Source organism: Proteus vulgaris (assembly GCF_016239305.1).
Taxonomy (GTDB): Bacteria; Pseudomonadota; Gammaproteobacteria; order Enterobacterales; family Enterobacteriaceae; genus Proteus; species Proteus vulgaris_C.
Genome location: NZ_JAEHOQ010000015.1, coordinates 1 through 57,671, shown reverse-complemented (window position 1 = coordinate 57,671; position 57,671 = coordinate 1). Strand labels below are relative to the sequence as shown.

Genomic DNA, 57,671 nt, shown 5'->3' with positions numbered 1-57,671 from the left:
TTTCAGGTTCACTGTTCTTAGAAAAAGAGATCCCATTACAATATCGTTCAACTGCACAAGGTATGTTTATGACCTTAGTGAACGGTTTTGGTACTTATTTAGGTGCAATGTTAAGTGGCTGGGTCATTGACTTATATACCACAAATGGTGCGGTTGACTGGAAATCATTCTGGTTAATTTTCACAGGCTACACTGTTGCAATTACTGCACTTTATCTGATTTTCTTACTGGTACCTCAGAAGAAAACCAAAGTAGTAGAAGCACACTAATTATTTAACCCTCCTCCTTTATTGTTTGTATTTCTCACCGCTTGCCTTTTATAAAGACAAGCGGTTTTTTTATAGTTTTTAATACAAAAAATCACCATTAAAAATAACGAAAAATCATTATCTTTAATTGGTTTTATTTAGACAACAGAGGAAAATTTGTGTTATTTACCTCACCTAATTCGATGAGGGATAGTATTGAGGTAAAGCTATAGTTTAAGAATATCTTTCACGAAAGGAATTGTGAGTTTACGTTGAGCAACAATAGAAGCGTGATCGAGTTCATCAAGCATTTCAAAGAGTGTCCGCATTTTTCTATCAAGGCGTTTTAACACAAAGCGACCTACATCTTCAGGCAATTCAAAACCACGAAGCTTTGCTCTTAATTGTAATGCTTGAATTTTTTCTTCATCACTTAATGGCTGTAAACGGTAAATTTGTCCCCAATCTAGTCGAGAGGCAAGATCAGGAAGTTGTAATTCGATTTGGCGAGGTGGCCTATCTCCAGTAATTAATAAACAAGTTCGACCATGCTCCAAAACGCGATTATAAAGATTAAATAAGGCGAGTTCCCACTCTTCATCGCCTGCAATACATTGAACATTATCGATACAAACTAATGATAGATGCTCCATGCCTTCAAGGACATCGGGAACAAAATAGGCTCGTTTATCCAGCGGAACATACCCAACGGCATCACCTTTTAATGAAAGTTCAGCACAAGCGGCATGTAATAGATGGCTTTTTCCACCTCCGTCGCGGGACCAGAAATAGATATAACTGCCATGAGATTGATGAATGGCGGTTTGGATTGCCGCGACTAACGACGCGTTTTCCCCTGCATAAAAGCTATCGAATGTCTCATCATCGGGCAGAGATAGTGGTAATGATAGCTGTGACGGCGTATTCAGAAGCACCTCACCTGAATAGTTTAATAAACATGGTGATTCTAACACAAATTCTCTCAAGGTCAGAATCAATATTAAAAAAGCACATAACACTGATTAAGATAACAGCAAGATTATCGTAATAGCCTATTTTATGAACTCTTCATACTTCAAGTTGCCCTGTAACTGATTTTGTTTATTTACACGAGTCGCTAAGCTATACCTTAAATTATTTAGCATAAAATCAAAAAGGTCTTCTTTGTTTAATTAATGTTTTTATTATCTGAATTTTAATTTCGCGACATCATTACCTGAAGGTTGCTGATAAATATCAAGCTTAAAATATTTGGCTGATGCATTTATATACTCAAAAATTTCAGATTGTGTTTCTTCATATTCTACCCATGTTGTCGCCCTGGTAAAACAGTATAACTCTACAGGTAATCCCATGGGGGTTGGTGGCATTGTTCTTATCACTAAATACATATCTGGTCGAACATCACCACGCATCTTTATCCAATTTAGCATGTACTTTCTAAATAACTGTAGATTGGTCACCCCTTTTGTTTCTAACCATGCATTAATATCACCAATTTCTTCTTCTTTGCCTTCCAGCATTGCTTCTATACTCTTACGAAGATGCGCGATATTTTTTAATTCAAGAACTAATTCTTCCGTCGCAAATGAAATCGAAGATTGGTCAATGTAAAAGCTACGTTTAATCCGACGCCCTCCAGATGAAAACATCGGTTGCCAGTTAGTGTATTTTTCTGTTAAAAAATCCTTTGTCGGAATACGTGAAATTGTGTTATCCCAATTACGTACTGTGATGGTGTGTAATGCGATATCAATCACCTCACCACTGATATTACTGCTTGGCAGTTCTATCCAATCATAAAGTTTTAAAACTTTACCGTTAGAAATAAGAATATTGGCAACAAATGAGATAAGAGTATGTTGAAAAACAAACATTAATACCGCAGCAATGGCACCAAAGCTTGAGATAATAATAAGTGGTGATTGTTCAGTAAAAAGTGCAATGATCAGAATAAAAGAAATTATCCAAACGACGATTTTGGCAATTTCAATATAGCCTTTAATAGAATTATTCCGATGCCACGCCTTTTTTGCATGCCTAATGTTAAAGATATCGAGAGCATTATTAAGCAATGAGGCAATATTGATAATAATAAAAGCACGGGCAACCGTCTCAAAGATAACATTCATCTCATGCGAAAAAGAGGGTAATAGCTGATTAATATAAAGAACTAATGTTACCGCAACTATAGAGGCACTCTTTTTAGCAATGTCTTCTATCGTCTCTTCATCTGAAAGTTCAGTAAATAAAAAAAGCAATCGCTTTGCGATTCGACGGAAAATCATCTTGCCGAGAAACCATACCACCAGCAATACAACAACTAAGAATATTGTGGTAAATATCTGCTTTGATGTTATGAAATCATAAATTTCAATGAGTTTTTCCATAAATTGCGTTATGCCTTTTTTAAGTCTTTCCCCAACCTTAAAACGAATGCCACTTAAACAGTAACTAAATGCCTATTTCGCATAAGAACAGACATCCATTGTCTCATTTATTTCATTTAAATAAACATCATGATTGAATTAATCCTAGTTTTCTAAGTTTTAAATACTTAAAAAATAAAAATCTTAGTTTTTAATATGACATAAAAACAAAAAAACAATAAAAAAGGTGGAGATTATCCACCTTTTTATTATTTTCAGTATATTGCTTTAGGTGCTCTTAATCGATTACTTTTTATTTGCGGTACCACTAACCGATTCAATCGTGTTATCTACAAATTCTGATTCAGGTCGAACAATACTGACTAATTTAAAGAGTAAGCTTAAAACAATACCCACAACTGTTGCTAGCGCCATGCCTTTTAATTCAGCCGCACCAATGTGAATTGAGGCGCCACTCACACCAACAATCAAAATAATGGCAGTTAATATCAAATTTTGCGGTTTATTGTAATCCACTTTTGAATCTAACAAGACACGTATACCTGATGCACCAATGACACCATAAAGTAATAAAGATACTCCGCCCATAACTGGAACAGGAACAGCTGCAATAGCGGCGGCTAATTTACCAACACAGGATAATAAGATAGCAAATATTGCCGCACCACCAATAACCCACGAGCTATAAACTTTGGTAATTGCCATAACACCAATATTTTCACCATATGTGGTATTCGGTGTTGAACCAAAGAAACCAGAAATAATGGTAGAGAAACCGTTTGCGAACATGGAACGATGTAAGCCTGGGTTTTTCATTAAATCACGTTGCACAATATTTGCTGTAACAACAAGATGGCCAACGTGTTCAGCAATAACCACTAATGCTGCAGGCAGAATAATAAAGATAGCACTCCATTCAAAACGTGGTGAATAGAATGTTGGTAGTGCAAACCAATTGGCTTCTTTAATAGGCGTTACATCAACAACTCCTAAGAAGAAAGAAAGTGCATAACCCGCTAATACTCCTATAAGAATAGGAATAATTGCAAGGAATCCTCTAAACATCACTGAACCTAAAATAGTGACACCTAAAGTGACCATAGAGATAAGCAATGTTTGATTATCAACTGGTGCATCTGCGCTTGGTAATAAACCTGCCATTCCTGCAGCGGTTCCTGCTAACTCTAACCCGATAACGGCAACGATTGCGCCCATTGCTGCAGGCGGGAACATCACATTAATCCAGCCTCGCCCTGCTATTTTTACAATACCTGCCACAAGACAAAATAACACACCACAGACGATGAATCCCCCAAGTGCTAATTCATACCCTAATGGTAACAATAAAAGCACAGGCGAGATAAACGCAAAACTTGAACCTAAATAAGCAGGAATGCGTCCTTTACAAATAAAGAGATAAAGCAGGGTTCCGATCCCGTTAAATAACAATATTGTTGCCGGATTAACTTTAAATAATATTGGCACAAGTACGGTAGCGCCAAACATTGCAAACAGATGTTGAAGGCTCAACGGAATTGTTTGTAATAATGGTGGGCGCTCTTCTACCCCGATTGCACGACGAGTCATGCTTACGACCTCTCTTTAATATAAATGTGAATTGGGTTTGTATTTTTAACTTTATACTCGTCTTACTTTAAGTCGCCATGTTACTAACTACACTCACTCGCACTAGTCATCTAACTGCACCTTAAAATATTTAGAGTATAGAACAACAAATAAGTGGTCCAAAAAAAAGCCGACTATCAAAGTCGGCTTAATTATTATTTTGTACCAAATATCTTATCACCAGCATCGCCAAGACCTGGAACGATGTACCCGTGTTCATTAAGATGACTATCAACCGATGCAGTATATAACTCCACATCTGGATGAGCTTCTTCTAATGCCTTAATACCTTCTGGAGCAGCAACCAGTACTAATACTTTAATTGAAGTACAGCCCGCATTTTTTAATAAATCAATTGTGGCAATCATAGAGCCGCCTGTTGCTAACATGGGGTCAACAACAAGAGCCATACGCTCTTCAATATTGGATGCTAATTTCTGGAAGTAAGGGACGGGTTTTAAGGTTTCTTCATCGCGGTAAACGCCAACTACACTGATTCGGGCACTAGGAATATTTTCTAATACTCCATCCATCATCCCGATACCTGCACGGAGGATAGGAACTACTGTGATTTTTTTTCCTTTAATCTGTTCTATCTCTACCGGACCACACCAACCTTCAATTGTTACCGTCTCTGTTGCTAAATCGGCGGTAGCTTCATACGTCAGTAGACTGGAAACTTCTGAAGCCAATTCACGAAAGCGCTTAGTGCTTATATCATGATCTCGCATCAGCCCCAATTTATGTTGAATGAGTGGGTGTTTTACCTCAACGATCTTCATAATCTCTCCTAATGTACGACGCAGCCTGACAAAAAAATCGCGAGATTATACCGCTTTTTTGCCAACATTCCATCGTTTTTCTATTGATATTGATCAAGCGCACAGCTTTTAACCACACCAACATGAATAATTGTGACCTAGAAAGAAGATCCTCGCAAACGTTTGCTTTGCCTGTTAGAATAGTGCCCGCACACATTTTTTCTTAACAGCAACTTGCCGTGAGGGCTCTACGTGACTAACAAATCCTCTCTCAGCTATAAAGATGCCGGTGTCGATATTGATGCAGGTAATGCTTTAGTCGATCGTATCAAAGGTGTAGTAAAAGAAACTCGCCGTCCTGAAGTTATGGGGGGTTTAGGTGGTTTTGGTGCACTATGTGCAATTCCATCTAAATACCGCGAACCTATTTTAGTTTCAGGCACCGATGGTGTGGGTACAAAACTCCGCCTTGCGATGGATTTAAATCGCCACGATGACATCGGTATTGATTTAGTCGCAATGTGTGTCAACGATTTAATTGTTCAAGGCGCCGAACCCCTTTTCTTCCTTGACTACTATGCCACAGGAAAATTAGATGTCGATACCGCAGCACGGGTTGTAACAGGTATTGCTGAAGGTTGTAAACAATCAGGCTGTGCATTAGTGGGTGGTGAAACAGCAGAAATGCCCGGTATGTATCATGGTAATGATTATGATATCGCAGGCTTTTGTGTCGGCGTGGTTGAAAAATCAGAGATTATTGATGGTAGTAAAGTTAAAGCCGGTGATGCATTAATTGCTTTAGCCTCCAGTGGCCCTCATTCTAATGGTTATTCATTAGTCAGAAAAATTCTTGAAGTTAGCAATACACAAGCAGATAGCACGCCATTAGGTGACAAATCACTTGCTGATCACCTATTAGCGCCTACACGTATTTACGTGAAATCCTTGCTGTCATTAATTGAAAATGTTGATATTCATGCTGTCGCACATATTACAGGTGGCGGTTTTTGGGAGAATATTCCTCGCGTACTACCTGAAAATACGCAAGCACGCATCAAAAGTCACAGTTGGGAATGGCCTATTGTCTTCAAGTGGCTACAAGAAGCGGGACAAGTTAGCACGCATGAAATGTATCGCACCTTTAACTGTGGTGTCGGGCTATTAATTGCGGTTAACCCAAATGATGTTGAAAAAACATTAGCACACCTTGCTGAATGTGGTGAAAATGCATGGCTCATTGGTGAGATTGCGCCACAAGTAGCAGGTGAAGCACAAGTTATTATTAACTAATGAAAGTATGTGAATGAAAAATATCGTTGTCCTTATTTCAGGAAACGGCAGCAACCTACAGGCGATTATTGACGCCTGTAGGGCAAATAAAATCACAGGTAATGTGGTTGCTGTCTTCAGCAATAAAGCCGATGCTTATGGCCTTGAACGTGCAAAACAGGCTGATATTCCAGCCTGTTTTGTTGATCCAATCCAATTTAATAATAGAGCTGATTACGATAAAGTGTTAATAGAGAAAATTGATGCTTATCAGCCTGACATCGTGGTTTTAGCGGGTTTCATGCGTATTCTATCACCTAGTTTTGTCACTCATTATCAGCATAAATTATTAAATATTCATCCTTCTTTACTTCCTAAATATCCAGGGTTGCATACTCATCGCCAAGTTTTAGCCAATAAAGATCCTTTTCATGGTGTTACCGTTCATTTTGTCACAGAAGAACTTGATGGTGGCCCAATGATTATTCAGGCACGTATTCCTGTTTTACCGAATGACACTGAACAATCATTACAAGCTAGAATACAAATAGAAGAGTATCGTATCTACCCATTAGCGATCCGCTGGTTAGCTGAAGATCGATTGACGATGAAGAATAATCAAGCTTTCCTTGATGATATTGCACTGTTCGACAGCCTTGATTAACTATTTCGCTTAAGCTAAAAAGTCACATTGTGCTACACTGTAGCCCGCGTGACTTTTTTTGTGTCACTCTTTTCTCTTTTTATTCAATGCATTCACCGAGGTGCTTATGTCCGGTGGTAAGAAAGTTCCACCTATAAAATTACGTCCTCTCGAACGAGAAGATCTCTCTTTTGTCCATCAACTTGATAACAATGCCAGCGTTATGCGCTATTGGTTCGAAGAACCTTATGAGGCTTTTATTGAGTTAAGTGACCTATATGAAAAACATATTCACGACCAAAGTGAACGCCGTTTTATTACTGAAAGTGAAGGCACTAAAGTTGGGCTTGTCGAGTTGGTTGAAATTGATTATGTTCATCGTCGTGCCGAATTCCAAATTATCATTGCACCTGCACATCAAGGTCATGGCTATGCAGCACGAGCGGCAAAATTAGCGATGGATTATGCTTTTTCTGTACTTAATTTATACAAACTCTATTTAATCGTTGATAAAGAAAATGCTAAAGCGATTCATATTTATGAAAAGCTTGGCTTTAAAAAAGAAGGTGATTTAATAGATGAGTTTTTTGTTAACGGTGCCTATCGTTCTGCAATTAGAATGTGTACATTCCAAGCACCTTATTTTGAGAAAAAAGCCAAAGAAGCAAAACCCGAAAATTTTGTCAAACCGGGTGCGACTATTAAGCAACATGTCTGATTTATTCAGATATTAAGATTTAACTTTAACCCTAGTTGGAGTTCAGATGTCCCAGGAACGACTCTATATTGATAAAGAGATCAGTTGGCTTGCGTTTAATGAACGTGTATTACAAGAGGCGGCTGACAAACGAAACCCGTTAATTGAAAGAGTCAGGTTTCTGGGGATCTATTCAAATAATCTTGATGAGTTCTATAAAGTCCGTTTTGCAGATGTTAAACGTCGTATTTTAATTAATGAAGAGCGAGGCTCTCGCTCTGCTTCAAGTCATGCTCGCCACCTTATCAAAAAAATTCAGTCAAAAGTGGCTAAGGCTGACCAAGAGTTTGACGCTTTATATAACGATTTATTGCTTGAAATGGCGCGAAATCAAATCTTTTTAATAAATGAACGTCAAATCTCGCCTAATCAACAAATCTGGTTACGCCAATATTTTCGTCAAAACTTAAGAAAACACATTACCCCTATATTAATTAATCCTGAAACCAATTTGGTTGAATTTCTTAAAGACGACTATACCTATTTGGCCGTTGAAATTGCACAAGGGCAAACTATTCATTACGCCTTATTAGAAATTCCATCAGATAAAGTTCCTCGCTTTGTCATTCTGCCAACTGATCAAGGACGCAGTAAGAAAAAATCCATGATTTTATTGGATAATATTTTACGGTACTGCCTTGATGAAGTTTTTAAAGGCTTTTTTGATTATGACTCATTGAATGCTTATTCTATGAAAATGACGCGAGATGCAGAGTACGATCTTGCAACAGAAATGGAATCAAGTTTACTTGAAATGATGTCATCAACTTTAAAACAACGCCTTACTGCAGAGCCTGTGCGTTTTGTTTATCAACGTGATATGCCAGATGAAATGGTCGCATTACTGCGCAGTAAATTAGGTTTATCCAATAACGACTCCGTTATTGCAGGAGGCCGTTATCATAACTTTAAAGACTTTATTAACTTTCCAAATGAAGGTAGTAAATTTCTATTAAATAAACCTATTCCGCGTTTACGCCATATTTGGTTTGATAATTTCCGTAATGGTTTTGATGCCATTAGGGAACGTGATGTCTTACTTTACTATCCTTATCATACCTTTGAGCATGTGCTGGAGTTGTTACGCCAAGCCTCTTTTGACCCAAGCGTTATTTCAATAAAAATCAATATTTACCGTGTTGCAAAAGACTCTCGAATTATTGACTCCATGATCCACGCGGCACACAACGGTAAACGAGTCACTGTAGTTGTAGAGTTACAAGCGCGTTTTGATGAAGCAGCCAATATTCATTGGGCAAAACGCTTAACAGAAGCAGGTGTTCACGTTATTTTCTCTGCACCGGGTTTAAAAATTCATGCAAAATTATTTATTATTTCTCGCTTAGAAGATGGTGAAATTATTCGTTATGCCCATATTGGTACTGGGAATTTTAACGAAAAAACAGCACGCCTTTATACTGACTATTCGCTTTTAACCGCGAATACTGAAATTACCAATGAAGTACGTCGCGTTTTTAGTTTTATTGAAAACCCTTATCGCCCTGTTACTTTTGAATATTTGATGGTTTCACCTCAAAATTCACGGACTCTATTGAACCAATTAATTACTAATGAAATTCACAGTGCTCAAGCAGGACATCCTGCAGGCATTACATTAAAAGTAAATAATTTAGTCGATGAAGAGTTAGTTAATCGCCTTTATGACGCATCTGAAGCAGGAGTCAAAGTCCGACTTTTAGTGCGAGGCATGTGCTCTTTAGTACCTAATCAGCCAGGATTTAGTGAGAATATTCAAGTTACCAGTATTGTTGATCGCTTTTTAGAACATGATCGCGTTTACGTTTTTACTAATAAAGGCGATGAAAAAATCTTTTTATCTTCTGCCGACTGGATGACGCGAAATCTTGACTATCGTATTGAAGTTGCAGTGGCTTTGCTTGATCCTCAACTGAAACAGCGTGTTCTTGATATATTAGATATTCAATTTAATGATACCGTTAAAGCGCGTTTTATTGATAAAGATTTAACAAATAGCTATGTTCCTCGTGGAAATAAACGTAAAATTCGTTCCCAGCTTGCTGTCTATGAGTACATTAAATTGTTAGAACAACCCGGATCACGAGCGTAATTTTATGCCTTTATCACAAGATGACTCTTCACCACGTCCTTTAGAAATTGCGGCTATTGACCTCGGTTCTAATAGTTTTCATATGATAATCGCGCGCGTAGTTAATGGCGCATTGCAAGTACTAAGTCGCTTAAAACAGCGTGTTTATCTTGCTGATGGTCTTGACGATAATAATGAATTAAGCGAAGAGTCTATGTTACGCGGACTTTCCGCCCTTTCTCTTTTTGCTGAAAGGTTACAGGGATTTCCTGCCGAAAATGTTACTGTCGTAGGCACACATACATTACGTGTTGCTACTAACGCTAAAGTCTTTCTTCAACAAGCAAAAGAAGTTATCCCTTACCCTATCGAAATTATTTCCGGACATGAAGAAGCCAGGCTTATTTTTATGGGTGTTGAACATACACAATCGGAAAAAGGTCGAAAGCTCGTTATTGATATTGGTGGTGGCTCAACAGAATTGGTTATTGGTGAAAATTTTGAGCCGATCTTAATTGAAAGCCAGCGCATGGGTTGTGTTAGTTTTAGTCGTCAATTTTTTCCTGAGCAAAAAATTAGCGGATCAGCTTTTCGTAAAGCACGAGAAAAAGCGGCTCGAAAAATGGAAAAAATTGCATGGCAATATAAAATGACGGGATGGGATGTTGCTTTAGGTGCATCAGGCACAATTAAAGCGGCTCATGAGATCTTAGTTGAGTTCGGCGAAAAAGATGGTGTTATTACCCCCGAACGTCTACTTATGTTGACAAAGCAAGTGTTACGCTTTAAGAAATTTAAAGATATCTCATTACCGGGATTATCCGATGAGCGTAAGCATGTTTTTGTACCAGGTTTGGCTATTTTATGCGGTATTTTTGATTCTTTAGGGCTAAAAGCGCTGCACCTATCTGATGGCGCGCTACGTGAAGGTGTACTTTATGAAATGGAAGGCAGATTCCGCCATCAAGATATTCGCCAACGTACAGCAAAAAGCCTTGCCGAACATTATAATATTGATAGAGAGCAAGCAAAACGCGTACTTGAAACCATGCAATCCCTTTACGAACAATGGGCGCAACAAAATCCTAAGCTCGTTCGCCCTGATCTAGAGGCTATTTTAGTTTGGGCAGTCATGTTACATGAAGTCGGATTAAGCATTAATTTAAGTGGATTGCATCGTCATTCTGCCTATATTCTTTCAAATACAGATTTGCCAGGTTTTAATCAAGAACAACAACTATTATTAACAACCTTAGTTCGCTATCACCGAAAAGGGATTAAGCTGGACGAACTACCTAAATTTAATCTTTATAAAAAGAAACAGTATTTCCCACTCGTACAAATACTGAGATTAGCAACTCTACTTAATAATCAGCGACAATCGACGACAAAACCAGCATCTTTGCGTTTAGTTACTGATGAAAATCATTGGACTCTTTATTTTCCTAAAAAATATCTTTCTGATAACACATTGATGGAATTGGATTTAGAAAAAGAACAAGAGCATTGGCAGTCAGTTCCAGGCTGGAAACTGGATATAAAAGAGGAATCTGCTTAACAATATGATATTATACAGAAAAAGACGCTAGCCAATGCGTCTTTTGTTGCATCTATCATACAACAACTATCACATAACAACATAGGTTTGATTTGTGACCATAATATGAACATCATCAACGCAACATTGTTCAAGATTCATATTTTTTATACGGAGAAAACCGATAATCATCCTAAAATGGAATAATTAGTGTTAATGGTTATCTCCCTCGTAAGAATTAAAAAGGAATAACATGTCTCAATCAGCTATCAACAATGATACTGCGGCTGCCATCAATCCGTATTCACAAAAAGTGGCACTCCTGCGTCAACAAATTTTGAGTATCTTTCTTGAAGATGATCATTTTGTTGAAACCGTTTTAGGGGAAGCAAGTGAAAATGATAGGCTGAGCCACCATGAACTTCATGAAAAAATCACCACTGTTCGAGAATTACTACAAGATCTACACGCGGCAGATATTGCAGATATTCTTGAAGCTCTTCCCTATGACGAGCGTCTCGCATTGTGGCATTTGGTTGATAATAATGAACGTGGTGCTGTTTTAGTCGAAGCGTCTGTCGCCGTTTGGGACAGCTTAATTAAAGATATGACCGACCGTGAATTATTACGATCGGTCGCCACATTACATGTGGATGAGCAAGCGTACATTGCAGAGCACTTACCCCGCGATACAATGCGTCGCCTTCTTACCTATTTAGAACCAAGCCTGCGTAATAGGATAAGAGAAGTCCTACAATATCCAAAAGACAGCGTTGGTCAAATGATGGACTTTGAGTTCGTCACTGTACGAGGCAATGTAACGTTAAAAACCGTACAACGCTATTTACGTCAACGAGGCTCTATTCCTGAAGCAACAGATAAAATTTTCGTTATTGATAATAAAAATCATCTGTTGGGCGAACTTCCTTTAACAACCGTTTTAACGCAATCACCAGATAAACTTGTCTCTGATGTGATGAAAACAGACACCGTCAGTTTTATGCCTGAAGAAAAAGGCGAGGATGCTGCGGGTGCGTTCGAACGTTATGACTTAATTTCAGCCGCTGTTGTTGATAGCAATGGTCTTCTTATGGGACGATTAACCGTTGAAGATATCGTTGATAACATGCATGAAGAAAGCGATACCAATATTCGTCGTATGGGGGGGTTGAGTCCAGAAGAGGACGTTTTCGCTCCAGTTGGACAAGCCGTTAAAACACGTTGGACTTGGCTTGCTATCAACTTATGTACCGCTTTCGTTGCTTCTCGTGTTATCGGTGTCTTTGAAGATACTATCTCGCAATTAGTGGCGCTTGCCACACTAATGCCAATTGTTGCAGGTATTGGGGGTAACACGGGTAATCAAACTATTACAATGATTGTACGTGCCTTAGCACTGCACCAAATTCAAACCGGAAGCTTCTCATTCTTAATTTTAAGAGAGCTTGGTGTCGCCCTTATTAACGGTATTGTTTGGGGAGGGATTATGGGAATTGTCACCTTCTTCCTCTATGGCGACCTTGCTATGGGTGCAGTTATGACGATGGCAATGGTACTTAATCTCTTAATGGCTGCCATGATGGGCGTATTGATCCCGATGACCATGATAAAATTAGGTAAAGATCCCGCCATTGGTTCGAGTGTAATGATAACCGCCATTACGGATACTGGTGGCTTCTTTATCTTCTTAGGTTTAGCTACTATCTTCCTAGTCTAAGAAAAGCCTCAATAACACTAACGCCACTGTTAATAAAATACAGTGGCGTTTTTTTTGGATAGCTAATAATAGATAATTAAGCGGTTGTTGAAAGGTAATAGTAAACGAGTAGCAATACGATGATCAGTGATGTAATAAACGTTTTTTTAACAGAAGTACTCAGAGCATAATTATCACTGTGGTTGGTGTTATTTAGTATGGTTTTTAACGCTAAACCACCACCTAATGCAACGATAGAGAGTGAGGAAAACAGAACAATTGCAGCTAAGAGAATAACACTCATTGAGATAGAGACCATAAATCCTCCGACATATCAATTGACTTACTGTTGTAATTATAATCAAAAATAACTTTTTTGATGCTTATTTTTGTTTTTATTTTTAATTCAAAGCGACACTCTAAAAAATCACACTATGCATAAAAACACAAAAATATGATTATGATTATAATGTTAAGTGGTATTTAATTTCACAAATTAAACATTTATTGAAATCAAAAGCCAGTATAGTTGATTTTAACATACAGTAGAATATGCTAATAATCTATTTCCCATCAGATCATATCTTTCATTATTAATACGAACAGCTTTCTTAATTATCTAATAATAACTTTTTTTACAAAAAATAATAAATTAAACTTACGCTAGTTTTATTATTTTATTTTTCATTTAAAGCATAATGAATATATTCAATATCCCTTCGTTTTTATTTAAAGATATTAAAAACACCCTATAAACAATAACGCTTAATATTTTTACATTATATATAATAATTTCCTTTTATTAAAAATAAACACCAAGCAAATGAAGTAAAGCCATATTTAAAACCAATATTTATTATTTTTAAAGTCTATTTTATTGTTTTATTTTGATCTATTTACATCATTAAGAGCTTCCTGTTATAACTTAAACCATCATCACAACATTATTCTTTCTCACATAAATAGCCTATAAATAGCCTCTTACTGTTATTTATTTCTACCCTATTTTATTTGCTGATCCTAAAAGAATACATTTGTGAGTTTATTAGTTATTAATTTTATCACGATGATTATTATAGGTTGTTATTATGACATCACAATCACACTCCACTCAGCCGTTGAGTCAACCTACGGCAAGACCATTAAATCGCAACGATTATAAAACGTTGGGTTTATCCTCACTAGGAGGCACTTTGGAGTTCTATGATTTCGTGATCTTCGTGTTCTTTACGAAAACATTGAGCCACTTGTTCTTTCCTGGTGATAACGCCTTTATTGCACAAATGCAGACATTGGGTATTTTTGCGGCTGGTTATCTCGCTCGCCCTTTGGGTGGCATTATTATGGCACATTACGGTGATATTATTGGCCGTAAACGTATGTTTACCTTAAGTATCTTTTTAATGGCTGTGCCAACATTAATTATTGGTTTATTACCCACTTATGCCAGTATTGGTGTTGCAGCGCCATTATTGTTGTTATTGATGCGTATCATGCAAGGTGCTGCTATCGGTGGCGAAATGCCAGGTGCTTGGGTCTTTATTGCAGAACATACACCCAAACAACGTTATGGCTTAGGTGTTGGAACATTAACATCAGGTATTACTGGCGGTATTTTATTAGGATCAATCGTCGCGATTATTGTTCAGCGTAGTTATAGCGCTCAAGAAGTTAATGACTTTGCATGGCGTATTCCCTTTATTTTAGGGGGGATATTTGGCTTAATCTCTGTTTACTTACGTCGTTTTTTACAAGAAACCCCTATATTTAAAGAGATGGCCGCAAAAAAAGCCTTAGCACAAGAAATGCCCGTAGTTTCTGTCATTAAAAACCATAAACAAGCGTGTTTAATTACAGCAGCATTAACTTGGTCGTTATCAACAGCTATTGTTGTCACCATATTGATGACACCAAGTGTAATTGTTGAAGGTATTTATAAAATTGATAGAACCACCTCATTGGAAGCGAATTGTGTTGCAACATTAACCTTAACTTTAGGTTGTATCTTCTGGGGCTGGATTGGTGACAAATTAGGAACACGAGTTTCAATGACATTATCATGGGGTGGTTTGATTGTTACTGCATTCCATTTCTATGGCAGTTTAGATGCAACAATGTCAGGTTTTCAGTTAGCATTTAATTATGGATTGATGGGCTTTTTCGTTGGTGCAATTGCAACAACACCGATTGTTAGTACAAGAGCATTCCCACCATCGATTCGTTTTTCAGGATTATCTTTTGCTTACAATATGGCTTATGCCGTATTTGGTGGATTAACCCCAATGTTAACAGGTGCATGGTTAGAAAAAACTGCAATGGCAGGTGCCTATTATGTCGCAGGAGTCTCATTCTTAGCAATTGCTGTTGCATTTTTACCTTTAGCCTATAAAGGTTGGACTGCAGTAAAGCCAGTAACTCGTGAAAAAGACGTTGCATTACAAGTTGATAAAGTGGTTGGTTAAACCTTTATCAATGTATAAATATGTTCTATAAGTACCCCCTTATACAATACCGCCCTAATAAGGGCGGTATTTTTTATGACTGGCCGTTTTTCTGAATTGGATAGCCATAAACACAATAAAGGATGCCTTCTGACATCCTTTATTTTCTTAAGCGTTCATTTTTTAATGCTATAAATTACTGTATCATTTTGCTCAGCATTGGTGCAGTTAAAAGCATTAAAATTGCAATAACACCAGTCACAATACCGATTTGTAGGAAGACACTGCTGTAAATTTCTAATGAGGCATGTGCGCTTTGAACATCTTCTGGCACTGCCATTAAACTTGCAACTTTACCTGCAATAATTGCAGCAGCTGCCGAAGTTAAGAACCAAGCCCCCATGATAAAGCCCATTAAACGCTGTGGTACAAGTTGAGCAACCATTGCAAGGCCAAGCCCTGAAATCATTAATTCACCAATACTTTGGAAACCATAACTTGCGACTAACCACCATGAAGAAACAATCCCTGCTTCATTTGCCATGCTTGCACCCAGTGGTAATACTAAGAATGCTGTTGCACTTAAGAACATTCCAACAGTGAACTTATAAGGCATAGGTAATTTATCGCCCATAAAGTTATACACTGCTGCTAATAATGGACTCGCTAACATGATCCAGAATGGATTAAGTGATTGGAACTGTTCTGGTTGAACACTGAAACCTAACAGAGAGTGTTCAACGTTATGGATCGCAAAGAAGTTTAAAGAGGTTGGCATTTGATCGTAAAGAACAAAGAAGACCACGGCTTCAACCATCAGTAAAAATGCCACAATCATCTTACGGCGAGCAGCCCCTTTCATCATGAAGGTTTCACGCGCAAAAATAAGAATGATACCTAATGAAATCACAGCTAAAGACCAACTTGCCACTTCATTATTATGTAACAACCAAGTCGATACTGCCGTTAAAGCAACGATACCCACCAGCGTTAATAACAATTTTGAATAATTAAGCGGTTCAAAATCAGGTTTAGAGCCTTTATCTTTGATCCAACCCCGACAAACCATAAAGTTTGCTAATGTGATTAGCATACCTACAACGCTTAATGCAAATGCCACGTCCCAACCATAATTAGCTGCTAACCATGGTGTTGCTAACATAGATAAGAACGAACCTACGTTGATAGACATATAGTACATCGTAAATGCACCGTCTAATTGCGGATCGTTTTTCTCATAACAGGTCGCAAGTAATGAGGATGGATTTGCTTTAAATAAACCATTACCTACAGCAATGGTTGCAAGCCCCCAATAAATCACATCTTTATCGTGATCTGAGAAAGCCACCATTGCATAACCAATTGCCAGGACAATAGCACCGAGGATAATAACCCTTTTTGTACCAAGGACTTTATCACCCAGCCATCCACCGATAGCAACAAAACCATAAACCAATGCGGTAAATGCAGCAAAAACGGTGATTGCTTCAGCCTCACCCATACCCAGCATTTTAACCAGATAAACGGCCATGATCCCTTGCAGACCGTAATAGCCAAAACGTTCCCATAATTCGATTGAGAAGATGAGATAAAATGCGCGAGGCTGTTTAAATGCATTCAGGCTCGGTTTTTGTCCATCGTCAGGTGTGTTTGCAGTTGACACTAAAAACCTCTAATTATTTTATTACGCCTTTATATTTAGGCTAATTTTTACAAAAATGATTATTTTAAGACAGAGTTAAAGCTCGGTGAATTTCATACTGGATTGTTATTCTTTGAAAAGAGTTCAAACACAGAGAAAAACAAGGTTGGCATTCTATCACTGGAAAGCATAATTATCTAAGAATTATAACTAACTATTGCGTTTTATCATAGTTACAGGCATTTGTACAAAATAGTTATGCGGTTAAAAAAACATCAAGCAAAATAACTTACTGATTATAAATAAATTATTTTCCACTTAATTATCCCTATATAAACAATTAAGCCACGCTGTTGTTTGTCTGTTTTTTAATAAATAATGGCTTATTGAATAATAATGACAAAATAATGCCAGTATCATTTTATTTTAACTGCTTAAAATAACGCCAACAAAACACATTCCTTGACTTAATTTCCATATTTCCTCCATTTTTAACTGTGTAGAAACAGGTAGAATGTCACTATTCCAAAATTTCATTTCAGTATTTCTGATTAGCTAGTTGCCAGTGGGATCACAAAAGTAATGAATAAAAATAAAAATGCTAAAAAAAGAGCTTCTCTTATTATCGCTTTAATCGTCATAGCCACAGGTGCTTATACCTATTGGCAATTTAATGCAGCAAAAACAACTCTGCCTGAAAATAAAGGAACTCAAGCAACAAGCTCACAAAATCGAAGTACAACTGGATCTCGCCGCCCTCCTATGCCACCCGTTCAGGTCGCAACATCAATACAAGAAGATGTGCCTCAATTTTTATCGGCTTTAGGTACTGTGAAAGCAACCAATAGCGTAACAGTGACTAGTCGTGTTGAAGGTCAATTAATGGCTTTACATTTCACGGAAGGGCAATACGTTCAAAAAGATGATTTATTAGCAGAAATTGACTCTCGCCCATTTGAAGTGCAATTAGCTCAAGCCAAAGGACAACTTGCAAAAGATCAAGCCACATTAGCCAATGCGCGTCTTGATTTAGTTCGTTATCAGAAGCTGGCAAAAACTAATTTAGTCTCACAACAAGAATTGGATAATCAGCAAGCCTTAGTGAAACAGTCAGAAGCCAGTATTCGTATCGATGAAGCTACGATCAGTAATGCACAACTGCAATTAACTTACAGTAAAATCACAGCACCTATTTCAGGTCGTGTGGGATTAAAGCAAGTTGACGTGGGTAACTATATTTCAGGTGGTTCATCAACTCCGATTGTGGTTATCAATCAAATGGATCCTGTTGATGTGCTTTTTACATTGCCAGAACAAGAGTTAGCAAAGGTTATTCAAGCTCGTAAAAATAATGCTGATTTACCTGTCACCGCATTAGACAGAAATAACCAATTTGAACTAGCTCAAGGAAAATTATTTAGTGTTGATAACCAAATTGATGCCACAACCGGCACTATTAAATTAAAAGCGCGTTTTCCTCAACAAGAGACGACATTATTTCCTAATCAATTCGTCAATGTCCGTCTTTATGTCACCACATTAGAAAAAGCCGTTGTTATTCCAAATGCCGCTTTGCAAATGGGTAATGAAGGTCATTTTGTTTGGGTTGTGGATAACGAAAATAAAGTCAGTAAATTACGCGTAGAAGTCGCCTTACAAAATGCAGAAAAAGTTGTGATAGCTTCCGGTTTATCAGCAGATCAGCGTGTTGTAACAGATGGTGTGGATAGATTAACACAGGGTGCAAAAGTCGAGATCGTGACACCTACAGTACCTAAAGATAAAGAAAACAACCGTGTAGTTGCGGAGAAAGCGTAATGACCGAAAAAACACACGGTACAGGTGGAGGACCATCTCGCTTATTTATTCTGCGCCCAGTTGCAACAACTCTTTTTATGGTGGCCATACTATTAGCGGGTATCGTTGGCTATCGTATGTTGCCAGTGTCTGCCTTACCTGAAGTCGATTACCCGACCATTCAGGTCGTTACTCTCTATCCTGGAGCAAGCCCTGATGTGATGACATCAGCTGTCACTGCACCACTTGAACGCCAATTTGGGCAGATGTCTGGGTTAAAACAGATGTCATCACAAAGCTCTGGTGGCGCTTCAGTGATCACTCTGATGTTCCAATTAACCTTACCATTAGATGTTGCAGAGCAAGAGGTACAAGCAGCAATTAATGCTGCCACCAATCTATTGCCATCCGATTTACCCTATCCGCCGATTTACAGTAAAGTAAATCCTGCGGATCCCCCTATTTTAACGTTGGCAGTTACTAGTTCAACGTTACCTATGACGCAATTACAAGATATGGTTGAAACCCGTATTTCGCAGAAGATCTCTCAAGTTAATGGTGTCGGTTTAGTGGCATTAGCGGGTGGTCAGCGTCCTGCGGTTAGAGTAAAACTTAATGCACAAGCTGCCGCATCTTATGGTTTAGATAGCGAAAAAATCCGTGTTGCGATTAATAATGCGAACGTTAACTCAGCGAAAGGAAGCCTTGATGGTCCTACTCGCTCTGTGACGTTATCAGCTAATGACCAAATGAAATCATTAGAAGATTATCGCCAGCTCATCGTTGCCTATAAAAATGATGCGCCTATTCGTTTATCTGATATCGCAACCATCGAACAAGCGCCTGAAAATAACCAGTTAGGTGCATGGGCAAATAATGAGCAGGCGATTATTATAAATGTTCAACGTCAACCCGGCGTTAACGTTATTGATACTACGGATAATATTCGTAATTTATTACCCGATTTAGTCTCGAATTTACCTAAATCAGTAAATGTTGAGATCTTAACCGATAGAACCACAACGATCCGCGCATCAGTTAAAGATGTGCAATTTGAGCTTGGCTTAGCTATCGCACTTGTGGTGATGGTGATTTATCTCTTTTTACGTAACGGTGTCGCAACATTAATTCCAAGCATTGCTGTACCACTTTCATTAGTCGGTACATTTGCAGTGATGTATTTCTGCGGTTTTTCCGTCAACAATCTCACCTTAATGGCATTAACGATTGCGACAGGCTTTGTTGTCGATGACGCCATTGTTGTGATTGAAAATATCTCCCGTTACCTTGAACGTGGTGATAAACCATTAACTGCAGCGCTAAAAGGAGCTGGAGAGATTGGTTTTACCATTATTTCACTTACCTTCTCTCTTATTGCCGTACTGATCCCTCTGTTATTTATGGGGGATATTGTTGGTCGCTTATTTAGAGAGTTTGCAATCACCCTTGCGGTCGCCATTTTAATCTCTGCTGTGGTTTCGCTGACATTAACACCAATGATGTGCGCGCGATTACTAAAACCTGAAAATGAAATCAAACACAATCGTTTTGAAATAGCATGTGAGCGCTTTTTTGAAAAAATGATTGCGGTGTATGCTGTTTGGCTAAAACGTGTATTAAACCATCAATGGATAACGCTTGGTGTTGCACTCAGCACTTTGGTATTGACTGTTTTGCTGTATATGTTTATTCCTAAAGGCTTTTTCCCGTTACAAGATAATGGTTTATTACAAGGTACGATTGAAACCTCACAATCTATTTCTTATCAATCTATGGTCGAAAAACAGCAACAAGTGGTTGATAAACTCATTGATGATCCTGCGGTGGATAATATTGCCAGTTTTGTCGGTATTGATGGCAGTAATGCAACACTCAATACGGGCCGATTACAAATCACATTAAAACCCCTTGATCAACGCGACTCACGTATCGATACAATAATTCCTCGTCTACAAGAACGCATTGCCTCTATTTCAGGCATAACACTCTATTTGCAACCAACACAAGATCTAACAATTGATACGCAAGTGTCTCGTACCCAATATCAATTTACGTTACAAGCAACATCATTAGATGAATTGGCGTATTGGGTACCAAAGCTTTCTCAATCATTAAAAAATAGCCCAGAACTAACCGACATCAGTAGCGATTGGCAAGACGGCGGTATGATGGCGTATATCAAAGTGGATAGAGATTCTGCAAGTCGCTTAGGTATTACAATGAGTGAGATTGATAACGCGCTTTATAATGCTTTTGGTCAGCGTTTAATTTCAACTATCTACACACAAGCAAATCAATATCGCGTTGTATTGGAACAGGATATTCGTAGTGGTGATGGTTTACAGGCGCTCTCAGCCGTACATTTAACCGGCAAAGATGGTGCAATGGTACCATTACTTTCTATCGCTTCCGTAGAGCAACGTCTAGCGCCACTTTCGATTAATCATCAAGAGCAATTTCCTTCAGCGACATTCTCATTTAATGTCGCTGAACAATCGTCACTTGAAGAAGCAGTGAAAGCAGTGAAATTGGCTGAAGAGCAGATTTCTATGCCTAAAGATATCACCACACAATTCCAAGGTGCGACATTAGCATTTGAAAGTGCGCTTTCTAGCACTTTATGGCTGATTATCGCAGCTATTGTGGCAATGTATATTGTGCTCGGTGTGCTATATGAGAGTTTTATTCACCCTATTACTATTTTATCTACGCTACCTACTGCAGGTGTCGGCGCATTACTCGCGTTAATGGCCGCGGGCAATGAACTTGATATTATCGCTATTATTGGGATCATTTTGCTTATAGGGATCGTAAAGAAAAACGCGATCATGATGATAGACTTTGCCCTTGCAGCAGAGCGAGAGCAAGGTTTAACCCCTTACGAAGCTATTTATCAAGCGTGTTTATTACGTTTTCGTCCAATATTAATGACAACAATGGCCGCTCTTCTAGGGGCTTTACCTTTAATGCTAAGTACCGGTGTGGGTGCAGAATTACGCCAACCATTAGGAGTTTGTATGGTCGGTGGCTTAATTATGAGCCAGATCTTAACCCTGTTTACTACACCTGTGATTTATTTACTGTTTGATAAATTATCACTCTATGTAAACCGCAATAAACATATTGAGAATAATAACGGGGCTATATCATGAAGTTCTTTGCCCTCTTTATTCAACGCCCCGTAGCAACCACATTGCTTAGCTTAGCGATTTCTCTTTGTGGTATATTAGGCTTTATGTTACTGCCTGTGGCGCCTCTGCCACAGGTAGATTATCCCGTGATTAATATCAGCGCTTCCTTACCTGGTGCATCACCAGAAACTATGGCATCTTCTGTCGCAACACCGCTTGAACGCTCTTTAGGGCGAATTGCGGGTATTGATGAGATGACCTCGAGTAGCTCGCTTGGCAGTACTAGCATTACTTTGGTATTTGACTTAAATAAAGACATCAATACAGCCGCACGAGATGTACAAGCTGCACTAAATGCTTCACAAAGCTTATTGCCTTCAGGAATGCCAAGCCGTCCTCGTTATTATAAATCGAACCCCTCTGATGCACCGATCATGATCTTAACGTTGACCTCTGACACACAAAATACAGGGGAGCTTTACGATCTTGCTTCAACACGACTGGCACAAAAAATCTCGCAAATTGAAGGTGTAAGTGAAGTTTCTGTTGGTGGAGGATCATTACCTGCAATACGTGTTGCTCTCAACCCTGATGCACTATTTAATCAAAATGTTAGTCTTGATGATGTTAGAAAAGCAATTAACCAAGCAAATGTGCGACGGCCTCAAGGCTTCGTCAATAATGATGAAAATCGTTGGCAAATTCAAACCAATGACGAGCTAAGCAAAGCGGCTGAATATCGCCCTGTCATCGTACATTACAATCAAGAAGCTGTTGTGCGTTTAGGTGATGTCGCACAGGTCACTGATTCTGTACAAAACTCACGCGCAGCAGGAATGAGTGGCGGTGAACCCGCTATTTTACTGGTTATTCGCCGTGAAGCGGGAGCCAATATTATTGAAACAGTTAACCGCATTCGTGATGAACTTCCTGAATTACGTGAACTTATCCCAGCGAGTGTCAATTTAAAAGTTGCCCAAGACAGAACCCCCACTATCCGCGCATCATTAGCAGAAGTTGAACGTGCGTTAGCCATTGCTGTAGCACTCGTAATTTTAGTCGTATTTTTATTTTTACGTTCAGGTCGTGCCACACTTATCCCTGCGGTTGCTGTACCCGTTTCATTAATTGGCACTTTTTCAGCCATGTATCTTTGTGGTTTTAGTTTAAATAATCTTTCATTGATGGCATTAACCGTTGCTACCGGTTTTGTGGTTGATGATGCCATTGTGGTACTCGAAAATATCTCTCGCCATATTGAGAATGGTTTAAAACCTAAAGAAGCCGCCTTAAAAGGGGTTGGCGAAGTCGGCTTTACTGTGCTTTCGATGAGTATATCTCTCGTAGCAGTTTTCATCCCTTTGCTGTTAATGGATGGCCTTGTTGGGCGATTATTTAAAGAGTTTGCCATTACGTTAACCACAGCTATCGCTATCTCTTTATTTGTTTCATTAACGCTGACTCCCATGATGTGTGCACATTTATTAAAAGGAATGAAACCTAAAGCGCAATCGCATTTGCGAGGTTTTGGTAAGTTACTTTTCCACGCTCAACAAGGTTACAGTGTCACATTGCAAATGGCATTGCGCCATCGGCGCTGTGTTATGGCCATTTTCCTTGCCACTTTAGGCCTAAATGCTTACCTGTATATCAGCGCACCTAAAACATTTTTTCCCGACCAAGACACAGGCCGGTTAATGGGATTTGTGCGCGCTGACCAAAGTATTTCATTCCAATCAATGAAAGAAAAAATGACCCGTTTTATGCAAGAAATAAATGCAGATAAAGACGTAGATAGCGTAACGGGTTTTACAGGAGGTGGTCGTATTAACAGTGGATTTATGTTTATTTCTCTCAATCCACTGTCAGAGCGTACAGATAGTGCCAACCAAGTGATCAATCGTTTACGTGCCAAACTCGCTGATGAGCCTGGCGCTAACCTCTTTTTAATGCCAGTGCAAGATGTTAGAGCTGGTGGGCGTCAGGCTAATGCCAGTTATCAATTTACCTTACTCGCTGATGATTTAAGCGAATTACGTAAATGGGAACCCATTGTACGTAAAGCGTTGGGTGAACTACCTCAACTTGTGGATGTTAACTCAGATAAGGAAGATAAAGGTGCTGAAATGGCACTAACTTACGATCGCGATACTATGTCGCAATTAGGTATTAATGTCAGTGATGCGAATAACTTACTTAATAATGCCTTTGGTCAACGTCAGATCTCCACTATCTATGCCCCACTAAATCAGTACAAAGTGGTTATGGAAGTATCTGAACAGTACACACAAGATGTTTCTGCGTTAGATAAAATGTATGTGGTAAACAACCAAGGTGAGCGCATTCCATTATCCGCATTTGCAAGTTGGTATCCTGCTAATGCACCGTTAAGTGTTAATCACCAAGGGCTATCTGCAGCCTCGACGATTGCTTTTAATATTCCTGAAGGCTATACATTGGCTGATGCAATTAATTCTATTGAGCGCACAATGACCGAATTGGGCGTACCCAATACCGTAAGGGGCACCTTTGCAGGTACTGCACAGATCTTCCAAGAAACCATTAAGTCACAGCTTATTCTTATTTTAGCCGCTATTGTGACAGTATACTTGGTGTTAGGTGTACTGTATGAAAGCTATATTCATCCACTCACTATTTTATCCACCCTGCCATCTGCGGGTGTCGGAGCATTATTAGCCTTACAGCTTTTTGATACACCTTTTAGCCTAATTGCGCTTATTGGCATTATGCTGTTGATTGGTATTGTGAAGAAAAACGCCATTATTATGGTGGATTTTGCGATCACCGCACAACGTGAGGGTAAATTGTCAGCCAAAGAGGCGATTATTCAGGCCAGCTTATTGCGTTTTCGTCCGATTATTATGACAACCCTTGCCGCATTATTTGGTGCATTACCGTTAATGTTAGGAAGCGGAGATGGTGCAGAATTAAGACAACCTTTAGGGATAACAATCGTAGGCGGGTTATTAATGAGCCAACTCTTAACCCTTTATACAACCCCTGTTATTTATCTATTTTTTGATGGATTACGTGAACGTTGGCAACAACGACGTTTCAGCAAAAAAGAGGCTAAAGCATGAAACTGAGAAGCAAGCTGTTCTTGGTAATTTTCGCTACCTGTATGGTTGTGGTTCTTGCAATGCATATTGGTATTCGAGGTAGCTTTCAACAAGGGTTTATTGGCTATATCAAGAAAAACAGTGAACAGCGTGCGACTCTTTTAGCTGAAGCCTTAACAGACCAATATGCTTTAACTGGCGACTGGCGTTTTCTCAATAGAGATGATCGTTCTCTTTATCAAATATTACGCAGTATTGACCAAATAAGCCAAAGCAGTGAAGGCCCGCCACCAAAGGGATGGCGTACACAGTTTTGGATTGTTGATAAAAATATGAAGCGTTTATTTGGTCATGATAATCAGTTTCCTGATGAAACATTCAAAAAACCAATTACTTTTCATGATGAAATTGTGGGTTGGGTGATTGTCAGTGCCGCTGATAAGATCAGTAGTGAAGCAGATATCAGTTTTGATAAACAACAACTGCGCACCAGTTGGATAATTGCAGGTTTAACGGTTCTTTTGGCTTTACTTATCACATTGATCCTTTCTCGCAATATGATCCGCCCAGTTAAACGACTGGTTGAAGCCACACATAAGTTAGCTGCTGGTGATTTTGCTGTTCGCGTAACACCCAGCAGTAAAGATGAAATCAGCCAACTCGCCACAGACTTTAATCAGCTTGCCAGTACACTAGAGAAAAATGAACAAATTCGTCGTGATTATATGGCTGATATTTCACATGAATTACGTACACCTCTCGCTATTTTAAAAGGGGAATTAGAAGCGTTACAAGATGGCGTAAGAAAGCCCACAACAGAGACATTAAACTCCCTTTTATTTGAAGTGACAAACCTGACAAAACTGGTGAATGATCTCCACCAGCTTTCATTATCTGATAGAGGCTCACTCACCTATCGTAAAGATTTTATTGATATTAATGAGGTGATTTTATTAGCCGTTGCTTCTTATCGCCACACATATCACACCAAAGATATAGCCTTATACACTGAATTAGATGATATATCTCCATTAATTATACAAGCCGATCCTGACCGACTTATTCAGCTTTTTCATAATCTATTAGAAAATAGTGTGCGCTATACCTATGCTGGTGGGCAATTACATATCAAGACAAAAAAAGAGAACAACTGTGTTTTGATAACCTTAGAAGATAGCGCACCTGGATTGGATAGCTCGCAGTATCAAGCCGTTTTCCAACGCTTTTATCGTGCAGAAAGCTCACGAAATCGTGCCAGTGGAGGTTCTGGATTAGGCCTTGCGATTTGCGAAAATATCGTTGAGGCTCATAATGGTAAAATAAGTGCGATGCCTTCATCTTTAGATGGCATGAAAATTCTTATAGAATTACCTGCATATTCTGATGATCTTTAAGCCTATAACCATTGAGCTAATAATGACTGCTGTCGAATTACCCTATTCAATCCTTATTGTTGAAGATGAACCCAAACTTGCCCAATTACTTATTGATTATCTTCAAGCTTCGGGTTATCAAACTCACTGGCTAGCAGATGGTGCTGAAGTAAGCCATTGTGTAAAACAGCAACATTACGATTTAATATTATTAGATCTGATGTTGCCCGTTAAAGATGGCATTACGGTCTGTAAAGAGTTACGTCAGTTTTCCGATATTCCCATCATTATGGTCACAGCCAAAACAGAAGAAATAGATAGATTGCTTGGGCTTGAGATTGGTGCCGATGATTATATTTGCAAGCCCTACAGCCCAAGAGAAGTGGTAGCCAGAGTCAAAACCTTATTACGCCGTTTTTATCGACCACAAGATATTGTTCAAAGTGATAAATTAGTCGTCATTGATGAGCAGGCTTATCAAATCCAATACAATAATAAAATTCTCGACTTAACCACAGCTGAATTCCGTCTACTCAAAGCGTTAGCTACACAACCCGGAAAAATATTAACTCGTGATCAGCTAATGGATCACCTTTATGATGATTACCGCATTGTGACGGATAGAACCATTGATAGCCATATTAAAAACTTACGACGTAAACTTGAGCAACTTAACGATCAAATTGAATTTATTCGCTCAATTTATGGTCAAGGATATCGTTGGGAGACCCAAGCTTATCGATTTCGATGATATTTTTTCAGGAATACATTGAACCTCGCCACACTTAAGCGATAGAATCCCCCCCTTTATGATATACCCCTACCCAATGTGTGGGGGACTGACTTGAAATCAGAACCAGGAAATTAACCATGTTTACACCCGAATTGCTCTCTCCTGCTGGCTCATTAAAAAATATGCGCTATGCATTTGCTTATGGCGCAGACGCCGTTTATGCAGGTCAGCCACGTTATAGCTTACGTGTGCGTAATAATGAATTTAACCATGAAAATCTTGCTAAAGGTATTCAAGAAGCCCATGAATTAGGTAAACGCTTCTATGTTGTGGTTAATATCGCACCCCATAATGCTAAATTAAAAACCTTTATCCGTGACTTAAAACCCGTCATTGATATGGGCCCTGATGCGCTGATTATGTCTGATCCGGGTTTGATCATGATGGTGCGTGAAGCCTTCCCTGAAATGGATATTCACCTTTCAGTACAAGCCAATGCCGTTAACTGGGCAACTGTAAAATTCTGGCGTCAAATGGGATTAACTCGCGTGATCCTTTCTCGTGAACTCTCTATTGATGAAATTGCTGAAATTCGTAAGCAAGTTCCTGATATGGAATTAGAAGTATTCGTTCACGGTGCATTATGTATGGCTTACTCAGGCCGTTGCCTGTTATCTGGCTATATCAATAAGCGTGACCCGAACCAAGGTACTTGTACTAACGCTTGCCGTTGGGAATATAAAGTCGAAGAAGGCAAAGAAGACGATGTGGGTAATATCGTTGAAAAATACACGCCAATCCCAGTTAAAAACGTTGAGCCTACTTTAGGTGTTGGCGCGCCAACAGATAAAGTCTACTTAATCGAAGAAGCAAAACGTCCTGGTGAATATATGACTGCGTTCGAAGATGAGCACGGTACTTATATCATGAACTCTAAAGACTTGCGTGCGATTGAACACGTTGAGCAATTAACTCAAATGGGTGTGCACTCTTTGAAAATTGAAGGCCGTACTAAATCCTTCTATTATTGTGCACGTACAGCTCAAATGTATCGTCGTGCAATTGATGATGCGGTTGCAGGTAAACCATTTGATCCAACGTTGCTAACGACATTAGAAGGCTTAGCACACCGCGGTTATACAGAAGGTTTCTTACGTCGTCATACCCATGATGCGTACCAAACTTATGAATATGGTTACTCTGTCTCTGACACCCAACAATTTGTCGGTGAATTCACAGGTAAACGCGTAAACGGTTTAGCTGAAGTTGATGTTAAAAATAAATTTGTTTTAGGTGATAGCCTAGAATTAATGACACCAACTGGAAATATTCAGTTCACGTTAGAATCGCTATTTAACAAAAAACAACAACCAACTGATGTTGCACCAGGTAATGGTCACATGGTTTATTTATCTGTTCCTGAAGATGTTGATTTAGATTTCGCACTGCTGATCCGCAATCTACAAGGTACAACAACACGTCAACCGCATAAGATTGATGCTGTAGAAGTGAAGTAAAGTGTCATAATCTGATTTAAAATGGTCAATTTCAAATACAGATCACATCAATAATAATTTGTTTACCGTATCATCAGTTTCGAAAAATAAAGAACTAGAATGAATACAGTAAGACTAGGAACCACCTCCTTGGCAAATCCAATCTCCCTTGGATTTGCCTTTTCTTTTTTCATCACCGTTATCAACCCTCCTTTGCGTAAACACGTTCTCTTTTTCGTTATCATTTGTAAAAAAAATAGTAATTTTCTCGATATCCATTACCTTTAAAAGAGTGATTCAATTAAAGGGACTCATCAATGAGTAAAATTAGCTTGCTAATCATTAATGGAAAAAGCGCTAACAACGGTGCATTGAGAAAAGCTGTTTATCAATTACGTAATGAAGGTTTTAACCTCCAAGTAAGAGTAACTTGGGAATCCAGTGATATACGCCGTTTTGTACAAGAAGCTATAGATATACAAGCCGAAACGGTGATTGCAGCAGGAGGTGATGGAACAATTAATAGTGTTGTTTCTGAATTAATTCATCTTTCACCTTCATCTTTACCTATACTTGGCATTATTCCTTTAGGTACAGCAAATGATTTTGCCACCAGCGCTCAAATCCCTCGTGATATGGAAAATGCGCTTAACTTAGCGGTTAAAGGTCGTGCTGTTCCCATTGATATTATCTCAGTGAACAAGACACACTATTTTATCAATATGGCATCTGGCGGTTTTGGAACCAAAATTACAACAGAAACCCCTGATGCATTAAAATCAGCATTAGGTGGAGCCGCCTATTTTATTAATGGTCTTTTAAGTATCGACTCTTTAAAAGCTGATTATTGCACTATTGAAGCTGAAGATTTTCATTGGGAAGGTGAGTCTCTTATTTTAGCTATCGGTAATGGGCGTCAAGCGGGTGGCGGACAAAAATTATGCTCTGAAGCCTTAATTAATGACAATAAACTCAATATTACCATTGTTGAAGCTCACGAACTTCTCCCTTCAATTTTAAACAGCATGTTTGATAGCAAGAAAAATGACAAGATTATTGAACGAGAAAGTCGCTGGGTAAACATTAGTGCTTCTCATGAAATGGTGTTTAATTTAGATGGAGAACCCCTTTTAGGGAATAAATTTGAATTTATTGTGTTACCTGAAGCGATCCACTGCCGGTTACCGCCTCAATGTGACTTGTTATCTTAATGTAGATAAATGACAATCACTCTCATCTCATCATGAACTGGAGTATGTAATGACTGATATAGTAAGTTTGTTAGGTGCTGATGCAAAATCATTATTAGACCATCGCTGCCAAACCATCCCGAGCGAAAATCTCTACCTGCCAGGTTCTGACTTTGTTGATCGTGTAATGATTGATAATAATCGCCCTAATAGCGTGTTACGTTCAATGCAAACCCTGTTTAATCACGGGCGTTTAGCGGGAACGGGTTATCTGTCTATTCTACCTGTTGACCAAGGTGTTGAGCACTCAGCGGCAGCCTCTTTCGCAGCAAACCCTCTCTATTTTGATCCAAAAAATATTGTTGAGTTGGCGATTGAAGCAGGTTGTAACTGTGTTGCCTCTACTTATGGTGTTCTTGCTTCTGTTTCTCGTCGCTATGCACACAAAATTCCTTTTCTTGTGAAATTAAACCATAACGAGACCTTAAGCTACCCAGCGCAATATGACCAAACTCTATATGCCAGCGTAGAACAAGCCTTTGAAATGGGTGCTGTTGCAGTGGGTGCGACTATTTACTTTGGTTCACAAGAAAGCCGTCGCCAAATTGAAGAAATTTCAATGGCCTTTGAACGTGCTCATGAATTGGGTATGGTCACTGTACTATGGGCTTATTTACGCAACCCCGCGTTCAAAAAAGATGGCGTAGATTACCATGCAAGTGCAGATTTAACTGGTCAGGCAAACCATTTAGCAGCAACTATTGGTGCTGATATCGTTAAACAAAAAATGGCTGAAAATAACGGTGGCTTTAAAGCGATTGGCTTTGGCCATACTGATGAGCGAGTTTACACGAAACTCACTACTGAAAACCCAATTGATTTAGTTCGCTACCAATTAGCAAACTGCTATATGGGTCGCGCAGGGTTAATTAACTCTGGTGGCGCTTCTGGTAATAATGACCTTGAAGATGCAGTTCGCACCGCCGTCATTAATAAACGTGCTGGTGGTATGGGGTTGATCTTAGGCCGTAAAGCGTTCAAAAAATCAATGAAAGACGGGGTTGCCCTGATTAATGCAGTACAAGATGTTTATTTAGATAAATCTGTCACTATTGCTTAACTGATAGATTTACATGTGAAAGCCACTCAAACGAGTGGCTTTTATTGTTTAGCGATTAAATGTTTTTGGTTTTTGCGCTTGTCCGGCTAAATGTTGATGAACAGTACCTTCACTCTCTATTACCTTCATTGCATTTTGCCCTGCCGGCAATGCTCGCTCAACCAATAACTCTGCGTGAGACTTCACCAAAATTGCTTGTAATTTCTGATGCTGACTACACCAAATAGCATCAACATCTTTATCGCGCGCCATATCACGTTGATGTGTTAACGCCACCGTTCTCGCTTGGAAACGCGCCTGTTTTCCGCCTAACTCTAAGCCATAATCAGGAATTGAGGCATGAGACACAACAACTTGCCCATTATCAAGCCATGAATTTACTGCATTTTCATGCACCACATAGCCTAACTCACTTAAACCAGCCAATACCGCTTCACATTGTTGTCTCATTGAAAGTTGCTGTTCGTGAGTATCAATTGCCTGTTTTAGTTTTGTGATCATCACATCCAACTGTTCGGCTGTTGCTAATGATGCTACTGTTTCTGTATCCCGACTAAGTGTCACCATCTCTTCATTATCAAAGCTTTCAAGCTCTGCACAGAGTCGCACTAACTCTTCCATTAACTCAATACGTCTTATACCATTACGCAAGCTTTCAGCCATATTCATTATCATTGAATCTGCCAGTAAGCGTTGTTTTTTGCTATCAATAAGCTTTTGTATTTCAATAAATTGGTTTGCATTATGATTGGCTTCTATTTCATTTCCCACAAGCCGTAATTTTTCAATCATCAACTCAATTTGATGGCATTGTTGTGCAAATGGACTTTGAGGCTCACTACTTTGCCATAACTGTTGGCTATATGCAGATTGCGTTTTTAATTGCGCCAATAGTTCAGTTTGAGCTGGGCTGAGTTGCGCTTTTTGCACTTCAATTTCACTAGTCACACGAAAGAGTAATATGCTGATTTCTTCAGCATTCATGTTTTCACTGTGCTCAATTTCAGTTATCAAAACACTGTCATTCGCTAATTGTGATTTTAGTTGTTTTAACAATGCCAATGATTTTTGTTTGCTTTGTTGGATATGACGTGCAAGCGCTTTTTCTTCGAGCACTTGTTCTCGTAGATTTTTCATATCCTGTCGTAACGGGGCAATAAACTGGCTTAATTTAGTTGTTAACCGACCCACTGATTGAGCATCTAACACATCCAATTGCTGGTTATCTTTAACCAATGCATTAAAAGTAGATACAATTTGGCTCACTCGTTCATCTTGGTACATGAGCTGTTCTACTAATGCCCGCCATTGTTTGAATTGTTTTTTGCTATTCGCTAATTGTCGATGATAACGAATAACATTGGTTTCTTTCACAGAGATATAATGTACTGATGAACTCATCATTCACTCACTTTTTCATTCAGTAAAGAGGCATGTTGTAAGGCTTCAAGAAGTTGTTGTTGTGCTTCTTGGCGATGGTAAAACCACTGTGTCAACGAAACGCGATAATGATAAGGTACTACTTTACGCAAAATATCTTTTCGCCATAACTCACGCGCACAAGCTTGAGATAACCACTCATGCTGAGGCATCTCACACTCAATTCCTATTAGGAATTTGCCTTGCTGTTTATCTTCAATTAAACAGTCAAAAGAGAAAATACCCACTTGTTGTGATGGTGCAATATGATATCCCTGAGATTGAATAAAGCGTGTTACATCAATAACAAATTGATCGTTCAGCTGATCTTGAGTTACCACATTAGCTTGAGTACGACATAAGCGCATTAATAAGCGTTTATTTTCCTCTTGCTGATTAATCTGATGGCAATGACTCGCGTAAGTTAAATAACCTTGTAAGTAATCACGTGGAATTTCAGGGTGTTTATTGGTGCTTAATAGATCAGATATTTCATCAATCGGCATTGATGACATGATCACGACTTGCCTTTTCGCTCTGGTAATAGCGACATTTAAACGACGCTCTCCCCCAGTTTGCCCTAATACACCAAAATTACGCCTAAAAGTGCCTTGTGCATTACGGCCAAAAGTTGTCGAAAATAAAATAACATCTCGCTCATCACCCTGCACATTCTCAACGTTTTTCACAAAAAATGACATATCTTCATCGTTATCCAAACGTGTACTTTCTTCGGTGTAAGCCTTTAAAAAATCCACATCATAATCATTGCGTTCACGAATATGCTGGTTAATTAATTGAGCTTGTTTTTGGTTAAACGTCACCACTCCCACAGAAGGACGTTTATCAAAAGGTGCCTGCCATAATGTTGCTAAATATTCGACGATCGCTAAGGCTTCTTTTTCATTGGTTTGATTGACATAAGTACCATTGATCGCCATAAAATGCAGAGGTTTTACTGTACTAATGGTTTTTGCTGAGTGTTGAGCTGGAATATTTAGCCGATTCTCATAAAAGGCATAATTTGAGAAATTAATTAACTCTCGAAATGCTGAGCGATAATGAATATCTAAAGTATGAATAGGCAATACAGTTCGAGCGAGATGAAGCAAATCAGGGCAATGGCAAATTTGGCTTGAGTCCCATTGTTCACTGCTTTTCTCTTGTTGATCATCTTCCTCGTTATCTTCGTCGTCTTCATTTTCATTAAATTTACTGCTGAAGAAAGATGAAGGTGGCATCTGTTTTTCATCACCACTTACGATAGCTTGTTTACCGCGATATAAGGTTGGTAATGCAAATTCAATCGGCATTTGTGAGGCTTCATCGTAAATAACACTATCAAAAAGCCCTGCTTTTAGGGGTAATATTTGACTTGCCACATCCGGCGTCATCAACCAAATAGGGCGTAATCTTAACAATCCCATTTGCGTCGCTTCATCAATAAATTCGCGTAGCCGTAATGCTCTAGGCCCAGCTAAGCGTGTTATTCTTTCCCAATGACGCTCACTTTCAATTTTTGATAATTCAATATTTTCAGTTAATAATACACGATTAATTTGCTGTAATTGCTGATAGTTATCTGTCAGTTGCTCAATATATTCCTGCAATTGTTCAGCATGCGTCTTTAATACTGGATTTTTTATTTCAATATCCGTTTTGATTGCGACATAAAACAGATAACTCAATGTTGCTTTTAAAAGCTCGATAGGGTTAGAAGACGAATTTTCATCAATCAATTGGCGTGATAATGCTAAAACTTGCCAATCATTGGGCGAAAAATGTGTTGTTCTTTCTCGAAATAACTGAAATTGGCTTAAAAAAGGCAAACTTAATACTAATTGCTGTAATGTGGTTGTCAGCAATTCGCCTTTTTTGATCGCATCATAAAATTGTTGATAACAGTGATCGGTAAGGGTTTCTTGTAAACCCGCTAATTTGTCGAGGCTAGTTTGCTGTACTTTAGCGCGAACTATGGCATTTTCAATTTCTAAACATTGGTGTTCAAAGCCCTGTTTTTTTGCTGATTGAATCGACTCAACAAAATGTTCAGGCTGAGGATATAACGCTAATATCGCAATATCATCGCAACAGGCTTTAAGCTCAGTGATCACCGTATTTATTGTGTTTTGCCATTGTGCATTTTGTCGATCAAGTTGCTGTTCTATCCCTAATTGTTGATAAATAGGTTGCAACTCTTGATATAACAAACGCCATTGTTGCTCAGTGATGATAGTTTTATGTAGCGTTATATAATGTTCAATTCTGTCTTCTTTACCACTTTGTGCAATAAAGTTTTTTAACTTACTGTTTCTACTATAATAATAAGGATTTAAGAAACGCAAAAATGAGGGCTTAATTTTATCAACCACAGCTCTTGATAATGTTGCTAATGCTACATTATCTAACGGAGCAAGTAAGCGGAAAATCAAAGGATCACAACCTTCACTATCAATTTGCTGTAAACGTGTTTCTAATTGCTCTAATTGAGCAATCAACTGCTCCCCTTTATTTTGCTTGCCTTGTTCATTTAGAAATAACGCTAACCAATGCGATAAATTATCCCATTGTTGTTCATTGCGATTTTTTAGCCGCTGTTTACCCTGTTTCAGGGTTGTTTCATGAACGGTTAACTCATCGATTGTAATTTGTTGATAAGACGAGCTATATGCTGTATCGCGCTGTTTTTCTGCTTCAATAAATAGCGTAATATTTTCATTAAACTGGCGATATAACGTGCTTTCAGGCAAAAATAAAGCAACACTATTTAATGGCGTATGTTCATAGTTAATTGCATACCAATCTACACCATATAGCGTTAAGTTATCGATAAACTGAACAAAAGTTGTCTTATTATATTGAGAAAGCAGTATGGTTAATTCATCCGAACTTGTTACCCACTTTTGTTGTGACTCTAATTCGAGTAATCCAGATAACACTTCTCGATACGAATAATCATATTGTTTATCTGTTAGATATAACGCTTTATAGTAAGCATCTAAGGTTGTTTCATAAAATTGAATTAAGTTAAGCCTTCTATCACGATCAAAAGCCGTGTTTTGCTTAATATCTGCGATCAGGTGTCGTTTATGCTCTAATGCCAGTTGTTCTCTGATCGCTGAAATAATCTCTCGCCCTTTAGGATTTTGATGAATAATCAATACTCTATCTTGTAAGCCATTAGCAACTAATCGTTTATATACTACATCCAAAGCGGCAGGCTTTTGACAGAGCACAAGTGCTGTTTTTTGTCGCCCTATTGCATCAGCAATTAAATTAACAATTGTTTGGCTTTTCCCTGTTCCCGGAGGCCCTTCTATCAATAATCCTGTTTGCTTTCTTGCCGCTTGAATAATGGTATTTTGAGAAGGATCGGCCAACGACAACAAATAGTTATCTGTCAGTGGATCTTGAGTTTCTAAAGCTTGTGCTGACGTATTTACTTTCAACATCGTAGCAAGGGCTGTGCCATTGATAGGTAAATTAGCAATTTGTTGTAGATCAGCACTTATCATTTGCCCAATAAAAGAGGTGTGAAATAACACCGCAGAACAATGAATGTAAGCACTGTTTTCTGGTATTTCCTCAGTTAATGAAGGTAATGGACTTAATGTATGATCTGATGTATTTAATAAAGATGAGAGTGTGAGCATCATTTCACTGACACTCAAACCTGTTTGTGACATCAAACTATCAAGTATTTTTTGCCATTCACTAACTGCAGGAATACCAACAAAATTTGCAAGAGCAGGATTTAAACGTACCGATGCGCGCTCTGTATCAAACCCAATTTGTACAGCCCCTTGAGTGCCCCCCAAAATACTCATAGAAACAGGCCACAAAAAAAGCGGTGCAATACGTGGTTTTATTTTATTGGGTTGCGTATTTAGCACTAAAAAAGGAAAGCCTAAATACATACCGTTAATACCCGTATCTCGTTGGTAAGATTGAGTATTCTGTTGTAATAGCCACAAGCGATTATTTAATTTTTCACGTTGGCGTAATACTTCGCCCTCTAGTGAAAATAGCCTTTTCTTACGATTAATTAAATGCTCAAGTAAGTTTGTCGCCTTTTCATTATCAAAACTGCATTCGGTTAAATCAACACGTCCTGCATTTGGCGTTAAACGCATTCTGACTAAATTACCGCGTTGACTGGTAGAAACTAATTTTTTAGCAAAGAAATGTAGCACTTCTAAAATATATTTTTGTGATTCAAGTATTTGCCATTGTTCAATAGGAATACAGAGCATCACAATAATATGCTCAAGAGGCAATCTACGAGTTAAGAGAAAATCATCAGCCCATCTATCAATAATATCGTTATTAACACGCTTAAAATCCCCTATTCTTTCACTAAGCTGTTCAATAAGTTGATACCGAGGTGTAGCTAATAATACTTTTGCCTGTTGTTTATCAAACGTCTTGATAGCAAGATCTCTGGCTAACTTAGCGGCATTATTCACCAGTGAATCTACCGTGATATATTGCCCAATCTCTGCACTTAATAACAAAATATAATCATTTTCATGCATATTTTTACGATCGATTAAGGCTCGTAGATTTTCATTATAAGCATCAGGAAATTCTGCACGAATAATTTCCCAGCGAGCAGCTAATTGACTTAAAGAGGTAATTAATAAATAGAGTTGTAAGCTTTCTTCATTTAGGGGGATACGTTGTTGTTGTGCCCTTTCACGAACCGTACATTGACGATAATAAAGCTGAACAAGCCAATGTGTCTCATCAATAGATTGAAGCTCCGTGGCGAGAGGCTGACAAATTAATTGATAACCTAATAAAGGATGTTCTAAAAGCCATGAAGGCGTAATGATCTCACCACGATAAATCAATGGCATATTAGGATTTAAAATTCGCAACGCGAATGTAAAACGTAAACTTGGCTCAATATCTTGTTTTTCAACTAATGACTGCAATTGAGCAATTTGTTTGCCACTATTATCAAATTGGCTTAACCAAGTCGTGATTTCACCATGAGTAAGTAATTCCGTTGCTTGATCCCAATATTGTGCTTGTGCCGCCACCATCGCAAATGCATCAGGTTGATTAAATTGATGATCTGCAAATTGAAATTGATAATATTGCTGGCTTCCATTGTGATAATTAATATCAGGTGCTTGTACCGCTAAACCTTGTAACCACGCATTGACTTCATTCCATTGCCAACGTTGAAAGCGATCGCGACAGAGCAAGCCCCGTAAAAGTAATTGAATATTAGGTTCTAAATCATCGGGTAATTCAACACCATTGGTCATTACTTGAATTAAAAACGCATTATCATGGATATCTTTAAAACAGGCTCCTTGCGTTAATTGCTCAAGTAAAATGATCCCTAGACTCCACCAATCTGATGCAGCCGAAACACCACCCGCTAATATTTCTGGCGCACTATAACGTGAAATTTCAAGCGGGGAGACAATATCGAGATCGAATTCAGATAAACATGCTGAGCCATATTCAATCACCACAATATCAAGAGGATCACGAATGCGGATCATCAAGTTTGATGGTTTTAAAGCTCGATGACGCACACCATGTTCCGTTAACGCTGCGATCGCCGTACCTAATTCTGAAACTAATATATTAATTTCATCCGATTGCCAAAAATCACCTCGCTCAATAAATTGGCTGAGTGAACCACCATTTAATCGCTCAGTAACATGCCAAGCACGGTTTTCCCATCGACCCGTTTCATAAAACACCGATATATGGTCAGTAGAGATCAAATTTAAGACTTGATAAATAGCAGGATCAGGCTCTTCACCTTTAAGATAGAGTGTTAATACGCCTTCTTGCTCTGTTTTGATATTGCTTACGTTATAGCGCTCTCTTTCGCTATTAACAGAATTGATACGTTGTTCAAGACGCCAATCACCAATCAATCTAAACGTTTCATTCTCAGTAATGTCGTTACTTTCAATCTCATCTGCTGGATCAGCACCACATTCAAAACAGATAAAATCATCTTCACTCATCAAATGCCCGTTAACACATTTTCGCGGCTGATCATGATTAAGCACAGGTATCGCAGGTGTCTCAATGGAAGAAGATATTGGAGGAGATGGACGCCACCCTGACTCATGAATAGGTTCAATTGTTAGATCCCATCCACAAGGTTTATCATTCACTTGTCCTGCACAGAAAATCTCAGTTAACTGGCGCTCAGTTTGGCAGTGAGGACAAAAACGTATCATGGTCATCCTTTATTCCATCTCTCTTATCTTTTTATCTGTTTTAATTGAATATCTTGTTGCGCTAATACTTCACGTAAACGAGCCATATCGCCCTTTTGAGGAATACCTGTAAGGTAAACACGTCCTTGGTTATCTATTGAAAGATCAAGCACTTTATCTTCTTCAGTCACACTTCTATCAAAAATACTGAAACGCGCACTCCCCATTGCTGTTAAACAATGAAGTTGCTGATTGTCACTGCCTCGTAACATCAAACTTTGCGTGTTTTCCAGTTGATATCGGCCGCTCATTAACGCATCAATTAAGCCTGACATTTTAGTCACTTTAGGTTCTATCTCATCCCAGTGATAACCAGTGTAAATAAAAATATCTCCAGCAAATTGCTGACGTAATGCAAATAATAACGCATAAAGCGCCTCAGGTTGTTCAAACGGTTCACCACCAGAAATCGTAATACCATCCGCAAATGCAAACCAAGGTTGAATTTGCTGCATAAGCGCGTCAACTGAAGTGCTTTCGGCTTTGCTTTCCCATGTATCTGGCGATAAACAGCCTTTACAACGTAAAGAGCATCCTTGAAACCAGATACCAATTCGTTTTCCTGGCCCCAATGTTGTCACTGGAAAGTGAATTCGAGATAAGCTGATCTGCATTAATTTACCTGTGGCACTAAAATAATATTGGTCATTTCACCTATTTGAATATCAGCAATTTGATAGGCTTTTCCAACTGATAAATCACTGTCAAAAATAGCTCTTGAGAGCGGGTTAATTAAATAAATCTCTAATTGGTTGCGAATACCACGACCACCATTTGACAAATCAGATAAACAGTAGGATTTTAACGTCGATTTAGCCGTTTCTGATATCGACAATGTGAGAGATTGTTTATCAAGGCTAGATAAGATATTTGCGACCATTTGTTCAAATATCTGCTCTGCAACATTTTCTCGAATAAAATCAAAGACAATAATATTTTCGCCAATACGATTTAATAATTCAGGTCGATTTAAAACCAATTTAAAATGACGCTCTATTTCACTTTTTACTTTACGGCTGACATTTTCAAAAGGTTCATGAGGCAGAACATTTGCCACTCTTTCGCCATTATTATCAACGCGATAAATTCCAAGGTTTGAGGTAAATATAATTAGAGCCTCAGAAAAATAGACGCGATCACCACGCCCAGAGGTTAATACCCCATCATCAATAATTTGTAGGAATTTATCCATTAAATGAGGATGTGCTTTTTCTATTTCATCAAATAACACAACACTAAAAGGCTTTTCACGAATAGCATTGGTCAATTCACCACCAGAGTCATAACCTACATAACCCGGAGGCGCACCAATTAAACGTTGATCTGCATGTTCGGCACTAAATTCAGACATATCAAAGCGAATATAAGCACTTTCATCACCAAACAGCAGTTGTGTCACCGTCTTCGCTAACTCAGTTTTACCTACCCCCGTTGGCCCGGCTAAAAACAACACGCCCCGGGGTCTTCCGCCTTTATTGCTGCCTACGCCCGTCATTGCACGCTTAATAATATCTAATAAATGCGTGACCGCATGTTGTTGTCCTTTAACACGGCGTTGTATGATTTGTGGTGCATTGCGAATTTTTTGTTTATTAATTTTTTGCCAAGGATCTTCCGTAATACCGACTTTATAACGTCTTACCGCATCACTAATTCGCGTTATTTCCACTTCTTCGATACGCGCTAACTGTACTATCGCCACTAAATCCAGCAGTAATAGCCCTTCTGTTTCATCGATAAAATCATTAAGAAGTGACTCTTTTTCACTCTCTATAAGCGATGAAAAACCTGCTAATGACACTAATAAATTAGGCGCCAACGCTCTGCGGATCTGACTATCGGGTTTTGCAACAGGAATGGCTCGAATTCGAGGATTATTAACAGTAAACCAGTCTGGTAAATCAGTCTCTTTTTCCACGATCCAAAAAACGCTATTAAAAAAAGGTTGATTATGTTCACCAGCAGGTCTTACTTTAGCTTGATGAGAAGTCACTAATGCTCGTGTAAATAAGCTATGTTCGGCAGGCATCAGATTATCACGATGAGAAAGTAAGCAAGAGGCGAAATCGATACATAGCGCAATCGGCTGGCCGGTTATTGTTTGCCATTTTTCTAATACGCTATTTAAGCTATCAATATTGCCAGATGCGCGATCGCCCGTAACGATTAATCCAAGTTGTTGCATTAACATAGCGCCATCTTGCAAAGATTGCGTAGGATTAGTGATCCATTGAAAACCCGTTAAAGGCGTGTAAGTGATGATATGAACGTAACCGACTTCATACAAACTGTTATAAAGTGACTGGTTAAAAGGCAGTGGTGTTATTATATTGGGCGCAATTTCACTAGCTTGTAAGTCGCGCACATTACCAAATAACACAAATTGACTTTTCAATGGAATAAAGCGAAGTAAATCACATAACCAGCGTGGTTTTTGAAAGGCTGTATTCATATCATCCCTTATTGAAATAAAATATATTTTACCTTAGTTCCTCAATATACAGGCTGTTTATATTGAGGATAGTGTTAATTATCTGAAGAGTATGATCATCAAAGTGAAAATAGAGCCATAAAGGCTCTATTTAAGATGAGTGTTAGTGCAAGTAAAATTACCACCAGCGATGAAAATGGTGTACAGGGCCAAAGCCTTGTCCAACCTCTAAACTATCAGCATGCTCTAGCGCTTGTTGTAAATAGGCTTTTGCTTGTTCAACGCAAGTTTGCCAATTAGCGACTTGAGGGCGGATGGCAGCTAAGGCAGCAGAAAGCGTGCATCCTGTACCGTGGGTATTTTTTGTATTAACGCGTTTTGAGGTAAATCGCCACTCGCCATCTTGAGTAAATAACCAATCAGGGCTTTCATCTTCAGTTAAATGCCCACCTTTCATTAACACAGCTTTGCATCCTTGCTTTAGCAATGCATAACCTTGTTGCTTCATCGCCATCTCATCATGAGCTATTTCACAACCTAGCAGTGCAGCAGCTTCCGGTAAATTAGGTGTGATCAAATCAACCAACGGTAAAAGCTGATTGACCATTTTATTAACTGCATCAGGCCGTAATAGAGGATCACCACTTTTTGCAATCATAACCGTATCCAGCACAACAAAAGGAATGGCATATTGCTGAAGTTTGTCGCAAACCACATCAATAATTGAGGCATTAGAGAGCATACCTATTTTGGCGCTATCAATTCGAACATCAGATAAAACAGCATCTAATTGAGCAGCAACAAAATCAGGAGATAAGTCATAGACACTACGGACACCACAGGTATTTTGAGCAACAAGTGCTGTTATTACTGTCGTGCCATATACACCCAGTGCGGAAAATGTTTTCAGATCGGCCTGAATACCTGCACCACCACTAGGATCGGTGCCTGCGATAGACAATGCATTGGATCTCACTGATTAACTCCTCTTTTCACCAGCTACAGAAAAGTCGGGCTCTGTTAATCAGCAGAGTTACCTTGACTTCCCTACGCTGGCATTATCCAGATCAGGTTATACGGGTTCATCTCAGCCATAAGGCGCCCCGAGCCAAAGCCTGTAAATTCAGGCGATAAGGAGTATCGCATGCCCAAGATAAAGATGCTAGTTTGATAGCGAATCTCGATTTACTAATACTCTACTTTTGAGGCTTGTTATTCAGTAAGATAAATCAGCTCAGGTTGTATATAATAAATACTAAGCTGATGACTTGTATTGTGGAAAACATAAATTTAAAAAATATATTTTAGGAATTCTCAAATAAGAAGAAAGACAGGTGGAGGTAAGCGTTTTCAGGAAACAATGATCGATTGGGCTTTTACAACTCACTTTAATGTTTACATTTCAGATGGAACAGAAAAAAATCGCCCTCTAACAAAGGTGAAAGATACTGATGATCTTTACGAAAACTGGGATGCTTTCTGCTGGGGCAAAGATCGCGATACGCATACCCATCGGCTACTTATCATTAGCCAAGAAAAATTATTTCAATAATAAGTAATCTATTTTTTGAAAACATATGAATAAGCATTATTCGCATGTTTTGCTTTAGGATAATCTGCACAAAAAACCGACACCTCACTGAATAAAACCCACGCAACTTAAACGATTTATAAACCAACGCGGAATTTTTCTTTTTTTTATTTAACTCTTTTTATTCGTTACTTTATTATCCGTCAAAAATAAATACCTTTTTATAAGTCAATGTTATTAATATTAAATTTTTACTAATATTTCAATTAAGTCATAAAAATAGATATTTAGTCAATTTTTTATATCGAAAATAACTCATCTTAAATAAGATCTCTTTATCCTTATTTATCAATTATTTATTTTCAATCTAATAAAAACTTAATTTTAAATTAAAAACAATACGTTACCATTACAAGATAACAATATTGAATGTCTCAAACAAATACAACAAACTTGTTTACTCTCTTTATAACCGATTCTTTTCCCTTAAGATTTTAGCTAAGAAGTAAAGTTTCAGATACCTCTTATCTTAAATACTTGTCGATTAAATAACACTATTAGTAACGTTTATTTGTCATCACCAGAATCATAGCAATGCCGTACTCGGAGTTATATTATGTTTTCAACCTATTTTCACCCTAGCGTATTAGCAACCACGTTGTTTTCGCTTGCGTTAACAACAACTGCTTTCGCTTCTGAAAATAATTCACCCCCACATCAGATTATTACGACAGAAAACCACCAAACAACCAATAATGTATCTCAATCTAATAGCGAAGAGAGCTATTGGGGGAAATTCAAACGTAATATCAATCAAACTTGGAATAACGACCAATATAATTACTATCTACCGGTATGGACTTGGCATAACCGTTTTACTTACGATAGAGAAAAAACTAATCGCTATAACGAAACACCTTGGGGTTTTGGTATGGGTAAATATCGTTATGACAATGACGGTGATTGGCACTCTCTTTATGCGATGGCATTTATGGACTCAAATAACCGTGTACAACCTATTATGGGCTATGGTTTTGAGAAAATGTGGTATCCCGGAGATAAAGACGGTTTTCGTATGGGAGCAGGATTTACACTAAGTATTACAGCACGCCATGAATATAACTATATTCCGATGCCACTTCCTTTGCCGTTAGTTTCTGTCGGTTATGGGCACCTTTCACTACAAGCAACTTATGTGCCTGGTACTTATAACAATGGTAACGTGTTATTTGCTTGGTTACGTTGGCAGTAATTTCTTATTTTTGCCTACCAGAATAAGTGTAAACAATAAAATAGAACAAAATAGAACATAAAAAAACGCATCTTTTGATGCGTTTTTTCGTTTAATAAAGTAGCTCAATCAATCTGTAGCCACTTAAATATCTTGACTTGCTTGAGCATTATTGGGTGTTTTCTTCATACGGGAAATCTTAAATCCAACCCATAAGAATGCAATCCAGAATGGCATTAAAATGACTGAGATATTCACTTGTGGCATAAATAAAATAATCACTAAAATCATGCATAAGAAAGCGAGGCAGATATAGTTACCATATGGATACCAAAGTGCTTTAAAGAAAGGCTCTACCCCCTCTTTTACTTTTGCAGCTCTAAATTTTAAATTCGCCAAACAAATCATAATCCAGTTAAGCACTAACGTGGTGACAACCAACGCCATTAATAGCTCTAACGCCTGATCCGGTAATAAGTAATTAACTAAAATACCTAATGAAGTCGCAATTGCAGACAAGAGTAATGACACTACCGGCACACCGCGTTTATTAATACGAGAAAGTGCATGTGGCGCATTACCTTGTTTTGCCAAACCATAAAGCATACGGCTATTAGAATAAACGCCACTGTTATAAACAGATAATGCGGCTGTTAATACCACAGCATTTAAAATATTCGCAATTAAGAAATTGTCTAAATTATGAAAAATCAGTACAAATGGACTTTCACCTTTCACTACTTGAGTCCAAGGATAAAGCGACAGTAGCACCAACAATGAACCGATATAGAAAATTAAAATACGATAAACAACTTGGTTAGTCGCTTTCGGGATGCTGACTTTTGGATTTTCAGCTTCAGCCGCCGTGATCCCCACCAGCTCAAGTCCACCAAAAGAGAACATGACAATCGCTAATGCTGACATAAAACCAGTAAAGCCATGAGGGAAGAAACCTAACTCCCATAAATTACTTACAGAAGCTTGAGGCCCACCATTACCGCTTGCCAGCAAGTAACTACCAAATAAAATCATACCGACAATCGCCAATACTTTAATAATGGCAAACCAGAATTCTGTTTCACCATACATTTTGACATTAATTAGGTTAATTAAGTTAATTGCGACAAAGAAGATAGCTACTGAAACCCAAACAGGGATATCAGGCAACCAATAGTTAATGTATTTTCCTGCTGCCGTTAATTCTGCCATACCAACAAGAATAAACATCACCCAGTAATTCCAACCAGATAAGAAGCCGGCAAAAGGGCTCCAATATTTATTAGCAAAGTGACTAAACGAACCCGCAACTGGCTCTTCGGCAACCATTTCGCCCAATTGGCGCATGATCATAAACGCAATAAAACCACCAATAGCATATCCTAGTATTACTGATGGGCCCGTCATATTAATAGTTTGCGCTATACCAAGAAACAGACCAGCGCCGACAGCACCACCCAGCGCAATAAGCTGGATATGTCGATTTTTCAGACCGCGCTTAAGTTCTGTCTGTTGCGACTCTCTCGCCATACATCCTCTTCTTTTATTATTTTATCAACTTAACGTGTAAAGTAATATTTACGATTTTGTTTATTTCAAGCCCCCATTAAAACACTAATCTGACTTGAATAACAAATACATTTTATGCTAGGCGAAAAATAATAAGAAAAGCGATTTTTTAGCTATGTTTGGAGGGGAATAATGTGGTAAACCGACAAAGACCTTGCTGAAAGTCTTCTCCGCGATCGCAAAAGTTATCTAAAGCCATAAGATAGAGACCAAAGCTGATGGCTAATGCAATAATTAAACTAATAATTATTTTCTTTGCGTTCAATTTAAAATCCTTTAAATACATTTTGTTAGTATGATTAATAACATTATAAGCATTCGCTTAAATACGATAACAACACGGAGAGTTGTTGTTATAAAATTCGCAATCAATTATCTCTATGCGTGAATTTAGCATAACTTTCATTATGAAAGGTAAACGCTTCCTCGACAGACTTGAGATAATTTGCACTATTTTTCTCTAAACTGTCGGTAAAATGAACACTTTTTATTTTAATTACACATTTTGCCAACGATAAGAAATAACTATCCATTAATATGGATTTCTCTGTCTGCCACTTTTTGTATAAGATTAGGGAGTTAATTTTGATTTTTACCTTAACTTCATTGATAGAATGGAACTGTAATGCCACAAGATAATCATCTCGCATTAGTTTGCGCGCTAAGTAAATGGATTGAGGAGCATTTAGGCCGTGTTATCCATCTTGAAGAGTTGGCGGCTTATTCTGGGTATTCTCTTTGGCACATGCAGAAAATCTTTAAAGAAGTCACAGGCACCTCTTTAGGAAAGTATATTCGCCAACGTAGATTGGCTGGTGCTATCCATTTATTACGTACAAGTGAACGTTCTATCTTTGATATCGCTCTCGATTTTGGCTTTGGTTCACAGTCTCACTTTACTTACATGTTCCGTAAAGAATATGGCATTACGCCTTTTGACTTTCGGCAAAATCAAGAAATCGTATTAGAAACCAAACAACCCTTACATTTACAATCACCTTGCTGTGATTAACCCTTCTATTTATGTGACATTATACAGATAGCCTTTAATGTCACATAAATAATACTCAAGCTATGTGATGATAGACCGCTTCGCCCTTCCATTATCATGATTGCTTTTATTTAATATGGGGATGCTAATGAGTATTAAGCTTATCGCTATTGATTTAGATGGAACCTTACTCAACAAACAACACGAAATCACGCCCGAAGTACAAAAAGCGGTTCAACGAGCAAAAGAAGCTGGTGTTAAGATTGTGCTAGCTTCAGGGCGCTCTTTTAATGGCATATCCCCTTATTTAAAGATACTCGGTCTTGATACTTCTGATTGTTACTGTATTAGCAATAATGGTAGCCAAATTCATCAAGCAGATAATGGTGAAGTCATTATTCAGGATTTACTCAATTTTGAAGACTACCTCTATTTTGAGAATCTTGCTCGTGAGATAGGCGTTCATTTTCACGTTATTAGTGATAATAAAATTTATACCACTAATCGCCATATTAGCCATTTTACTTGCCAAGAAGCATTCTTATCTTGGACACCGCTTTACTATCGTCCACTTAATGAAATGCAATCTGATATGTATTTTAGTAAATTTATGATTGTTGATGCTCCTACCGTTTTAGATAACGCCATCCAATATTTACCTGCCAATATTTACGAACAATACAGCATATTACGCAGTGCCCCTTATTTTATTGAAGTACTAAATACCAATGTCAATAAAGGAAGTGCGGTTCAAAAAGTCGCTGAACATTTAAAAATTACTCCAGAAAAAATTATGTGTATCGGTGATCAAGGTAATGATTTAGCCATGCTGAAATATGCGGCTTTAGGTGTTGCAATGGGAAATGCTCCTGATGAAGTGAAAAAAGTCGCCAAATTCGTCACACTTTCTAATGAAGAGCACGGTGTTGCAGTCGCTATCAATAAATTTATTTAAACACGATCTTTTTTGTGTTTTATCGTGAATGTCTACAAAATTATATAGCAATTGTGATCCTTAGCAGAGGATCACACTGCTTTTTGACCAAAAACATAGCCTTTTATTATTCTATAATTGCTGTTAAATGAGCGTTAAATCTGCCTTTCTTCTTACATATCCTTCAGAATTTGTTACTATCAATTCACTTTTCGTTATTCAAACTGCATTTTTACAACATATTCAGCTATTAAATAGGCTAAGAGTAGAATAACAAATATAAATCATTAACATATTTTCTTCACAGACAGGTAGTTTTAGTTATGCTTTCTACAAAAGACATGCTCGTTCTTGGAATGATGGTTTTTGCACTCTTCCTCGGCGCTGGTAATATTATTTTCCCCCCAATGGCGGGTTTTCAATCAGGAAACCTCTGGTTTAGTACATCCTTAGGTTTTCTTGTTACGGGTGTCTTACTCCCTTTTCTTACTTTAGTTATTGTCGCTATTCGAGGACGTGGTGAACGTCTTTCTGTTGATTTACCTTCATGGGTCGCTGTCATTTTCTGGGTTGCACTATACCTTATCGTAGGCTCTACTTTTGCGATGCCTCGTGTGACTAACACCGCCTATGAAATGGGCTTCTTACCTTTAGGCTTGATTGAGAAAAATACCGCAACACACCTAACCTTCGCACTTGTTTTCAATATTACAAGTATGTTTTTCATGCTAAAACAAGGTACGATGATCAGCGCTATTGGTAAATTTATGACTCCAGCACTGCTAGTCTTGCTGGTTGTTGTCGGCATTGCCGTTGTAGCTAAACCTATTTCGCCCATTGGTGAGCCAACAGGTCTTTATGCTGTTAATGGTTTCTTCTCTGGTTTTATAGACGGTTACCAAACCATGGATGTTCTTTCTGCTATGGCATTCGGTGGTATCGTTGCACGAGCTTTGTATACCAAAGGGATTACTGAACCACGCCAAATTGGTTTTATTACCGTAAAAGCAGGACTTATTTCAGTCTTACTATTAGCTGCGCTTTATCTGTGTCTTTTCTATTTGGGTGCCACTAGCCATTCTGTTTCTGTTTTTGCAGATCCTGCACTCAATGCCACTAATGGTGGTCAAATATTCTCTCGTTATGTTGATGCCTTATTTGGCTCTGTCGGTACTTGGCTGATGGGAGGGATTGTTTTATTAGCAAGTATGACCACGCTAGTAGGTGTAACAAGTGCTGCTGCTGACTATTTTGCAACATTCCATCATCGTTTAGGCTATCGTTTCTGGGTTGTTGTCTTTACATTAATGACCACAATCGTATCAACGTTTGGCCTTGATACTTTATTACGCGTGACCATTCCTGCGTTATTGATGATTTATCCAACATCAGTCACATTGGTATTACTGCAATTTATTCGTAACAAATTAAAATCACCACGCTTTACCTATCGTTTTACTATTGCTGTCATCGTATTAATGAGCCTTTTCGATACGTTAAAACAATTGAAATGGTTAAATGCTGAATTATTACAAGTATTTAGCTATATTCCACTTTCTGATTATGGCCTAGGTTGGGTATTACCCGGTGCAATTGCATTCGTAATTTCACTATTCGTTAGCTTAAATCTTAAAGAAGAAAATCTTCCCGTAGGAAATGCAGCGAAATAATCAGCATATAACACATAATTTGTAACGCTGATCGTTAGTTATCAAAAAAGCGTCTTTCAATTTTTATATTGGAGACGCTTTTTATTTTTTGATTATCCACGTTTTTACTGTCTATTCATCACAGGAAATTTTAAGTTCGATATTTCTCAATCAAAGCCCTTAAAATTGCTTCTGATTGTGCATCAGGAATACCATTCGCTCTTGTTGACCTAAAATGCATTTGAAAAGCTTTAACAACCTTAAGCGCTTTATCATCTAACACGCCATTTGTTGGTGTTTGATAACCATATTGCTGTAATAACTTTTGAAAACTTGCAATATCGACAGGCTCTGAAGGATCTCTACCAGCTAAATATGCTTGTACTAACTGTTTATCAGGCCAAGCTCCTATTCCTTGATCCGCAAGCCTCTCCCAAGGAAATAAAGGACCAGGATCGACTTTTCTTAAAGGAGCAATATCACTGTGGCCTAGTACATTTTGGGGCTCAATATCATAGCGTTCAATAATATCTTTCATGACAAGGGAAATTGTCGTCATTTGATCTGCCGTATAAGAATACCAATATCTAAATTTTCCATTATCACGGTAACCCAGATTAACTATCTCAATCCCAATAGAACAATGATTTAAGCTTGTTGCCTCTCCCCATTGACTAACACCTGCATGCCATGCAATTTGTCTTTCATCTACTAATGAAATAACAACAGGTTTTCCATCAATAGTTGGAGGGTGTGTTGGAATAAGATAATGGCTACTGACTCGCCCAGCAGTAAGAACCTTCAATGAACGCTCATCATCTAACGCGGTATAATGCATAACTAGATATTTAACACAGTCATTAGCATCCTGCTTATTAGGGATAACTTTAGCAATATAATCGCCTCTATCAATAAACTCTGGTTGTTGAACGCAACTACTTAAGAGACTTACTGCAATAAGTAATCCAATATAATACCGACTAGACTTCATTTCTGATCCTTGAGTTAATGTTCCCAAAGTTAAATTGTAATAAAAAAACCCATATTAAAGAATATGGGTTTTCCATTTTGACACTTTTTTTATATTCTTCAGTTATTGCTGACTTTTTCACATCGAACTAAAGGTTCATCAGGAATGATATTATTTTCCCATATACCATCTTCAATATCAGCTTGTAGCTCTGGATATTGGCGTATATCAAAAGTTGGCAATAAACCTGCTTGTCGTTGCTGGTTATAATCTTTGACCAATTTTAATGCAACACCTGAAAGTAATATGATGGCAATTAAATTTGTCATTGCCATTAGCCCCATCGAGAGATCAGCCATTTTCCAAACAAGAGGCATATCCGCTAAAGCACCAAACATCACCATTGCTAATACAGCTGAACGTAAAAGGAATAGCCCTGTTGTATGATTACGCCCAAGGAAAATCATATTACTTTCTGCATAAGCATAATTGGCAATAATCGAAGTAAAAGCAAAGAAGAAAATAGCAATAGCAATAAAGGTACTTCCCCAACCACCAACACTCGATGACAACGCTAATTGTGTCAATTGAATGCCATTAATGCCCTCAGGATAACTATCGAGTACACCTGATGACAAAATGATCACTGCTGTTGCACTACAGATAACCAACGTATCCATAAATACACCAAGCATTTGAATATAACCTTGAGATGCCGGATGAGGTGGGTAAGGTGTTGCAGAAGCAGCCGCATTAGGAGCCGACCCCATTCCGGCCTCGTTAGAAAATAAGCCTCGTTGAATACCTTGAGTCATTGCTTGGCTAATGCCGTAACCTATCGCACCAGCAGCAGCTTCTTGTAAACCAAAAGCACTTTTAAAGATTAACAGGAAAACATCAGGCAAGCGTTCAATATGATCAGCGACAACCCAGAAGGCTAATAATAAATAAGCAGTTGCCATAATAGGGACAACTAACTCTGCAACACGAGCAACCCAACGCAGACCACCAAAAATAATAAATCCACTGGTTACCACTAAAAAAATACCGACATAAAATGGATCAAAATCAAAAGCTGATGCTGTTGCTTGCGCAATCGAATTGGCTTGAACCGCATTAAAAACCAAACCAAAAGCAATGATTAGGAAAATAGCGAAGAGAACGCCCATCCAGCGCATTTTCAATCCCTTCGTCATATAATAAGCAGGTCCCCCGCGATAATTACCCTCATCGTCTTTTGTCTTATAAAGTTGTGCTAGTGTGCTTTCAATTAAAGATGTTGCCATACCGATTAGAGCAACAACCCACATCCAAAAAATAGCACCAGGCCCGCCTGCCGTTAATGCAATGGCGACACCGGTCAAATTTCCGGTTCCCACGCGCGCAGCTAAGCTTGTGCATAACGCCTGAAAGGAAGAGATCCCTGATTTATCTGACTTATGGCTATTTTTTAAAATAGAGAACATATGGCTAAAATGTCGGATTTGTATAAACCCAGTACGAATAGTAAAATAAATACCAACTCCTAGAAGTAAGTAGATAAGGACATATCCCCATAAAATGTTATTTGCAAAGTTTATTAGCCCAGTCAAATTAATCCCCCTGTATAATAACGTATATAACTTATCCTTACATCGCTATTGAAATAAAAACGAATAAACACCGTGTAATTGAATCAATTAATGATCCGAGTATATCTTTATGTAATATCAAAAATCGCTGTGTAAAAAGCGAATTAAATGTAACACAAGATTGTGTGATATGTATATTTTTTGTTTATTTTTTTACATGTTAGTATTTAAATTTAATTATCTTATTAACTAAAACAAACAATATTACAAAATAAAAAAACCATATATATCATTAAGATAAATAAATGTTTATTAACTAAATTAACTCATAAAAGAAAAACTAATACTTTAATAATTAAGTTAATCAGTCATTTTAGAAAAAAAACATACAGCTTAAAAAAGCATCAGCAAATAACTTTCTTTATTATCTAAAATAAATTTCAAAATAAAAAATCAAAATGATTCGTTAAAGTAATATTTTGAAATATTGATTAATCATTATGATAATTAACATTTAAGAAATAAGCTTTTTATAATAATTAACAATAAACATTTTGTATTACTCAATCAATAAAATACTTTAATATTAATAAGATATTACAGTAAGACAAAATGTATAATTTATAATTTCTCTTATAAACTTATTCAAATATTTAAATCTTAATATATCTTTTTATTTCTCATTTTTACGAATATCATTGATTGGCAACCTTTCTCTTTTTTATTCACTTACTATTCATTAATAGCGCTCCTTTTTTTTGAGTACTAATTAAAAGGTATTAAATATTTATTTCATATTAATAAAAAAATGAAGAATCACGTAAGTTTACCTATTAACCATTTAGTTAATTTTATTTATACTATGTTTTTCCCTGGTGTTGTATTATTTTTCGCCCTGTTTCCCCAACAGGGCATTTTTTTATCTCAATATTTCAGCATCTTATCGCAACCCATTGTCAAGTAATACAAAATAAACACATAGATAGCCCCCATTCAATAAATTAACAATATTTATCTATTCTTGATGCAAATTTCTTTGTTTTTTTCATTGATCTAAATCAAATTAAACATTCGATTTATTTACTCTTTGCAGAGGAAAACTATTTTTTAGTCTATTTTAAAATCGATTTAATTATGTGTATAAATGCAATTTTTATCTTTTTAATTATTTGAATTACCTATAAAGTAGTATAACAATTAGTGAATAATTATATTTTATTGTTATATTTAATGATACTGATTAAAAAATCATCTAAATAAAGCGCCTATTTTTTATCATTATATAATGACTAATATCTTTATTTACTTGCATTAATAAGCATGCTCTTTTACTTTATTCGTATTGTTATAGGGAGGAGAATGATGGGTTATAACCTTTCAGAATTAACACAAGAAGAAAAAGACAAAATAAATGTAAGCTTAGCAGCTTCAGGAGTTGCCTTTAAAGAGCGATATAATATGCCTGTTGTTGCTGATGCGGTTTTACGAGAACAGCCTCAAGAACTTCATGCTTTTTTTCAAGAAAGGCTAATGTTTTATCGTGCAAGAAGCCAACATTATTCTCGTTTACCTTATGAGCCTCAAGCGAAAAAATAATAGTACTTTCTCGATAATATTTAATGACAAAAAAGAGATAAACTTAAGTTTATCTCTTTTTTTCAACCTGTTAACGACGGAAAACTATCACTTATCTATTATTTAGGTGAAACATAAGTGATGGTATTTTCATCACAATTGACTTGAACGTTGTAACGAAGGTCTGTTCTCGCTCCGCGAACATTCAATACCATCTGATAGTTATTATCCATCTTGATAATTTCATTAGCATTAATACTTGCTACAGGTTTCGGACCCAGCGCCTTTTTATCTTCTTGCCAACGAGGAAGACGATTTTGTAAATAATCATTCTTCACTCTAGTAACAAGTTGGTTGTTGTCTAAATTAACACAACTCGCAAAGGGTGCAGAGCGTACAACATCTTTATTAACATTATCGACATTTTCTGCAGATGCGCCAAAAGAAACAGTAAGTAAAAGAGCTACACCAAGTATCCCTGTTTGACCTACTAACTTGCTTAATTTCATATAACCTCCCGAAAATATCCCTTAAAACAGGATGTATTTCCATTAAGCATAGCATAGGGTTAACAACATATTTGTGACATTTGTTAAAAAAATGTTTTATTCATTTTCATCATCAAATATGATAGAAACCGATTCACGCGTTGTGTGCTTTTCTCTTAATTCTTGAGCAACCAACTGAATAGCCTCCCCACTACTCATTCCCTCAGCCATAAGAGATTGAATTTTTTCTACTGCTTTTTGTTGTTCTTCGTGTGTTAATGTAGGCATTCCTAGAAACATAATGTTACTCTTATCTTTATCAACTTCTATTTTGTATTTACATGAATATAATCTTTTTGATTACAATTCATTGTGCGAATGATACAACATACTTTGTTTACATGGTCATAAGATGGATATGCAATTACAACAACGTGAGCTCATTTATACCCAAGATCTAGCACTACGGGTATTCTCTCCCATCGCTTCATTGCCTTGGTCTAGTTTACTTCATTCTGGCTTTGCCGAACATCCTCATAACCGTTTTGATATTATTGTCTCTGATCCTCTTGTAACTTTAGAAACTCGCAAGCAAACCACAACAATTAAAGAAAAAAATGGCACGGTCAGACGTTCTAAAAAAGATCCTTTCACACTTATCCAACAAGAATTAGAACAATTTAATTTTCATCCAGAATACAATGACTCATTGCCGTTTTTAGGTGGAGCTTTGGGTATTTGGAGTTATGACTTAGGTCGTCGTATTGAAAAATTACCTGAAAATGCTAAAAATGAACTCAATTTTGCAGATATGGCTATTGGAATTTATGATTGGGCATTAATTGTTGATCATGAATTAAAAAAAGCCACTTTAATTAGCTATGACAATATTGATGAGCGATTACAGTGGTTAGAAAACCAAACATCCACATCGATTGATACTCCATTTGCCTTAACCACTGACTGGCAATCTAACATTAACAACGCTGAATACAACGAAAAAATTGCTAAGATTCATCAATACCTGCTTTCCGGTGATTGCTATCAAGTTAATTTAGCTCAACGTTTTAGCGCAAATTATATTGGTAGTGAATGGAATGCATTTTTAACCTTGAATGAAGCCAATAAAGCCCCCTTTTCATCTTTTATGTGTTTGCCCAATAATTTTGTGTTAAGTGTTTCCCCTGAGCGTTTTATTCATTTAGCTGATAATAAAATAGAAACACGCCCTATAAAAGGAACACTGCCTCGCAAAGTAATCCCCGAAGAAGATGATAAACAAGCACTACTACTACAAAGCTCACGTAAAGATCGCGCAGAGAATTTAATGATTGTTGATCTTATGCGTAATGATATTGGAAAAGTTGCCGTCACAGGTTCTGTTAAAGTGCCAGAACTGTTTGTTGTTGAACGTTTTCCAGCAGTACACCATTTAGTTAGTACTATTACTGCACGGCTTCCCTCACATCTAACAGCAACCGATTTATTAAGAGCCGCGTTTCCCGGCGGTTCAATCACTGGCGCACCTAAGATCAGGGCAATGGAAATCATTGAAGAATTGGAGCCACATCGCCGTCATGGATATTGTGGTGCGATTGGCTACATTAGTTTTTGTGGCACAATGGATACCAATATCAGCATCCGTACTTTGTTGACAGAAAAAAATAAGATTTACTGTTGGGCGGGTGGTGGTATTGTTGCTGATAGTGTTGCTGAAAAAGAGTACCAAGAAACATTCGATAAACTTGGGCAAATATTAACTGTTTTAAGTGAGTCTTCTGTCGATGACACCCATTGATACTTTTATCAATCGTTTTCAACTCACATTACCTGATGATAAGGTAAATCAGTTACCTCACGCCCAAAAAACGGCAGCTGTATTGCTGCCAATTATCAATAAGCCTAATCCAACCATATTATTAACAGAACGTGCATCAACATTACGCTCTCATGCGGGTCAAGTCGCTTTACCTGGTGGAAAAAGTGATCCTGAAGATAACAATCTTATTGAAACCGCACTAAGAGAAGCCCACGAAGAAGTCGCTATTCCACCCAATGCCGTTTCAGTGATTGGGCAATTACCGCCATTGCAAAGTTCAAGTGGGTATTTGGTTACCCCTATTGTGGGGGTAATTCCCGCAGGTTTATCTTTACGCCAAAACCCAACTGAAGTCGCTTCTATCTTTGAAATGCCATTAAGTCATGTGCTCAATGCCCAACATTATCAACCACTCGATTTTCGCCGTTCAGGTGAAAATCATCGGATTTACTTTTACCCTTATAATGGACATCTTGTCTGGGGATTAACGGCAGCTATTTTACATAAACTTGCTTTACATATCACTTAAGGCGTTATTTTCTATTCAGCTTGTGCTTTTTATCATCGCGTTCACAACTCTACTTAGCTATTTTAAAAAAATGTTGTAAACTACATCATTAACGGGACGATATAATCGTAAAAACGATCCCTTTACTATAAATAACTATATTTTATTCTTTTTAACCCTCTCTCTTATTATTAAGGAGTCTGACGTGATTAGCGTTTTCGACATGTTTAAAGTGGGCATCGGACCCTCTAGCTCTCATACCGTAGGGCCAATGAAAGCGGGTAAAGAATTTGTCGATGATTTAGTCAACCAGGAATTGATTGCGTCTGTCACTCGTGTAGCTGTTGATGTTTACGGCTCCTTGTCTTTAACAGGCAAAGGTCACCACACTGATATTGCAATTATTATGGGCTTAGCAGGTAACGCACCTGCTACTGTCGATATTGACAGCATTCCCAGCTTTATTCGCAACGTTGAAGAAACTGGCAAACTATCATTAGCAAATGGCTTAAAAATTGTTGATTTCCCAGCAGAAAGTATGCATTTCAGTAATGACAACCTCTCATTACATGAAAATGGTATGACTATTCATGCCTTTGCTGGCGACAAAGAAGTATATAGAAAAACTTACTACTCTATTGGTGGTGGTTTTATCGTTGATGAAGAAAATTTTGGTAAATCAACACTTAATAGCAAACCTGTTTCATACCCTTATGCTAGTGCAGAAGAGTTATTAAAACACTGCAAAGAAACGGGTTTATCCATTTCTAGCTTAATGATGAAAAATGAGCTAGATCTGCACACCCAAGCAGAAATCAATGCATATTTCGCTGATGTTTATAAAACAATGCAAGAATGTATTGAACACGGTTTAAATACAGAAGGTGTATTGCCAGGTCCATTACGTGTACCTCGCCGTGCGGCCGCATTAAATCGTTTATTAACATCAAGCAACAGCCTGTCAAACGATCCAATGAAAGTCGTTGATCTCATCAACATGTTTGCATTGGCCGTAAATGAAGAAAATGCAGCTGGTGGACGTGTTGTAACAGCACCAACTAACGGCGCATGTGGTATCGTGCCAGCAGTATTGGCTTACTACGACCGTTGTATCGAACCAGTAACACCAGAAACCTATTTACGTTACTTCTTAGCATCTGGTGCAATTGGTATTCTTTATAAAATGAATGCCTCTATTTCAGGTGCTGAAGTAGGTTGCCAAGGTGAAGTCGGCGTAGCTTGTTCAATGGCTGCTGCGGGTCTTGCTGAATTATTAGGTGGAAGCCCAGAGCAAGTCTGTATTGCGGCTGAAATCGGTATGGAGCATAACCTCGGCTTAACGTGTGATCCTGTTGCAGGACAAGTACAAGTCCCGTGCATTGAGCGTAATGCTATTGCTTCAGTCAAAGCAGTCAATGCGGCACGTATGGCCATTCGTCGTACCAGTGAGCCACGAGTTTCTCTCGATAAAGTCATTGAAACTATGTATGAAACGGGTAAAGACATGAATGCTAAATATCGCGAAACATCACGCGGTGGTTTAGCAATAAAAGTACAATGTGACTAATTAACCTTGTTTTAGCTAAAGCCATTCATTTTGAGTGGCTTTTTTATCACTATTAATTTTATTTTTAATAATCACTTAACTTGTAGATAATTAAAGAAAAAATAAAATCAATAATTAAAATAAAAAGTACATCTTTTTAAAAATCTACTTTTTTACTTTTATACAT

At 37.8% G+C, this 57,671-nt stretch carries 42 protein-coding genes and 1 riboswitch (1 of these 43 running past the window's edge); of the genes, 25 read left to right on the top strand and 17 right to left on the bottom strand.

Annotated features, from left to right (window positions below):
- A protein-coding gene (locus tag JEP40_RS12020; RefSeq protein ID WP_198623740.1) for an MFS transporter crosses the window boundary here: on the top strand, positions 1 to 269 show its end. 985 nt of this gene lie to the left of the window's left edge; only the last 269 of its 1,254 coding nucleotides appear in the window; its start codon lies off the left edge, out of view; the stop codon is at positions 267 to 269.
- A 206-nt stretch (positions 270 to 475) separates the two neighbouring features.
- On the opposite strand, the gene hda is transcribed toward JEP40_RS12020, so the two are convergent.
- The 4 genes from hda to upp form a co-directional block, all read right to left on the bottom strand.
- Entirely contained in the window at positions 476 to 1,183 is a 708-nt protein-coding gene (gene hda / locus JEP40_RS12015) for a DnaA inactivator Hda (RefSeq protein WP_036938961.1), read from the bottom strand.
- A 249-nt stretch (positions 1,184 to 1,432) separates the two neighbouring features.
- Complete coding sequence (locus tag JEP40_RS12010) at positions 1,433 to 2,638, bottom strand: mechanosensitive ion channel family protein (RefSeq protein WP_198623738.1); 1,206 nt, start codon at positions 2,636 to 2,638, stop codon at positions 1,433 to 1,435.
- A gap of 285 nt (positions 2,639 to 2,923) precedes the next feature.
- Entirely contained in the window at positions 2,924 to 4,225 is a 1,302-nt protein-coding gene (uraA, locus tag JEP40_RS12005; RefSeq protein ID WP_198623737.1) for a uracil permease, read from the bottom strand.
- A gap of 194 nt (positions 4,226 to 4,419) precedes the next feature.
- Positions 4,420 to 5,046 carry a uracil phosphoribosyltransferase gene (gene upp / locus JEP40_RS12000; protein ID WP_072068431.1) on the bottom strand — a complete coding sequence of 209 codons (627 nt, stop codon included), beginning with the start codon at positions 5,044 to 5,046 and terminating at the stop codon, positions 4,420 to 4,422.
- A gap of 231 nt (positions 5,047 to 5,277) precedes the next feature.
- On the opposite strand from upp, the gene purM reads away from it, so the two are divergent.
- The 6 genes from purM to mgtE all read left to right on the top strand — a co-directional run bounded on the left by purM (position 5,278) and on the right by mgtE (position 13,019).
- Entirely contained in the window at positions 5,278 to 6,318 is a 1,041-nt protein-coding gene (gene purM / locus JEP40_RS11995; RefSeq protein ID WP_198623736.1) for a phosphoribosylformylglycinamidine cyclo-ligase, read from the top strand.
- Between the two features lie 13 nt (positions 6,319 to 6,331).
- Positions 6,332 to 6,961 carry a phosphoribosylglycinamide formyltransferase gene (gene purN / locus JEP40_RS11990; RefSeq protein WP_198623735.1) on the top strand — a complete coding sequence of 210 codons (630 nt, stop codon included), beginning with the start codon at positions 6,332 to 6,334 and terminating at the stop codon, positions 6,959 to 6,961.
- Positions 6,962 to 7,067: 106 nt separating this feature from the next.
- Positions 7,068 to 7,658 (top strand): spermidine N1-acetyltransferase, encoded by a 591-nt coding sequence (gene speG, locus JEP40_RS11985; RefSeq protein ID WP_198623734.1) that lies wholly within the window; start codon positions 7,068 to 7,070, stop codon positions 7,656 to 7,658.
- Between the two features lie 46 nt (positions 7,659 to 7,704).
- Positions 7,705 to 9,786 (top strand): polyphosphate kinase 1, encoded by a 2,082-nt coding sequence (gene ppk1 / locus JEP40_RS11980; protein WP_198623733.1) that lies wholly within the window; start codon positions 7,705 to 7,707, stop codon positions 9,784 to 9,786.
- A 4-nt stretch (positions 9,787 to 9,790) separates the two neighbouring features.
- Positions 9,791 to 11,323 (top strand): exopolyphosphatase, encoded by a 1,533-nt coding sequence (ppx, locus tag JEP40_RS11975; protein WP_198623732.1) that lies wholly within the window; start codon positions 9,791 to 9,793, stop codon positions 11,321 to 11,323.
- 232 nt (positions 11,324 to 11,555) lie between these two features.
- On the top strand, positions 11,556 to 13,019 hold the full coding sequence (gene mgtE / locus JEP40_RS11970) for a magnesium transporter (protein ID WP_198623731.1): 1,464 nt from the start codon (positions 11,556 to 11,558) through the stop codon (positions 13,017 to 13,019).
- A 76-nt stretch (positions 13,020 to 13,095) separates the two neighbouring features.
- On the opposite strand, the gene JEP40_RS11965 is transcribed toward mgtE, so the two are convergent.
- Positions 13,096 to 13,317, bottom strand: coding sequence for a hypothetical protein (locus tag JEP40_RS11965; RefSeq protein WP_198623730.1), 222 nt, complete (start codon positions 13,315 to 13,317; stop codon positions 13,096 to 13,098).
- Positions 13,318 to 14,086: 769 nt separating this feature from the next.
- On the opposite strand from JEP40_RS11965, the gene JEP40_RS11960 reads away from it, so the two are divergent.
- The gene (locus JEP40_RS11960; protein ID WP_198623729.1) at positions 14,087 to 15,460 is read left to right on the top strand and encodes an MFS transporter; all 1,374 of its coding nucleotides are present in this window, start codon (positions 14,087 to 14,089) and stop codon (positions 15,458 to 15,460) included.
- A gap of 175 nt (positions 15,461 to 15,635) precedes the next feature.
- Here JEP40_RS11960 and dtpA read toward each other — a convergent pair whose 3' ends face one another.
- Entirely contained in the window at positions 15,636 to 17,102 is a 1,467-nt protein-coding gene (dtpA, locus tag JEP40_RS11955; protein ID WP_198623728.1) for a dipeptide/tripeptide permease DtpA, read from the bottom strand.
- A gap of 561 nt (positions 17,103 to 17,663) precedes the next feature.
- On the opposite strand from dtpA, the gene JEP40_RS11950 reads away from it, so the two are divergent.
- The 8 genes from JEP40_RS11950 to fbaB all read left to right on the top strand — a co-directional run bounded on the left by JEP40_RS11950 (position 17,664) and on the right by fbaB (position 31,001).
- Complete coding sequence (locus JEP40_RS11950; protein WP_198623727.1) at positions 17,664 to 18,899, top strand: MdtA/MuxA family multidrug efflux RND transporter periplasmic adaptor subunit; 1,236 nt, start codon at positions 17,664 to 17,666, stop codon at positions 18,897 to 18,899.
- A complete protein-coding gene (locus JEP40_RS11945) occupies positions 18,899 to 22,030 on the top strand; it encodes an MdtB/MuxB family multidrug efflux RND transporter permease subunit (protein ID WP_198623726.1) in 3,132 nt (1,043 codons plus the stop codon). The genes JEP40_RS11950 and JEP40_RS11945 overlap by 1 nt, the downstream gene beginning before the upstream one ends.
- Positions 22,027 to 25,110 carry a multidrug efflux RND transporter permease subunit MdtC gene (gene mdtC, locus JEP40_RS11940; RefSeq protein ID WP_198623725.1) on the top strand — a complete coding sequence of 1,028 codons (3,084 nt, stop codon included), beginning with the start codon at positions 22,027 to 22,029 and terminating at the stop codon, positions 25,108 to 25,110. Before JEP40_RS11945 ends, mdtC begins: the two co-directional genes overlap by 4 nt.
- Complete coding sequence (gene baeS / locus JEP40_RS11935; protein ID WP_198623724.1) at positions 25,107 to 26,483, top strand: two-component system sensor histidine kinase BaeS; 1,377 nt, start codon at positions 25,107 to 25,109, stop codon at positions 26,481 to 26,483. The genes mdtC and baeS overlap by 4 nt, the downstream gene beginning before the upstream one ends.
- A gap of 22 nt (positions 26,484 to 26,505) precedes the next feature.
- On the top strand, positions 26,506 to 27,213 hold the full coding sequence (baeR, locus tag JEP40_RS11930) for a two-component system response regulator BaeR (RefSeq protein WP_198623723.1): 708 nt from the start codon (positions 26,506 to 26,508) through the stop codon (positions 27,211 to 27,213).
- A gap of 119 nt (positions 27,214 to 27,332) precedes the next feature.
- Positions 27,333 to 28,712, top strand: coding sequence for a tRNA 5-hydroxyuridine modification protein YegQ (gene yegQ / locus JEP40_RS11925; protein ID WP_072064214.1), 1,380 nt, complete (start codon positions 27,333 to 27,335; stop codon positions 28,710 to 28,712).
- Positions 28,713 to 29,008: 296 nt separating this feature from the next.
- The gene (yegS, locus tag JEP40_RS11920) at positions 29,009 to 29,902 is read left to right on the top strand and encodes a lipid kinase YegS (RefSeq protein WP_198623722.1); all 894 of its coding nucleotides are present in this window, start codon (positions 29,009 to 29,011) and stop codon (positions 29,900 to 29,902) included.
- A 49-nt stretch (positions 29,903 to 29,951) separates the two neighbouring features.
- Positions 29,952 to 31,001 (top strand): class I fructose-bisphosphate aldolase, encoded by a 1,050-nt coding sequence (fbaB, locus tag JEP40_RS11915; protein WP_109407737.1) that lies wholly within the window; start codon positions 29,952 to 29,954, stop codon positions 30,999 to 31,001.
- A 48-nt stretch (positions 31,002 to 31,049) separates the two neighbouring features.
- Here fbaB and JEP40_RS11910 read toward each other — a convergent pair whose 3' ends face one another.
- The 5 genes from JEP40_RS11910 to thiD form a co-directional block, all read right to left on the bottom strand.
- Positions 31,050 to 32,405 carry a hypothetical protein gene (locus JEP40_RS11910; protein ID WP_198623721.1) on the bottom strand — a complete coding sequence of 452 codons (1,356 nt, stop codon included), beginning with the start codon at positions 32,403 to 32,405 and terminating at the stop codon, positions 31,050 to 31,052.
- Complete coding sequence (locus JEP40_RS11905) at positions 32,402 to 38,641, bottom strand: protein kinase domain-containing protein (RefSeq protein ID WP_198623720.1); 6,240 nt, start codon at positions 38,639 to 38,641, stop codon at positions 32,402 to 32,404. The genes JEP40_RS11910 and JEP40_RS11905 overlap by 4 nt, the downstream gene beginning before the upstream one ends.
- Before the next feature lie 17 nt (positions 38,642 to 38,658).
- Entirely contained in the window at positions 38,659 to 39,288 is a 630-nt protein-coding gene (locus JEP40_RS11900; protein ID WP_198623719.1) for a 4Fe-4S single cluster domain-containing protein, read from the bottom strand.
- Positions 39,288 to 41,126, bottom strand: coding sequence for an AAA family ATPase (locus tag JEP40_RS11895; RefSeq protein WP_198623718.1), 1,839 nt, complete (start codon positions 41,124 to 41,126; stop codon positions 39,288 to 39,290). The genes JEP40_RS11900 and JEP40_RS11895 overlap by 1 nt, the downstream gene beginning before the upstream one ends.
- Before the next feature lie 157 nt (positions 41,127 to 41,283).
- Positions 41,284 to 42,081, bottom strand: a complete 798-nt coding sequence (gene thiD, locus JEP40_RS11890; RefSeq protein ID WP_198623717.1) for a bifunctional hydroxymethylpyrimidine kinase/phosphomethylpyrimidine kinase — start codon at positions 42,079 to 42,081, stop codon at positions 41,284 to 41,286.
- Between the two features lie 51 nt (positions 42,082 to 42,132).
- A riboswitch (TPP riboswitch) is annotated at positions 42,133 to 42,221 on the bottom strand.
- Positions 42,222 to 42,465: 244 nt separating this feature from the next.
- Here thiD and JEP40_RS11885 point away from each other — a divergent pair.
- Both JEP40_RS11885 and pagP read left to right on the top strand, forming a co-directional pair.
- The gene (locus JEP40_RS11885; RefSeq protein WP_198623716.1) at positions 42,466 to 42,657 is read left to right on the top strand and encodes a hypothetical protein; all 192 of its coding nucleotides are present in this window, start codon (positions 42,466 to 42,468) and stop codon (positions 42,655 to 42,657) included.
- A 595-nt stretch (positions 42,658 to 43,252) separates the two neighbouring features.
- The gene (pagP, locus tag JEP40_RS11880) at positions 43,253 to 43,888 is read left to right on the top strand and encodes a lipid IV(A) palmitoyltransferase PagP (protein ID WP_198623715.1); all 636 of its coding nucleotides are present in this window, start codon (positions 43,253 to 43,255) and stop codon (positions 43,886 to 43,888) included.
- Between the two features lie 123 nt (positions 43,889 to 44,011).
- On the opposite strand, the gene JEP40_RS11875 is transcribed toward pagP, so the two are convergent.
- Together JEP40_RS11875 and mgrB are read right to left on the bottom strand one after the other, a co-directional pair.
- Complete coding sequence (locus JEP40_RS11875) at positions 44,012 to 45,394, bottom strand: amino acid permease (protein WP_198623714.1); 1,383 nt, start codon at positions 45,392 to 45,394, stop codon at positions 44,012 to 44,014.
- Between the two features lie 148 nt (positions 45,395 to 45,542).
- Positions 45,543 to 45,632, bottom strand: coding sequence for a PhoP/PhoQ regulator MgrB (gene mgrB, locus JEP40_RS19110; protein WP_231135540.1), 90 nt, complete (start codon positions 45,630 to 45,632; stop codon positions 45,543 to 45,545).
- Between the two features lie 426 nt (positions 45,633 to 46,058).
- On the opposite strand from mgrB, the gene JEP40_RS11865 reads away from it, so the two are divergent.
- From JEP40_RS11865 to brnQ, 3 genes are all read left to right on the top strand, one after another.
- The gene (locus JEP40_RS11865; protein ID WP_006533085.1) at positions 46,059 to 46,445 is read left to right on the top strand and encodes a helix-turn-helix domain-containing protein; all 387 of its coding nucleotides are present in this window, start codon (positions 46,059 to 46,061) and stop codon (positions 46,443 to 46,445) included.
- A gap of 127 nt (positions 46,446 to 46,572) precedes the next feature.
- Entirely contained in the window at positions 46,573 to 47,379 is an 807-nt protein-coding gene (gene yidA, locus JEP40_RS11860; protein WP_198623713.1) for a sugar-phosphatase, read from the top strand.
- A gap of 302 nt (positions 47,380 to 47,681) precedes the next feature.
- Positions 47,682 to 49,028 (top strand): branched-chain amino acid transport system II carrier protein, encoded by a 1,347-nt coding sequence (gene brnQ / locus JEP40_RS11855; protein ID WP_198623712.1) that lies wholly within the window; start codon positions 47,682 to 47,684, stop codon positions 49,026 to 49,028.
- Positions 49,029 to 49,158: 130 nt separating this feature from the next.
- Here brnQ and JEP40_RS11850 read toward each other — a convergent pair whose 3' ends face one another.
- The gene (locus tag JEP40_RS11850) at positions 49,159 to 49,998 is read right to left on the bottom strand and encodes an N-acetylmuramoyl-L-alanine amidase (RefSeq protein WP_198623711.1); all 840 of its coding nucleotides are present in this window, start codon (positions 49,996 to 49,998) and stop codon (positions 49,159 to 49,161) included.
- A gap of 98 nt (positions 49,999 to 50,096) precedes the next feature.
- Positions 50,097 to 51,569 carry an alanine/glycine:cation symporter family protein gene (locus tag JEP40_RS11845; protein WP_198623710.1) on the bottom strand — a complete coding sequence of 491 codons (1,473 nt, stop codon included), beginning with the start codon at positions 51,567 to 51,569 and terminating at the stop codon, positions 50,097 to 50,099.
- 1,341 nt (positions 51,570 to 52,910) lie between these two features.
- On the opposite strand from JEP40_RS11845, the gene JEP40_RS11840 reads away from it, so the two are divergent.
- Positions 52,911 to 53,144 carry a DNA polymerase III subunit theta gene (locus JEP40_RS11840; protein WP_198623780.1) on the top strand — a complete coding sequence of 78 codons (234 nt, stop codon included), beginning with the start codon at positions 52,911 to 52,913 and terminating at the stop codon, positions 53,142 to 53,144.
- 98 nt (positions 53,145 to 53,242) lie between these two features.
- Here JEP40_RS11840 and yebF read toward each other — a convergent pair whose 3' ends face one another.
- On the bottom strand, positions 53,243 to 53,632 hold the full coding sequence (gene yebF, locus JEP40_RS11835; protein ID WP_198623709.1) for a protein YebF: 390 nt from the start codon (positions 53,630 to 53,632) through the stop codon (positions 53,243 to 53,245).
- Positions 53,633 to 53,728: 96 nt separating this feature from the next.
- A complete protein-coding gene (locus JEP40_RS11830) occupies positions 53,729 to 53,911 on the bottom strand; it encodes a YoaH family protein (RefSeq protein ID WP_072068479.1) in 183 nt (60 codons plus the stop codon).
- A 112-nt stretch (positions 53,912 to 54,023) separates the two neighbouring features.
- Between JEP40_RS11830 and pabB the strand changes: the two genes are divergently transcribed.
- From pabB to JEP40_RS11815, 3 genes are all read left to right on the top strand, one after another.
- Entirely contained in the window at positions 54,024 to 55,409 is a 1,386-nt protein-coding gene (gene pabB / locus JEP40_RS11825; protein WP_198623708.1) for an aminodeoxychorismate synthase component 1, read from the top strand.
- The gene (locus tag JEP40_RS11820; RefSeq protein ID WP_198623707.1) at positions 55,396 to 55,959 is read left to right on the top strand and encodes a CoA pyrophosphatase; all 564 of its coding nucleotides are present in this window, start codon (positions 55,396 to 55,398) and stop codon (positions 55,957 to 55,959) included. The genes pabB and JEP40_RS11820 overlap by 14 nt, the downstream gene beginning before the upstream one ends.
- 184 nt (positions 55,960 to 56,143) lie before the next feature.
- On the top strand, positions 56,144 to 57,505 hold the full coding sequence (locus JEP40_RS11815) for an L-serine ammonia-lyase (RefSeq protein WP_198623706.1): 1,362 nt from the start codon (positions 56,144 to 56,146) through the stop codon (positions 57,503 to 57,505).
- The last annotated feature ends 166 nt before the right edge of the window (positions 57,506 to 57,671 follow it).

What these genes read in the sequence shown, in the direction of transcription:
- JEP40_RS12010 (WP_198623738.1), bottom strand. Translation starts at nt 2,638, where the DNA reads ATGGAAAAACTCATTGAAATTTATGATTTCATAACATCAAAGCAGATA.
- uraA (WP_198623737.1), bottom strand. Translation starts at nt 4,225, where the DNA reads ATGACTCGTCGTGCAATCGGGGTAGAAGAGCGCCCACCATTATTACAA.
- upp (WP_072068431.1), bottom strand. Translation starts at nt 5,046, where the DNA reads ATGAAGATCGTTGAGGTAAAACACCCACTCATTCAACATAAATTGGGG.
- purN (WP_198623735.1), top strand. Translation starts at nt 6,332, where the DNA reads ATGAAAAATATCGTTGTCCTTATTTCAGGAAACGGCAGCAACCTACAG.
- speG (WP_198623734.1), top strand. Translation starts at nt 7,068, where the DNA reads ATGTCCGGTGGTAAGAAAGTTCCACCTATAAAATTACGTCCTCTCGAA.
- ppk1 (WP_198623733.1), top strand. Translation starts at nt 7,705, where the DNA reads ATGTCCCAGGAACGACTCTATATTGATAAAGAGATCAGTTGGCTTGCG.
- ppx (WP_198623732.1), top strand. Translation starts at nt 9,791, where the DNA reads ATGCCTTTATCACAAGATGACTCTTCACCACGTCCTTTAGAAATTGCG.
- mgtE (WP_198623731.1), top strand. Translation starts at nt 11,556, where the DNA reads ATGTCTCAATCAGCTATCAACAATGATACTGCGGCTGCCATCAATCCG.
- JEP40_RS11965 (WP_198623730.1), bottom strand. Translation starts at nt 13,317, where the DNA reads ATGGTCTCTATCTCAATGAGTGTTATTCTCTTAGCTGCAATTGTTCTG.
- JEP40_RS11960 (WP_198623729.1), top strand. Translation starts at nt 14,087, where the DNA reads ATGACATCACAATCACACTCCACTCAGCCGTTGAGTCAACCTACGGCA.
- JEP40_RS11950 (WP_198623727.1), top strand. Translation starts at nt 17,664, where the DNA reads ATGAATAAAAATAAAAATGCTAAAAAAAGAGCTTCTCTTATTATCGCT.
- JEP40_RS11945 (WP_198623726.1), top strand. Translation starts at nt 18,899, where the DNA reads ATGACCGAAAAAACACACGGTACAGGTGGAGGACCATCTCGCTTATTT.
- mdtC (WP_198623725.1), top strand. Translation starts at nt 22,027, where the DNA reads ATGAAGTTCTTTGCCCTCTTTATTCAACGCCCCGTAGCAACCACATTG.
- baeS (WP_198623724.1), top strand. Translation starts at nt 25,107, where the DNA reads ATGAAACTGAGAAGCAAGCTGTTCTTGGTAATTTTCGCTACCTGTATG.
- baeR (WP_198623723.1), top strand. Translation starts at nt 26,506, where the DNA reads ATGACTGCTGTCGAATTACCCTATTCAATCCTTATTGTTGAAGATGAA.
- yegQ (WP_072064214.1), top strand. Translation starts at nt 27,333, where the DNA reads ATGTTTACACCCGAATTGCTCTCTCCTGCTGGCTCATTAAAAAATATG.
- yegS (WP_198623722.1), top strand. Translation starts at nt 29,009, where the DNA reads ATGAGTAAAATTAGCTTGCTAATCATTAATGGAAAAAGCGCTAACAAC.
- fbaB (WP_109407737.1), top strand. Translation starts at nt 29,952, where the DNA reads ATGACTGATATAGTAAGTTTGTTAGGTGCTGATGCAAAATCATTATTA.
- JEP40_RS11910 (WP_198623721.1), bottom strand. Translation starts at nt 32,405, where the DNA reads ATGATGAGTTCATCAGTACATTATATCTCTGTGAAAGAAACCAATGTT.
- JEP40_RS11905 (WP_198623720.1), bottom strand. Translation starts at nt 38,641, where the DNA reads ATGACCATGATACGTTTTTGTCCTCACTGCCAAACTGAGCGCCAGTTA.
- JEP40_RS11900 (WP_198623719.1), bottom strand. Translation starts at nt 39,288, where the DNA reads ATGCAGATCAGCTTATCTCGAATTCACTTTCCAGTGACAACATTGGGG.
- JEP40_RS11895 (WP_198623718.1), bottom strand. Translation starts at nt 41,126, where the DNA reads ATGAATACAGCCTTTCAAAAACCACGCTGGTTATGTGATTTACTTCGC.
- JEP40_RS11885 (WP_198623716.1), top strand. Translation starts at nt 42,466, where the DNA reads ATGATCGATTGGGCTTTTACAACTCACTTTAATGTTTACATTTCAGAT.
- pagP (WP_198623715.1), top strand. Translation starts at nt 43,253, where the DNA reads ATGTTTTCAACCTATTTTCACCCTAGCGTATTAGCAACCACGTTGTTT.
- JEP40_RS11875 (WP_198623714.1), bottom strand. Translation starts at nt 45,394, where the DNA reads ATGGCGAGAGAGTCGCAACAGACAGAACTTAAGCGCGGTCTGAAAAAT.
- mgrB (WP_231135540.1), bottom strand. Translation starts at nt 45,632, where the DNA reads ATGGCTTTAGATAACTTTTGCGATCGCGGAGAAGACTTTCAGCAAGGT.
- JEP40_RS11865 (WP_006533085.1), top strand. Translation starts at nt 46,059, where the DNA reads ATGCCACAAGATAATCATCTCGCATTAGTTTGCGCGCTAAGTAAATGG.
- yidA (WP_198623713.1), top strand. Translation starts at nt 46,573, where the DNA reads ATGAGTATTAAGCTTATCGCTATTGATTTAGATGGAACCTTACTCAAC.
- brnQ (WP_198623712.1), top strand. Translation starts at nt 47,682, where the DNA reads ATGCTTTCTACAAAAGACATGCTCGTTCTTGGAATGATGGTTTTTGCA.
- JEP40_RS11850 (WP_198623711.1), bottom strand. Translation starts at nt 49,998, where the DNA reads ATGAAGTCTAGTCGGTATTATATTGGATTACTTATTGCAGTAAGTCTC.
- JEP40_RS11840 (WP_198623780.1), top strand. Translation starts at nt 52,911, where the DNA reads ATGGGTTATAACCTTTCAGAATTAACACAAGAAGAAAAAGACAAAATA.
- yebF (WP_198623709.1), bottom strand. Translation starts at nt 53,632, where the DNA reads ATGAAATTAAGCAAGTTAGTAGGTCAAACAGGGATACTTGGTGTAGCT.
- JEP40_RS11830 (WP_072068479.1), bottom strand. Translation starts at nt 53,911, where the DNA reads ATGTTTCTAGGAATGCCTACATTAACACACGAAGAACAACAAAAAGCA.
- pabB (WP_198623708.1), top strand. Translation starts at nt 54,024, where the DNA reads ATGGATATGCAATTACAACAACGTGAGCTCATTTATACCCAAGATCTA.
- JEP40_RS11820 (WP_198623707.1), top strand. Translation starts at nt 55,396, where the DNA reads ATGACACCCATTGATACTTTTATCAATCGTTTTCAACTCACATTACCT.